This is a genomic window from Thalassobaculum sp. OXR-137, from assembly GCF_034377285.1.
In the GTDB taxonomy this organism is placed as follows: Bacteria; Pseudomonadota; Alphaproteobacteria; order Thalassobaculales; family Thalassobaculaceae; genus Thalassobaculum.
The window spans coordinates 503,535-560,779 of the sequence record NZ_CP139715.1 but is presented as its reverse complement, the minus strand read 5'-3'; the positions used below and the strand labels follow the sequence as shown (position 1 = coordinate 560,779).

Annotated in this window: 49 protein-coding genes and 1 tRNA gene (1 of these 50 only partly in view); 20 read left to right on the top strand and 30 right to left on the bottom strand. The window is 67.2% G+C overall.

What is annotated here, in order from left to right; translation table 11 throughout:
• Positions 1-19 precede the first annotated feature (19 nt).
• The 4 genes from T8K17_RS02695 to T8K17_RS02680 form a co-directional block, all read right to left on the bottom strand.
• Positions 20-490, bottom strand: a complete 471-nt coding sequence (locus T8K17_RS02695) for a MaoC family dehydratase (RefSeq protein WP_322332964.1) — start codon at positions 488-490, stop codon at positions 20-22.
• Positions 487-1,911, bottom strand: coding sequence for an MmgE/PrpD family protein (locus T8K17_RS02690; RefSeq protein WP_322332963.1), 1,425 nt, complete (start codon positions 1,909-1,911; stop codon positions 487-489). Before T8K17_RS02690 ends, T8K17_RS02695 begins: the two co-directional genes overlap by 4 nt.
• An 80-nt stretch (positions 1,912-1,991) precedes the next feature.
• A complete protein-coding gene (locus T8K17_RS02685; protein WP_322332962.1) occupies positions 1,992-3,023 on the bottom strand; it encodes an AbrB family transcriptional regulator in 1,032 nt (343 codons plus the stop codon).
• A gap of 37 nt (positions 3,024-3,060) precedes the next feature.
• A complete protein-coding gene (locus T8K17_RS02680) occupies positions 3,061-3,837 on the bottom strand; it encodes an SDR family oxidoreductase (RefSeq protein WP_322332961.1) in 777 nt (258 codons plus the stop codon).
• Positions 3,838-3,952: 115 nt separating this feature from the next.
• Here T8K17_RS02680 and T8K17_RS02675 point away from each other — a divergent pair, with 115 nt between their 5' ends.
• From T8K17_RS02675 to T8K17_RS02630, 10 genes are all read left to right on the top strand, one after another.
• Positions 3,953-5,002 (top strand): TauD/TfdA family dioxygenase, encoded by a 1,050-nt coding sequence (locus T8K17_RS02675; RefSeq protein ID WP_322332960.1) that lies wholly within the window; start codon positions 3,953-3,955, stop codon positions 5,000-5,002.
• A gap of 8 nt (positions 5,003-5,010) precedes the next feature.
• Positions 5,011-5,565: a nucleotidyltransferase family protein gene (locus tag T8K17_RS02670; RefSeq protein WP_322332959.1), complete on the top strand. Its 555-nt coding sequence runs from the start codon at positions 5,011-5,013 to the stop codon at positions 5,563-5,565.
• Positions 5,566-5,774: 209 nt separating this feature from the next.
• Entirely contained in the window at positions 5,775-6,326 is a 552-nt protein-coding gene (locus tag T8K17_RS02665; RefSeq protein WP_322332958.1) for a F0F1 ATP synthase subunit delta, read from the top strand.
• Positions 6,326-7,861, top strand: a complete 1,536-nt coding sequence (atpA, locus tag T8K17_RS02660) for a F0F1 ATP synthase subunit alpha (RefSeq protein ID WP_322332957.1) — start codon at positions 6,326-6,328, stop codon at positions 7,859-7,861. Before T8K17_RS02665 ends, atpA begins: the two co-directional genes overlap by 1 nt.
• Before the next feature lie 47 nt (positions 7,862-7,908).
• Positions 7,909-8,790, top strand: a complete 882-nt coding sequence (locus tag T8K17_RS02655; RefSeq protein WP_322332956.1) for a F0F1 ATP synthase subunit gamma — start codon at positions 7,909-7,911, stop codon at positions 8,788-8,790.
• A gap of 45 nt (positions 8,791-8,835) precedes the next feature.
• Positions 8,836-10,260 (top strand): F0F1 ATP synthase subunit beta, encoded by a 1,425-nt coding sequence (atpD, locus tag T8K17_RS02650; protein ID WP_322332955.1) that lies wholly within the window; start codon positions 8,836-8,838, stop codon positions 10,258-10,260.
• Between the two features lie 54 nt (positions 10,261-10,314).
• Positions 10,315-10,722, top strand: coding sequence for a F0F1 ATP synthase subunit epsilon (locus T8K17_RS02645; RefSeq protein ID WP_322332954.1), 408 nt, complete (start codon positions 10,315-10,317; stop codon positions 10,720-10,722).
• Between the two features lie 164 nt (positions 10,723-10,886).
• The gene (locus T8K17_RS02640) at positions 10,887-14,045 is read left to right on the top strand and encodes an intermembrane phospholipid transport protein YdbH family protein (protein ID WP_322332953.1); all 3,159 of its coding nucleotides are present in this window, start codon (positions 10,887-10,889) and stop codon (positions 14,043-14,045) included.
• On the top strand, positions 13,936-14,241 hold the full coding sequence (locus T8K17_RS02635; protein WP_322332952.1) for a YnbE family lipoprotein: 306 nt from the start codon (positions 13,936-13,938) through the stop codon (positions 14,239-14,241). The genes T8K17_RS02640 and T8K17_RS02635 overlap by 110 nt, the downstream gene beginning before the upstream one ends.
• Positions 14,238-14,597, top strand: a complete 360-nt coding sequence (locus T8K17_RS02630; RefSeq protein WP_322332951.1) for a YdbL family protein — start codon at positions 14,238-14,240, stop codon at positions 14,595-14,597. Before T8K17_RS02635 ends, T8K17_RS02630 begins: the two co-directional genes overlap by 4 nt.
• A gap of 9 nt (positions 14,598-14,606) precedes the next feature.
• Here the strand turns inward: T8K17_RS02630 and T8K17_RS02625 are convergent, their stop codons facing one another.
• The 15 genes from T8K17_RS02625 to rplU all read right to left on the bottom strand — a co-directional run bounded on the left by T8K17_RS02625 (position 14,607) and on the right by rplU (position 28,966).
• Entirely contained in the window at positions 14,607-15,827 is a 1,221-nt protein-coding gene (locus T8K17_RS02625) for a hypothetical protein (protein WP_322332950.1), read from the bottom strand.
• Positions 15,828-15,958: 131 nt separating this feature from the next.
• Positions 15,959-16,450: an RNA pyrophosphohydrolase gene (locus T8K17_RS02620; RefSeq protein ID WP_322332949.1), complete on the bottom strand. Its 492-nt coding sequence runs from the start codon at positions 16,448-16,450 to the stop codon at positions 15,959-15,961.
• A 12-nt stretch (positions 16,451-16,462) separates the two neighbouring features.
• Positions 16,463-17,581, bottom strand: a complete 1,119-nt coding sequence (locus T8K17_RS02615; RefSeq protein ID WP_322332948.1) for a divergent polysaccharide deacetylase family protein — start codon at positions 17,579-17,581, stop codon at positions 16,463-16,465.
• A 218-nt stretch (positions 17,582-17,799) separates the two neighbouring features.
• A complete protein-coding gene (locus tag T8K17_RS02610; protein ID WP_322332947.1) occupies positions 17,800-19,197 on the bottom strand; it encodes a S41 family peptidase in 1,398 nt (465 codons plus the stop codon).
• Positions 19,198-19,202: 5 nt separating this feature from the next.
• A complete protein-coding gene (locus T8K17_RS02605) occupies positions 19,203-20,540 on the bottom strand; it encodes a murein hydrolase activator EnvC family protein (RefSeq protein ID WP_322332946.1) in 1,338 nt (445 codons plus the stop codon).
• Positions 20,541-20,557: 17 nt separating this feature from the next.
• Positions 20,558-22,117, bottom strand: coding sequence for a 2,3-bisphosphoglycerate-independent phosphoglycerate mutase (gene gpmI / locus T8K17_RS02600; RefSeq protein WP_322332945.1), 1,560 nt, complete (start codon positions 22,115-22,117; stop codon positions 20,558-20,560).
• A gap of 66 nt (positions 22,118-22,183) precedes the next feature.
• The gene (locus tag T8K17_RS02595; protein WP_322332944.1) at positions 22,184-22,780 is read right to left on the bottom strand and encodes a LysE family translocator; all 597 of its coding nucleotides are present in this window, start codon (positions 22,778-22,780) and stop codon (positions 22,184-22,186) included.
• Positions 22,781-22,931: 151 nt separating this feature from the next.
• Positions 22,932-23,390: a 23S rRNA (pseudouridine(1915)-N(3))-methyltransferase RlmH gene (gene rlmH, locus T8K17_RS02590; RefSeq protein ID WP_322332943.1), complete on the bottom strand. Its 459-nt coding sequence runs from the start codon at positions 23,388-23,390 to the stop codon at positions 22,932-22,934.
• A 51-nt stretch (positions 23,391-23,441) separates the two neighbouring features.
• Entirely contained in the window at positions 23,442-23,813 is a 372-nt protein-coding gene (gene rsfS / locus T8K17_RS02585) for a ribosome silencing factor (RefSeq protein WP_416153164.1), read from the bottom strand.
• Positions 23,814-23,950: 137 nt separating this feature from the next.
• Entirely contained in the window at positions 23,951-24,682 is a 732-nt protein-coding gene (locus T8K17_RS02580) for a nicotinate-nucleotide adenylyltransferase (protein WP_416153163.1), read from the bottom strand.
• A gap of 30 nt (positions 24,683-24,712) precedes the next feature.
• Positions 24,713-26,020 carry a glutamate-5-semialdehyde dehydrogenase gene (locus T8K17_RS02575; protein ID WP_322332942.1) on the bottom strand — a complete coding sequence of 436 codons (1,308 nt, stop codon included), beginning with the start codon at positions 26,018-26,020 and terminating at the stop codon, positions 24,713-24,715.
• A complete protein-coding gene (gene proB, locus T8K17_RS02570) occupies positions 26,017-27,207 on the bottom strand; it encodes a glutamate 5-kinase (protein ID WP_322332941.1) in 1,191 nt (396 codons plus the stop codon). Before proB ends, T8K17_RS02575 begins: the two co-directional genes overlap by 4 nt.
• Complete coding sequence (gene obgE, locus T8K17_RS02565) at positions 27,195-28,250, bottom strand: GTPase ObgE (RefSeq protein WP_322332940.1); 1,056 nt, start codon at positions 28,248-28,250, stop codon at positions 27,195-27,197. The genes proB and obgE overlap by 13 nt, the downstream gene beginning before the upstream one ends.
• 108 nt (positions 28,251-28,358) lie before the next feature.
• On the bottom strand, positions 28,359-28,625 hold the full coding sequence (gene rpmA / locus T8K17_RS02560; protein ID WP_322332939.1) for a 50S ribosomal protein L27: 267 nt from the start codon (positions 28,623-28,625) through the stop codon (positions 28,359-28,361).
• A 23-nt stretch (positions 28,626-28,648) separates the two neighbouring features.
• Positions 28,649-28,966, bottom strand: coding sequence for a 50S ribosomal protein L21 (gene rplU / locus T8K17_RS02555; RefSeq protein ID WP_322332938.1), 318 nt, complete (start codon positions 28,964-28,966; stop codon positions 28,649-28,651).
• A 303-nt stretch (positions 28,967-29,269) separates the two neighbouring features.
• Here rplU and T8K17_RS02550 point away from each other — a divergent pair.
• Positions 29,270-29,359, top strand: a tRNA-Ser gene (locus T8K17_RS02550).
• 215 nt (positions 29,360-29,574) lie between these two features.
• Here the strand turns inward: T8K17_RS02550 and T8K17_RS02545 are convergent.
• The 3 genes from T8K17_RS02545 to T8K17_RS02535 form a co-directional block, all read right to left on the bottom strand.
• On the bottom strand, positions 29,575-34,884 hold the full coding sequence (locus T8K17_RS02545; protein WP_322332937.1) for a DUF4347 domain-containing protein: 5,310 nt from the start codon (positions 34,882-34,884) through the stop codon (positions 29,575-29,577).
• A gap of 692 nt (positions 34,885-35,576) precedes the next feature.
• Complete coding sequence (locus T8K17_RS02540; RefSeq protein WP_322332936.1) at positions 35,577-36,743, bottom strand: MFS transporter; 1,167 nt, start codon at positions 36,741-36,743, stop codon at positions 35,577-35,579.
• Between the two features lie 69 nt (positions 36,744-36,812).
• Positions 36,813-37,850 carry an aldo/keto reductase gene (locus tag T8K17_RS02535; protein WP_322332935.1) on the bottom strand — a complete coding sequence of 346 codons (1,038 nt, stop codon included), beginning with the start codon at positions 37,848-37,850 and terminating at the stop codon, positions 36,813-36,815.
• Positions 37,851-38,009: 159 nt separating this feature from the next.
• On the opposite strand from T8K17_RS02535, the gene T8K17_RS02530 reads away from it, so the two are divergent.
• Complete coding sequence (locus T8K17_RS02530; protein ID WP_322332934.1) at positions 38,010-38,909, top strand: LysR family transcriptional regulator; 900 nt, start codon at positions 38,010-38,012, stop codon at positions 38,907-38,909.
• A gap of 137 nt (positions 38,910-39,046) precedes the next feature.
• On the opposite strand, the gene T8K17_RS02525 is transcribed toward T8K17_RS02530, so the two are convergent.
• Positions 39,047-39,991 carry a LysR family transcriptional regulator gene (locus tag T8K17_RS02525; RefSeq protein ID WP_322332933.1) on the bottom strand — a complete coding sequence of 315 codons (945 nt, stop codon included), beginning with the start codon at positions 39,989-39,991 and terminating at the stop codon, positions 39,047-39,049.
• A 74-nt stretch (positions 39,992-40,065) separates the two neighbouring features.
• Between T8K17_RS02525 and T8K17_RS02520 the strand changes: the two genes are divergently transcribed.
• Together T8K17_RS02520 and T8K17_RS02515 are read left to right on the top strand one after the other, a co-directional pair.
• Positions 40,066-40,389: a nuclear transport factor 2 family protein gene (locus T8K17_RS02520; RefSeq protein WP_322332932.1), complete on the top strand. Its 324-nt coding sequence runs from the start codon at positions 40,066-40,068 to the stop codon at positions 40,387-40,389.
• Complete coding sequence (locus T8K17_RS02515; RefSeq protein WP_322332931.1) at positions 40,386-41,165, top strand: SDR family oxidoreductase; 780 nt, start codon at positions 40,386-40,388, stop codon at positions 41,163-41,165. Before T8K17_RS02520 ends, T8K17_RS02515 begins: the two co-directional genes overlap by 4 nt.
• 102 nt (positions 41,166-41,267) lie before the next feature.
• On the opposite strand, the gene T8K17_RS02510 is transcribed toward T8K17_RS02515, so the two are convergent.
• Entirely contained in the window at positions 41,268-41,744 is a 477-nt protein-coding gene (locus T8K17_RS02510; RefSeq protein WP_322332930.1) for an Lrp/AsnC family transcriptional regulator, read from the bottom strand.
• Between the two features lie 302 nt (positions 41,745-42,046).
• Here T8K17_RS02510 and T8K17_RS02505 point away from each other — a divergent pair, with 302 nt between their 5' ends.
• The 3 genes from T8K17_RS02505 to T8K17_RS02495 all read left to right on the top strand — a co-directional run bounded on the left by T8K17_RS02505 (position 42,047) and on the right by T8K17_RS02495 (position 45,521).
• Entirely contained in the window at positions 42,047-42,844 is a 798-nt protein-coding gene (locus T8K17_RS02505; RefSeq protein ID WP_322332929.1) for an alpha/beta hydrolase, read from the top strand.
• A 56-nt stretch (positions 42,845-42,900) separates the two neighbouring features.
• Positions 42,901-44,517: a GMC family oxidoreductase gene (locus T8K17_RS02500; protein WP_322332928.1), complete on the top strand. Its 1,617-nt coding sequence runs from the start codon at positions 42,901-42,903 to the stop codon at positions 44,515-44,517.
• 167 nt (positions 44,518-44,684) lie between these two features.
• The gene (locus T8K17_RS02495; protein WP_322334916.1) at positions 44,685-45,521 is read left to right on the top strand and encodes an alpha/beta hydrolase; all 837 of its coding nucleotides are present in this window, start codon (positions 44,685-44,687) and stop codon (positions 45,519-45,521) included.
• A 200-nt stretch (positions 45,522-45,721) separates the two neighbouring features.
• Here T8K17_RS02495 and T8K17_RS02490 read toward each other — a convergent pair whose 3' ends face one another.
• From T8K17_RS02490 to T8K17_RS02475, 4 genes are all read right to left on the bottom strand, one after another.
• Positions 45,722-46,549 (bottom strand): phosphodiesterase, encoded by an 828-nt coding sequence (locus T8K17_RS02490; protein WP_322332927.1) that lies wholly within the window; start codon positions 46,547-46,549, stop codon positions 45,722-45,724.
• An 84-nt stretch (positions 46,550-46,633) separates the two neighbouring features.
• Positions 46,634-47,953: an ABC transporter substrate-binding protein gene (locus tag T8K17_RS02485; RefSeq protein WP_322332926.1), complete on the bottom strand. Its 1,320-nt coding sequence runs from the start codon at positions 47,951-47,953 to the stop codon at positions 46,634-46,636.
• An 11-nt stretch (positions 47,954-47,964) separates the two neighbouring features.
• Positions 47,965-48,810, bottom strand: a complete 846-nt coding sequence (locus tag T8K17_RS02480; protein ID WP_322332925.1) for a carbohydrate ABC transporter permease — start codon at positions 48,808-48,810, stop codon at positions 47,965-47,967.
• Between the two features lies 1 nt (position 48,811).
• Positions 48,812-49,669 (bottom strand): sugar ABC transporter permease, encoded by an 858-nt coding sequence (locus tag T8K17_RS02475; protein WP_322332924.1) that lies wholly within the window; start codon positions 49,667-49,669, stop codon positions 48,812-48,814.
• Between the two features lie 277 nt (positions 49,670-49,946).
• Here T8K17_RS02475 and T8K17_RS02470 point away from each other — a divergent pair, with 277 nt between their 5' ends.
• Positions 49,947-50,999, top strand: a complete 1,053-nt coding sequence (locus tag T8K17_RS02470) for a sn-glycerol-3-phosphate ABC transporter ATP-binding protein UgpC (RefSeq protein ID WP_322332923.1) — start codon at positions 49,947-49,949, stop codon at positions 50,997-50,999.
• Between the two features lie 171 nt (positions 51,000-51,170).
• Here the strand turns inward: T8K17_RS02470 and T8K17_RS02465 are convergent, their stop codons facing one another.
• On the bottom strand, positions 51,171-52,298 hold the full coding sequence (locus T8K17_RS02465; protein ID WP_322332922.1) for a hypothetical protein: 1,128 nt from the start codon (positions 52,296-52,298) through the stop codon (positions 51,171-51,173).
• A gap of 461 nt (positions 52,299-52,759) precedes the next feature.
• On the opposite strand from T8K17_RS02465, the gene T8K17_RS02460 reads away from it, so the two are divergent.
• Positions 52,760-55,639, top strand: coding sequence for a DUF4347 domain-containing protein (locus T8K17_RS02460; protein ID WP_322332921.1), 2,880 nt, complete (start codon positions 52,760-52,762; stop codon positions 55,637-55,639).
• Between the two features lie 111 nt (positions 55,640-55,750).
• On the opposite strand, the gene T8K17_RS02455 is transcribed toward T8K17_RS02460, so the two are convergent.
• Complete coding sequence (locus tag T8K17_RS02455) at positions 55,751-56,635, bottom strand: LysR family transcriptional regulator (RefSeq protein ID WP_322332920.1); 885 nt, start codon at positions 56,633-56,635, stop codon at positions 55,751-55,753.
• 109 nt (positions 56,636-56,744) lie between these two features.
• Here T8K17_RS02455 and T8K17_RS02450 point away from each other — a divergent pair, with 109 nt between their 5' ends.
• Positions 56,745-57,245: the beginning of an aspartate aminotransferase family protein gene (locus tag T8K17_RS02450; RefSeq protein WP_322332919.1), read on the top strand. The gene runs 813 nt beyond the window's last position; the window shows 501 of its 1,314 coding nt (coding positions 1-501); its start codon is at positions 56,745-56,747; its stop codon lies beyond the right edge, outside the window.

The window sequence follows — 57,245 nt, the reverse complement described above, 5'->3', positions numbered from 1 at the left end:
ATCCTCAATCTGAAATGGCTTAGGAGGCGGGGCGCTTCGGCACCAGGATGGTGCGCTCGTAGGTCATCACCACGGTGCCGTCCTGCTTGCGGCCGGTGGTGGCGAAGCGGACGATCCCCTGATGCGGGCGCGACTTCGACTCCCGCTTCTTCAGGATCTCCGAGCTGGCGTAGAGCGTGTCGCCGACGAAGACCGGAGCCGGCATCTTGATGTCGGTCCAGCCCAGATTGGCGATCGCCCGCTGGGAGGTGTCGCGCACCGTCATGCCGGTGACGATGGACAGGGTCAGGCAGGAATTCACCAGCAGCTTCCCGAACTCGGTGCCCGCCGCATACTCGGTATCGAAATGCGCCGGGTGGGTGTTCATGGTCAGCAGGGTGAACCAGGTGTTGTCGGTCTCGTTGATGGTCCGGCCCGGCCAGTGCTCGTAGACCTCGCCGACGGTGAAGTCGTCGTAGTACCGGCCGTCGCCGTCCTTGCTTGCGGTCATTCCTCACCCGCCGCGCGCAGGGGCTGCGGGGCCGGACGGGACAACTCCAGCACGGGGCCGATCGCCGTCTGGCGGTCCAGCGTCAGGATCGCCTCGGCCAGGGCGGCCGCCCGCTCCGCAGGCAGGCAGGGGCCGACCAGGGCGTCGAACTTGGCCCGGTGCTCCGCCTCGCTCGGCCAGTTGTCCGGCTCGCCCTTGGGCACCTCCACGAAGGTCTCGAAGGTGCCGCGGGTGGTCTCGATGGTGGCGGCCCCGGCCATATTGGCGGGGAAGGCGGCGTCGCAGCGGGCGTCGAGCTCGCAGGAGACCTTGTCGGTCAGATCCAGGGTGGTCTTGTCGGTGAGATGGGTCTTGTAGTCGTCCCAGCCGAACCCGCCGAGACGCAGGGAGGCGGCGGCGAGGAACGGCATGGAGAACTGGCCGTCGACCACGGTGACCGGCTTGCGCTTCATCTCGATCGGGCCGCCGATGATGGTCATGCCGTTGGCCGGCAGGCCGATGCGGATGGCGGTGACCTCCTCCGCCTTGATGTCGTTGGCCGCGCGCAGTTCCATCACCGCGTCCATCGGCGCGTGGCTGTAGCGGCAGGACGGGTAGGGCTTCACGGCGACGTTCAGGGTCTCCCACACGCTGCCGAGGCCGGCTGACGCCTTGGCCGGGGTGGCGTTCGGGGCGTAGAGGGCGAGGAAGCCACGCGTGCCGTCGATGCCGCGCTGCGGCGCCTTGAAGTCCTCGGCGGCGAGACGGGCGGCGACCAGGCCGCTCTGGGCCGCCCAGCCGACCTGGAACAGCTTGCTCCAGGAGCCCTCGGCGAGGAATTCGAGACTGCCGGCGGACTGGCTGAGCGCGATGCCGAAGGCGCTGGCGATCTGCGCGCCCGACAGGCCCAGGCAGCGCCCGGCCGCGGCGGCCGCGCCGAACACGCCGCAGGTTGCGGTCGGGTGGTAGCCGCGGTTGTAGTGGTCGATCGGGTTGAGGGCCAGCGACAGGCGGATCTGCACCTCGTAGCCGGCGATGATCGCGGCCAGGACCGTCGCGCCGTCGCAGCCGGACATCTCGGCCGCGGCGAAGGCGGCCGGTACGATGGGGGCCGACGGATGGATCGAGCCGCCGGCATGGGTGTCGTCGAAATCCAGACTGTGGGCGAGCGCGCCGTTCAGCCACGCGGCCCCCGGCGGGGTCCAGCCATCGGCGCTGCCGATCACCCGGGAACTGCCGTTGGCATAGCCCAGCGCGCGGGCGGCGGCGATCAGGGCGGGGGTCGACGGGGCTTCGTGCTGGGCGCGCACGGCGATGCCCATGGTGTCGAGGATCAGCGTCTTCGCCCGGTCGGCCACGTCCTGCGGAATGTCGGAAAGCGTGAGGCCGGCGGCGAAGTCGCCGAGCGTACGGGTGACGTCGAGGGTGTCCTGACCTGTCATCGTCTCCTCCCAGGAGCGGTATTTGTTTGTTGGGAGGAAAGGTAGGAGGGGGGCCGGGGCGCGTCAAACCGCTAACTTCGCTAAGCCCGCGGCAGGAAGACCCGCTTGTAGACCTGGCCGGTGAAGCCGATCACCAGGAAGATCCGCACCACGTGGAAGGCGACGACGATCGGCACGCCCAGATGCAGGATCTTGGCGGTGATGCTCATCTCGGCCATGCCGCCGGGCGAGATCGCCAGCGCCATGGTCACCGGCGGCAGGCCGACCGCCAGGCCGATGGCTACGCCGGTGGCGACGTTCAGGCCGACCAGGATCACCGTCGACAAAAAGGCCGGCGCCAGAAACCGGCGCAGGGCGATGACCCGGTCGCGCTGATACCGCAGGCCGAGGGTTGCCCCCATCACCACCTGGGCGAAGTTGATCAGTTCCGTCGGCACCCCGGACAGCACGGTGCCGGAAATGGACACCGCCAGGGCGACCAGCATCGGCCCCAGGAACCAGGCATTGGCGATCTTGCGCCGGGCGCCGAGCCAGCCGAGCGCGGCACAGCCGGCCAGCAGGACGATCAGACCCAGGGGATCGAACGGCAGCACGACCAGTTCGAACGGGTCGGAGCCGGTGAGGCCGAGGAGGGTGACGATCGGCGGGATCGTGATGACCACCAGCAGGATGCGCAGGGACTGGGCGAGCGAGACCGACGCGGTGTCGCCCTTATGCTGTTCGGCCAGCACCGACATCTCCACCACCCCGCCCGGCACGCTGGAGAAGAAGGCGGTTGCCGGGTCGGTGCCGGAGGTGCGCCGCAGGGCCAGGCCCGCCAGCACGCCGTAGCCGATGGACAGGAAGGCCGCACCGATCATCACCGGCAGGAAGCCCGCCACATAGGCCGCCACCTCCGGGGTGAAGGTCAGGCCGATGGCGCTGCCGAGCAGCACCTGGCCGACCTGTCGGCCGCCCGGCGGCATCGCCAGTCTGAAGCCGCACAGCCCGACCGCTGCCACCACCGCGAGGCTGCCGAGCAGCCAGGCCAGCGGCACGCCGAGACGCGAGAAGGCGTATCCGCCGGCCCCGCCCAGGGCCAGGGTCAGCAACCAGAGTCCAGCGTGTCTCATCCGGGAACCTTCGGGCGGCGGTCTGTTGCGGGCTTGGTCAGAGGGCGCGGGTGGCCCCGCCGTCCATGTCGATCACGCTACCTTGGAGAAGGTTGCCGGCGTCGGACACTGCGAAAACGGCGAGGTTGGCGATATCCTCCGGCTTGCCCAGACGCATGACCCGCCAGTTCGCCTCCATCTTCGCCAGGGCCGCCGCCTCGTCGATCCCCTCCTCGCGCATGATGAACTCGACGCGCTGGCGGATCCGCGGGGTCAGCACCGGGCCCGGATGGATCGCGTTCACCCGCACGCCGTCCAGGACGCCGCGGTCGGCCATCGCCTTGGTGAAGTTGGTCAGCGCCGAGTTGACCGACCCGCCGATGGCGAAGTTCCGCTCCGACACCCGGGCACCGACGCCGATGACGTTGAGGATGCTGCCCCTGGTCTTCATCAGGTGCGGCCAGGCGACCCGGGTCATGCGGACCGCGCCGTAATATTTGAGCGCGAAGCCGTCCTCGAAATCGGCGTCGGTCAGGTCGAAGAAGTCGCCGTATTTCGTCGCACCGGCGCTGTGGGCGAGGATGTCGAGCTTGCCGAAGGCCTTGATCGCCGCCTCCACCGCCTCGGCCGCCGTGCCCGGCTGCTTCAGGTCGCCGGCGAAGGTCTCGGCCCGGCCGCCGGCGGCGCGGATCGTGGACGCGACCGCGTCCAGTTTCTCCTGGCTGCGGGCGGTGATCAGAACCTCCGCGCCGGCTTTCGCATAGGCCTCGGCGATGGCGGCACCGATGCCCTGGCTGGCGCCGGTGACGATGGCGGACTTTCCATCCAGCCTCATGACATTCCTCCCCTGTGATGATTTAATCGCAACAATAAGCGCCGTTAGAGCCGCATTGCTACCCGTCATGGGTGGCCCGCTCCCGCGAAGGGGCGTGCTGTAAGGAGAGGAAACTATGGCTACCAATGCGTCCGCCATCGCCATGCCCAACGGTCCTGTCGACGACCCCTCGGTCTGGCTTGCCGCGGATCTGGAGCGCGACGACCGCTGGATCCATCACCTGACCGACGGCGAACTGGCCGAGCTGGACCGGGCGGTGGAGGCCGTACTCGCTAAGGGGCTGAGCGCCCAGCAGTTCCAGCGCGACGATTTTCCGCTGACCAGCCTCGCCGATATGATCGCCGGCTGGGCCCACGATCTCGATAACGGCCGCGGCTTCGTGCTGGTGCGCGGGGTGGATGCCAAGCGCTATGACGAGGACGCGCTGCTGGCGCTCTACTGGGGCATCGGCGTGCATCTTGGCCTGCCGGTGGCGCAGAACGCCGACGGCCACCTGCTCGGCCATGTGCGCGACCAGGGCCGGGACTATCAGGCGAAGAACGTGCGCGGCTACACCACCAGCGCCCAGCTCAAGGCCCATTGCGACGCCGCCGATGTGGTCGGCCTGCTGTGCCGCCACCCGGCCAAGTCCGGCGGCGAGAGCCTGATCGCCTCGTCGCTGGCCGTGTACAACCACATCGCCAAGGAGCGTCCGGACTACCTGCCCTACCTGATGGAGGGCTTCCATTTCGACCTGCGCGGCGAAGGGGCGACCGACAATCCGGACGAGACCACCTTCCACAAGGTGCCGGTCTTTTCCTGGTACGAGGGCCGGATGTCCTGCCGCTACAACGAGAAGACCATCATCGACGGCATGCGCAAGGCCGGCCAGCCGCTGGAAGGCAAGGCGCTCGAGGCGGTAAAGGCGGTGGGCGAACTCGCGATGAGCAAGCCGTTCCGCTACGACATGGTGTTCCAGCAGGGCGACATTCAACTCCTGTCGAACCACACGGTCCTGCACGCCCGCAACGCCTTCGAGGACTGGCCGGAGGAGGAGCGGCGGCGCGACCTGTGGCGCCTGTGGCTGAACCTGCGCGACGGCCGCCCGCTCGACCGCAACTTCGCCGACCGCATGAACACCGGCCCGCGCGGCGGCGTGCGGGTCCGCGCTCAGGCAGCGGAGTAAGCCTGCAGGTGATCTCGCCGGACCGGTTCGTTGCCGACGCGCTGACCAATCCGGTCAACGGCGCGATCCTCGACCGCCTTCCCGCGCTGGGATTGGGCCAGCCCTGGCTGGTCGCCGGATGTCTGTACCAGGCGGTGTGGAACCGCCTGGCCGGGCGCCCGCCGGCGGAGAACGTCAAGGATTACGACGTCTTCTACTGGGACGAGGATACGAGCTGGGAGGCCGAGGACGCGGTGATCCGGCGCGGCACTTCCCTGCTGGCCGATCTCGGCGTCGAGGTGGAGTTCAAGAACCAGTTGCGGGTCCCCTTGTGGTACCGGCAGCGCTTCGGCGCCGACTATCCGCCGGTGACCCGGGCGCGGGACGGCATCGACCGGTTCCAGGTCGAATGCACGTGTGTCGGGTTGACGCCCGGGCGCGAGCTGTACGCGCCTTTCGGGCTGGACGATCTGTATGCCGGCCGGTTGACGGTCAATCGGACGACCCCAACTCCGGGTCTGGCGCGGGAGAAGATGGAAAGCTACCGTGACCGCTGGCCATGGCTGACGATTGTGGCGGGGTGAGCTGACGCAGTGCAGCGACGCGGTGCAGCATTGAGGCGAAAACCGGTGCCTCACCGTCTTGCACCCCCCATACCCGTGTGCTAGAGAGCCTTCGCGCTGGCGAGGGTCTTCTACGCCGGCCAACTATTGTGTTCGATCGGCGCGTCGAGAACTCAGAAATTTGAACGAGTTCACGCGGGTCGTCAAACGGGACGAAGGGGCGCTTCCAGGTGGCTTCGCAATCAAAAGGCCTCGCCGCTCGCTACGCTTTGGCGTTGTACGAGTTGGCTGACGACCAGAAGGCGTTGGACGACGTCGCGGGGGATCTGACCTCCCTGCGTCAGCTGCTCGCCGAGAGCGAGGAATTCGTTCGGCTGATCCGCTCGCCGGTTCTGTCGCGCGCCGACCAGACCAAGGGTGTGGCGGCATTGTGCGACAAGTTCGGCGCCAACCCGCTGACCGCCAAGTTCCTGGGTGTGCTGGCGTCCAACCGCCGGTTGTTCGCGCTCCCGGGGATCATCACCGCCTATCTCGAGGAGCTGGCCCGCCGCCGTGGCGAGGTCGCTGCCGAAGTTTCTTCCGCCGTTGCCCTGTCCGAGGACGAGGTTCAGGCGGTTACCGACGCCCTGCGCAAGGTCGTCGGCCAGAAGGTCTCCGTTAATCTGACCGTCGATCCTTCGCTGATCGGTGGTCTGATCGTGCGCGTGGGCTCGCGCATGATCGATAGTTCGCTTCGCACCAAGCTGCAGCGCCTGCAGTTCGCCATGAAAGGGGTTGGCTGATGGAAATCCGCGCCGCCGAGATCTCCTCTATCCTGAAAGATCAGATCGCAAACTTCGGTGCTGAGGCCGAGGTCGCGGAAGTCGGTCAGGTCCTGTCCGTCGGTGACGGTATCGCCCGCGTCTACGGCCTCGATCAGGTCCAGGCCGGTGAGATGGTCGAATTCCCGAACGGCATTCGGGGCATGGCGCTGAACCTCGAGTCCGACAACGTCGGTATCGTGATTTTCGGCGACGACCGCGACATCAAGGAAGGCGACACGGTCAAGCGGACCGGCGCCATCGTGGACGTGCCGGTCGGCAAGGGCCTGCTCGGCCGCGTGGTCGACGGTCTCGGCAACCCGATCGACGGCAAGGGCCCGCTGGTCGACGTCGAGCGCAAGCGCGTCGAGGTGAAGGCGCCGGGCATCATGCCGCGTAAGTCGGTGCACGAGCCGATGCAGACCGGCCTGAAGGCGATCGACAGCCTGATCCCGGTCGGCCGCGGCCAGCGCGAGCTGATCATTGGCGACCGCCAGACCGGCAAGACCGCCATCGCCATCGACACCTTCATCAACCAGAAGACCGTCAACGACGCCGCCGGCGACGACGAGAGCAAGAAGCTCTTCTGCGTCTACGTCGCCGTCGGTCAGAAGCGCTCCACGGTCGCCCAGATCGTGAAGACGCTCGAGGATTACGGCGCGATGGAATACTCCATCGTCGTCGCCGCGACCGCCTCCGAGCCGGCCCCACTACAGTTCCTGGCTCCGTATGCCGGCTGCGCCATGGGCGAGTTCTTCCGCGACAACGGCATGCACGCCGTGATCGTGTATGACGATCTGTCCAAGCAGGCCGTCGCCTACCGCCAGATGTCGCTGCTGCTGCGCCGCCCGCCGGGCCGCGAAGCCTATCCGGGCGACGTGTTCTACCTGCACTCGCGCCTGCTGGAGCGTGCGGCGAAGCTGAACGACGCCAACGGCGCCGGCTCCCTGACCGCCCTGCCGGTCATCGAGACCCAGGCCGGTGACGTGTCGGCCTACATTCCGACCAACGTGATCTCGATCACCGACGGTCAGATCTTCCTGGAGACCGAGCTCTTCTATAAGGGCATCCGTCCGGCCGTGAACGTCGGTCTGTCGGTGTCCCGCGTCGGCTCCGCCGCCCAGATCAAGGCGATGAAGCAGGTCGCCGGCTCGATCAAGCTGGAGCTGGCCCAGTATCGCGAGATGGCTGCCTTCGCGCAGTTCGCCTCCGACCTGGACGCCTCGACCCAGCGCCTTCTGGCCCGCGGTTCGCGCCTGACCGAGCTGCTGAAGCAGGCTCAGTTCAGCCCGATGCCGGTGGAAGAGCAGGTCGTGTCGATCTTCGCCGGTGTGAAGGGCTTCCTGGACAAGATCCAGATCTCCGAGATCGGCCGCTTCGAGCAGTCGCTCCTGTCGGAGATCAAGAGCAAGGAGCCGGGGATCCTGGAGACGATCCGCACCGAGAAGGCCCTGTCCGACGATACTTCGGCCAAGCTCTCCTCGTTCATGGAGAACTTCGCCAAGACCTTCGCGTAAGCGAGGGATCGATCGGCCACGCGACCCAACGATAAGCGGACGGGACGATGCCCAATCTCAAGGACCTGAAAGTCCGGATCAATAGCGTCAAGTCGACGCAAAAGATCACCTCGGCGATGAAGATGGTCGCGGCGGCGAAGCTGAAGCGTGCCCAGGAGGCTGCCGAGGCCGCCCGTCCCTATGCCGTGCGGATGGACCGGATGATCGCCGCGCTGGGGGCCAATATCTCCGGCAGCGACGGCCCGAAGCTGCTGACCGGCACCGGGCGCGACGACGTTCACCTGATCGTCGTCGCCACCGCGGACCGCGGTCTGTGCGGCGGTTTCAACTCGTCGATCGTGCGCGCCGCGCGCCGCAAGATCGACCAGCTCGTCGCCCAGGGCAAGACGGTCAAGGTCATGACCGTCGGCCGCAAGGGCCGCGATCAGCTGCGCCGTGTTCACGGTGACAAGATCATCTCCTCCAAGGAGAACCTTGCCCGCACCGTGGTCGGCTTCAACGTGGCCGACGAGATCGGTCGCGAACTGATCCGGCGCTACGAGGATGGCGAGTTCGACGTCGCGACGATGTTCTTCAACCGCTTCCAGTCGGCGATGACGCAGATCGTCACCGAGCAGCAGCTCATCCCGGCCAGTCTGCCGGAGAGCAAGGAAGAGAACACCGGCGAGCTGAAGGCGCTGTACGAGTTCGAGCCGGACGAGGAGTCGATCCTGGCTGCTCTCCTGCCGCGCAACGTGGCGACCCAGATCTTCACCGGTCTGCTGGAGAATGCCGCCAGCGAGCACGGCGCGCGGATGACGGCGATGGACAACGCCACCCGCAACGCCGGCGACATGATCAACAAGCTGACGCTGACCTACAACCGGACGCGTCAGGCCTACATCACTAAAGAACTGATCGAGATCATTTCGGGCGCCGAGGCGCTCTAAGGGCCCTAGAGCCCGCGCCCGCCGCCCAACCGAGGAGCTGAGAGCATGGCGAACAACGCAACCGGCAAAATTCAGCAGGTCATCGGCGCCGTCGTCGACGTGCAGTTCGAAGGCGACCTGCCCGCGATTCTGAACGCCCTGCACACCAAGAACGGCGGTAACACGCTGGTTCTGGAGGTGGCGCAGCACCTGGGCGAGAACACCGTCCGCACGATCGCCATGGACGCGACCGAAGGTCTGGTCCGCGGCGCCCCGGTGGAAGACACCGGCGCCCCGATCACCGTGCCGGTCGGCCCGGAGACCCTGGGTCGCATCCTGAACGTCATCGGCGACCCGGTGGACGAGCGTCCGGCGGTCGAGTCGAAGATGCGCTACCCGATCCACCGTCCGGCCCCGGAATACATCGACCAGTCGACGGAAGCCGAGATCCTGGTCACGGGCATCAAGGTCATCGACCTGCTCGCCCCGTATGCCAAGGGCGGTAAGATCGGCCTGTTCGGCGGCGCCGGCGTGGGCAAGACCGTGCTCATCATGGAGCTGATCAACAACGTCGCGAAGGCGCACGGCGGTTACTCCGTGTTCGCCGGCGTGGGCGAGCGTACCCGCGAGGGCAACGACCTCTATCACGAGATGGTCGAGTCCGGCGTTATCGTCGAGGACGGCCCGGGCTCCAAGGCCGCGCTGGTCTACGGCCAGATGAACGAGCCGCCGGGCGCCCGCGCCCGCGTCGGCCTGACCGGTCTGACCCTGGCCGAGTACTTCCGCGACGAGGAAGGCCAGGACGTGCTGTTCTTCGTGGACAACATCTTCCGCTTCACCCAGGCGGGTTCCGAGGTGTCGGCCCTGCTCGGTCGTATCCCGTCCGCGGTGGGTTATCAGCCGACCCTGTCCACCGACATGGGCCAGCTGCAGGAACGCATCACGACCACCAAGAAGGGCTCGATCACCTCGGTGCAGGCCATTTACGTGCCGGCCGACGACCTGACCGACCCGGCGCCGGCCACGTCCTTCTCGCACCTCGACGCCACGACCGTGTTGAACCGCTCGATCGCCGAGCTGGGCATCTACCCGGCCGTCGACCCGCTCGACTCCACCTCGCGCATGCTCGATGCCCGCATCATCGGCGACGAGCACTACAACGTCGCCCGCCAGGTGCAGGAAGTGCTGCAGCAGTACAAGTCGCTGCAGGACATCATCGCCATTCTGGGCATGGACGAGCTGTCGGAAGAGGACAAGCTCGTCGTGTCCCGGGCCCGCAAGATCCAGCGTTTCCTCAGCCAGCCGTTCCACGTGGCCGAGGTCTTCACCGGTTCGCCGGGCAAGCTGGTCAGCCTCGAAGACACCATCAAGGGCTTCAAGGCCATCGTCGACGGCGAGCATGACGATCTGCCGGAAGCGGCGTTCTACATGGTCGGCGGCATGGACGAGGCCATCGCGAAGGCCAAGAAGATGGCGGCCGAGGCGGCCTGATCGCCGGCTGAGTTGGTTAGGGCGGCCTGACGGCCGGCAACAAAGAGGGATCCCATGGCGGAGACCACGCAGTTCGAACTCGTCTCTCCGGAGCGGCTGGTTCTCAGCCGCGCCGTCGAGATGGTCGTCGTGCCGGGCACCGAGGGTTATTTCGGTGTCCTGCCGCGCCACGCGCCGATGATCTCGACCCTGGATGCGGGCGTGATCGACATCTACGAAGGCGGCTCGATCGTCGAGCGGATCTTCGTCGCCGGCGGCTTTGCCGAGGTGACGGAGGAGCGCTGCACCGTGCTGGCGGAGAACGCCGTGCGGTTCGACGAGATCGATCCGGCCAAGGTCGACAAGGAAATCGCCGATACCCGCGATGTCCTGAAGGACGTCTCGGACACCGGCGAGCGCGAGCGGCTGTTGGCTCGGGTCGAGACCCTCGAGGCGATGGCGCGGGCGAAACGCGCGGCCTGACAGGTACTTACAGCTACGTTTTTCGATGAAGGGTCGTCCGTTGGACGGCCCTTTGTCGTATTGTCATACTTAACGCGTGATTCGCGGGGTCGAGCGAACCACGGCCGGCTCGAAACAGCCGGATCCGTGACTGCGCTCGAACTCCAGGCCCGGGAGGTGTGACGGTGCGGTGGCTCGCCAGGATTCTGCTGGTCGTGCTCCTGATCCTTGCGATCGGGCTGCCGGTGGCGTGGCTGACCCGCGATGCCTGGGCCCCGTCCGTGGCCAAGTGGGGCGTCAACACCTGGGCCTCGGGGCGCGGCAGCGACGGACCGGTCGTCACCGACCTGGGCTTCAGGATCGACTCCGTCTCTCCCGATCGGCTCAGCCTTTCCGCCGTCGCGGTCAACGGCCCTGGCGGCCTGTCGGCCGAGCAGGTGGAGCTCGGCTACGACTGGCGCGACCTGATCAAGGGGGAGGTGCGTTCCGTCACCCTGGACGGCCTCCATCTCACCCTCACCATCGACGAGGACGGGAGCGTCACCCTTGGCCCGCTGGAACCGATCCGGGCGCTCGCGTCCGGTGGCGACGGTGAGGGCGGCACCCCCGCCCCCGTCGTGCGCTTCTCCGACGCAGTGATCGACGTGGAGGGCGTGGCCCGGGGCAGCCTCACGGCGAGCGGCACGCTGGGGGAAAGCGACGGGACGCTCGGCCTCGCCGCCGACGGCTCCGGCGCGGTTGAAGGCGCGGATTGGCGCGCCGAGGGGAGCGGACGGTTCCAGGTCTCCCTGGGCGACGGGGCGACCCGCCTGAACGCGACGCTCACCGAAGCCCGCGTCCGGCGCGGGGACCTGTCCGCCTCCGGCCTGCGCGGCACCGCCTCGGTCAATCTCTCGCCGAGCGGCGACATCGAAGCGATCGCCGACCTGCGGGCCGACAGCGCCGAGGCCGACGGTGTCGCCGTCGCCGTGCCCTCCGCCCATCTCCGCATGGACCCGCTCGGGCTCTCCGCCGTCTTCCGGCTCGGCGACCGCGATGACCCGGACCTCCGTCTCGCGGTTTCGGCCGAGGCGCTGGACGGCCAGCGCCGGCCGGTCACGATCGACCTGAACGCCGAACTGACGACCATCGACCAACTCGTCGCCGCGGCACTGCGTCAGCCGGCGCGGGGCGCGGAAGGCCATATCGAGGGAACCCTGCGCGGCTCCGTTCCCGAGGATCTGAGCGACATCCACAGCGTGTGGGACGGCACGGTCGCCGCCGGCGGCCTCACCGTCGACGCCGTCGCTCCGGATGGCGACGTCCAGGCCCGGATCGGCATCGCCATGGCCGCGGGCACCCTGGCGCTCGAGACCCTGGAGCCGGCGCAGCTCGCCGTCGCCGGCGAGCTGATCCCTGAAGCGCTTGCCGCGCTGATCGGCGAGGGGGTGGTGACCGCCACCCTGGGCGGCGAGGAGAGGGCGTTCCGGCTGACCCTGCGCGACCCCTTCGCCGCACCGACTCTGAGCCTCGGCGGCCCGCTGGGGGCGGCGGTCGACGGCGGGGCGTCGCTCGGGTTCGACGGCGATGCCGGGCTGCAGTTCGCCGAGGACGGCGTGCGCCTCACGGCGGCCACGGGCACGGCGAAGCTGGCGGACATCGTCAGCGGCGACCTGCGGCTGCGCTCGGCCAGCCTGGTGCTCGACAGCCTGAGCGGGGGGGCGGAGGAGATCGCCGGCGAGGGGCTGCTGATCGCCCATCTGGACGCCGGCGACGCGCGGGGCCTTCGGGTCTCCCTGCCGCTGCGCGTCGTCCATGACGGTAACGGGACGGCGGCGTTCCTGGAACGCCAGGGTTCCATCACCGTGCCGCAGCTTCCCAAGTCGACCGGTGTCGCCCTGGCCGAGCCACTGACCCTGCGGCTGCGCGAGTCCGAGCGGCCGGTCCTGCGCAAGGGTTTCGACGATCCGGAGGCCATCCGCCTGGAGCTGCCCCTGGTGATGCCCGCCACCACGGCGACCGTCGACGGCGGCGCTCCCGTCCGGGTGGATCTCGGCGCCGCCACGGGCATGGTGCGGGCCCGGATGGAAGGAAGCCGGGCGGGCGCGGTGCTGCGGGTGACCACACCGAAGGTGGACGTCGCCCCGGCGGACGAGGCGCCGGACGCGCCGGACGGGATCGCGCTTGCCGGCGTGGCGCTGGAGATGCGGGCCTCCACCCTGGGCGACGGACTGACCCTGGACGGTCTCGTGGTGTCCGCCGACCGGATGAGCGATCGGGCCAGGAGTGTGCGCTTCTCGCCCCTGCGGGTGTCGGGAGAGGCAACCCGGACCGCGAACGGCGCGCTGGCCTTCAGCGCCAGTTTCGGCGGGGCGGACGGTGCCTTCGTGCTGGACGCGACGGGCGTGCACAACCTCGCCAAGGGGACCGGCAGAGCCGATATCACCCTGTATCCCCTGGTCTTCGTGCCCGGCGGGCTGCAGCCGGTGGACCTGTCGCCGGCGGCGGCGGCGATCCTGCGCAACGCGTCGGGCAAGGTCTCCCTGGAGGGGACTATCGAATGGCCGGGCCGCGACGTGCCGCCGGACGATCCGCTGACGCTGACCGTGGAGGATCTGTCCTTCACCGGCTCGCTCGGCACGGTCAGCGGCCTGACGGGGGCGGTCGGCCTGTCCTCGATCGATCCGCTGACCACCCTGGACGGCCAGGTGCTCAAAGCCACCGGCATCGACGTCGGCGTGCCCATCGGCGAGCCGAGCGTGACCTTCCATGTCGACCCGGACCTGAACCTGGTGCTGGAACAGGTCACGGCCACTTTCGCCGACGGCCGGGTGCATACCAGCGATGTGACCATCCCCCTGACCTCCGATCAGCCGGTGTCGATGGTGCTGGACGTCGACGGAGTGGATGCAGCCCGACTGGCCGAAGTGACCGAGCTGGACGGGCTGACGGCCTCCGGCTCCCTGACCGGCCGACTGCCCCTGGTCTGGGATTTCGACGAGGGTCTGTCGGTCCGCAATGCCCAATTGTCGGCGACCAATCCCGGCGGGACCGTAAAGTACCGACCGGAATCGCCGCCAGCCGCGTTGCAGGATGCAGGAGAGGAGGTTAGCCTCCTGATGCAGGCCGTGCGGAACCTCGTCTACGAAAAGTTCGATCTCGAGGTGAACGGACGGCCCGGCGAGCCGTTTGACATCAAACTGAGGGTACGCGGTGCCAATCCGGATCTGTTCGACGGGTACCCCGTCGCCCTCAATGTCACTCTTACGGGTCGCCTGGATGAGATGTTCCTCAATGCAAGACGTACACTCGGCCTTTCGGACGTTCTTCGCCGCAAACTCGAAGCCCGCAATGCGGGGGGCTAGGGCTCTTCTGGCCGCCGTGCTCTTCGGAGCGATGGCGGGAGCGTGCACCCCTACGGTTCGGGTGGAGCCGCCGACGGAGCCCATCACAATCAATCTGAACATCAAGATCGAGCAGGAAGTCCGGATCCGGGTCGAGAAGGATCTGGAAGACCTGTTCTCAACGGAAAGCGACCTGTTCGGGGGAAAGAAGCAATGACCGGTCTGAAGCGCGTGATGAGCCGGCGCCTGGTGCTGGGCGCGCTCGTCGGAGCCTTCGTCACCGTCGCCCTGCCGCGCATGAGCTTTGCCCTGGACCTGGCGACGGCCAAGGCCAACGGCTGGGTCGGCGAGCGGCGGGACGGCTATCTCGGGCTGATCGACGGCGCTCCGGCGGAGGCCCGCGCTCTGGTCGACACCATCAATGACGAGCGGCGGCAGGCCTATGCCGGCGTAGCGTCGTCCAACAATGTCCCGGTGAATCAGGTGGAGGCCCTGGCCGGTCAGAAGCTGATCGACCGCGCGGCACCCGGAACCTTCATCATGGACGCCGCGGGACGCTGGATCCGCAAGTAGGGGGCGCGGCTACGCCTCCTCTTCCGGCTCCCCGGCCAGGCGGCGGTTGGCCCGTTCCACCCGAGCCTTGAGCTCGTAGTCGGGGCGGTCGTTTTCCCAGTTGTGCATCTGCTGCACCATCTTCAGACCCGCCGTCTCGAACTTGGTGCTCTTGGTCAGGATGCTGTGCTCCGGATCGAGCTCGCGGATCGGAATGCGCGGCGCATAGCCGGCGATGCGTGTGATCGCCCGCTCCATCGCCCGGTCGCCGCCGATCGCCTCGCGCCCGCGATAGGACTCGCGCCAGAGCTGGATCATGTCGGCCCAGCCGTCCAGCCCGTAGCCCACGTCCCGGCGCAACGCCTCCAGCTGATCGATGGCGCCCTTGTTCTTGTCGAACATGTCGGCGAGCGAGCCGAGCATCCCGTTCAGGATGCCGATGCGTTCGTTGACATAGCCGATGCACTCGTCCGCCGCGGTGATGATCATGCCGACCTGGGGCAGCAGTTCCTCGCGCACCTTGGGCTGGTAGTCGTCGACCTCCTGGCGGAACTGGATGAGATCGGTGTGCTGCAGGTACAGGAAGCCGTTCTGCTTGGGCTCCCCCGGCGCGGTCACGTTGCCGAAGGGGGTGAGCATGCCGACCAGCGGGTCGAGATAGCCTTTAACTTCCTCGACGGTGGATTTGGTGCGCTCGGCGGCGAAGATCATCACCCGCTCGATCAGCAGGTCGAGATCGATCCTGGAGCGGCCCGACTGGCCGCCCATGAGCTCCATGAGGGTCTTGGTATTGGCCCGCATCATCAGCGGGTCGCCCCGCTCGATGCCGCATTCGCGGGTCAGTTCGGCGATGAAGGACAGGCGCACCATGGCCTTGTCCTCGTCGTCCTTGGCCACCAGCCGGCGTGCTTCGGCGACGGTATCGGCGTCCATGCCGTGCTCGGCGTCGCAGCGCAGGCAGGCCTCGCGCATCTTGATCGGGTCCAGGTCGCGGATGGTCTTCGTATGCGCCACCGCCTCGATCATCGCTTCGTCGCGCGGGGTCAGCGGACCGAGCGTGCCGATCTGGTCCCACGGCAGCACGAGAAGCTCGCCGCGGCGCGTGCCCGAGTAGTTCGGGATCACCGCTTCCAGCTGGCGCACGGGGCCGTGGAAATACTCCCGAACGCGGGTATGGGCGAGATCACGGTTATGAAACGTGACCGTCGTCCCCCGACGCTCGAAAGTCTGAGGTTTGTTCTCCGCGCGCATCCCCTCTCCTCCGGCGCTGTCGCGCCGGGACCCTCAAGCCAGTGTCGAAGTCACATGAGCATGAGGACCTTAAGGAAGATTTTACGCGCTGGCGAAAAATTCACAAACAATGCGTGCGAGGCGAAAGGAATTCACGGCAATCGTCGGGCGGTTGCGTCCTCGATCACCGGCCCCAGCTCGGCCATCACCGCTTCGTAGGTGGCGCGTTTGAACGGCACGATCAGCTCGACGACGGTCGCTGCATCGACCCATTTCCAGGCATCGAATTCCGGATGCTCGGTCTGCAGGTCGATATCCTGCGCGATGCCGGTAAACCGGCAGGCGAGCCATTTCTGGGTCTGGCCGCGCCAGTTCTCGCGGATCTTGCCGGGCAGATCGGCGGGAAACTCGTAGTCGATCCAATCCGCCGTCTCGGCGATCAACTCCACCGCCCGGGTGCCGATCTCCTCCTCCAGCTCGCGCAGACCGGCCTCCCGGGGCGTCTCGCCCGGATCGATCCCGCCCTGGGGCATCTGCCAGGCATTCTCCATCCCGATACGCTTGCCGACGAAGACCTTGCCGTCTTCGTTGAACATCACGATCCCCACACAGGGGCGCAGGGGCAGGTCGCTTCGGTCGGTCATGGGGATATCCGGTCAGCGTAAACGTTGGCGGTCGGCGAGGGCGGAGACCGGGGCCAGAACCACGCCCTTGCGCTCCAGCGTCCCGGTCCAGCGCTGGATCCGGTCGATCGACACCGGCAGGGAGCGGGCGATCCCGAGGGCGACCCGCTGTTCCTGGGCGACGGTCTCCAGATCGGCCAGCGCCCGGTCGACCGAGGAGATCGACGGGGTGGCGTCGAGGAACCGGTTGCTGAAGGCGCGCGGGAGCTGGATCGAGGAGGCGAGTTCGGTGGCGATGCTGCGCGACGAGCCGCGGCTGTCCACGAGCATCACCCCGCGCTCCTTCAACCCCTCCAGCACCGGCATCATCGCATCTTCCACCGTGGTGAACTGGGAGCCCATCCAGGTCGACACGCCGACGAAGCCCGGGGATTGTCCCAGCACCCATTCCAGGCGGTTCAGGTTGTCCGCCGTGGACAGGGTGGTCAGCAGGGTCGAGGGGCCGGGATCGTCGCGCGGAAAGTCCAGCGGCTCCAGCGGCAGGTCCATGAAGACCTCGTGCCCGGCGGCCCGCGCCGCCTCCAGCCAGGTATCCAGATCCTCGGCATAGGGCGAGAAGCTCAGGCTGACCGCGCCGGGCAGAAGCTGGATCGCCGCATCGGTCTCGCGCTGGTTGAGCCCGAGATTGGTGACCATGACCGCGACCCAGGGGCGCGTGTCGTCGACATTGAACGGCCGGGCGTAGGTCGACCAGGGCTGCCGGCCGTCCACCGCGACGATCGGCAGGCGCAGGTCGTCGCGCACCTCCATGAGGGCGGGATCGATCGGGGTCAGGGTGACGCCGTCGGCCGGCGCCGCGGGCCGGGCCGGGCCGTCGCCCTGACCCTCCTTGGCCGGCGTGCCGTCTGCGGCCTCGGCCGTGGCCCCATGGCCCTCGGCGGGCTGACCGTGGCCGTCGGTCCCGTCCGCCGGTGCCGCGCCGTGGTCGGCCGTCTCGGCCTTCTGCGGCAGCGCGGAGCTGTTGGGTTCCGGCGTCTCGCCCTCGTTGAGGATGTCCACGGTGAGCTGCGGGCGCTGGATCTCGCGCAGCGACTCGGTGTGTTCGGCATTGACCAGCAGCCAGCCGACCAAGCCGCCGGCGCCGCCGATCACTGCGATGGCGAGGAGAGTGGTCAGGATGGCGGAGGCAACACGTTTCCAACGCCCCTTCTTGCGAGGGGCGGTCTCGTCGTCCAGACCGCGGTCCAGATCGTCGGGTGGCAGCCCACCCGAGTCCGCTTCACTCAGCGGATCGTCCGGATTTCCGGCCCCCCGCCGTTTCTTGAACGGCAGGGGGAGGCGGGGCAGACGGATATTCGGCCGAGGTAGCCTCAATTCACCACGCGGTTCTGGAACAGATGGAAGCCGCGCAGCAGATCGACCGCACGGGCGAGCTGGTAATCCTCAAGCGGGTCTTCGTTCTCCGCCGATGCGGCCTCACCCGGGGTGGGCACATCCGCGGGCGGCTGGGCGGCGGGGGCGTCGCTGTCGTCCGGATTGACCAGCGCACCGCGCAGATCGGCCTCGCGCCGGCGGCGGCCCTCCTCGATCTTCTCGATTTTGGCGAGCTCGACCTTGATGTCCGGCTCGATCCCCTTGGCCTGGATCGACCGGCCCGACGGCGTGTAGTAGCGCGCCGTGGTCAGCCGCATGGCGGCGTTGCCCTGCAGCGGTAGGATGGTCTGCACCGATCCCTTGCCGAAGGACTGGGTGCCGAGAACGATCGCCCGGCGATGGTCCTGCAGCGCGCCGGCGACAATCTCGGAGGCCGAGGCGGAGCCGCCGTTGATCAGCACGACCACCGGCTTGCCGTCGGTGATGTCGCCCGGCGTGGCGTTCACCCGGCTGGCGTTGGACTCCTCGCGGCCGCGGGTCGAGACGATCTCGCCGCGCTCCAGGAAGGCGTCGGTGACGGAAATCGCCTGGTCGAGCAGGCCGCCCGGATTGTTGCGCAGGTCGATCACGAAACCATGCAGCCGGTCGCCGAGCTCTTCCTTGATCTTGGAGACCGATTCCTGAAGGCCGACGGTGGTCTGTTCGTTGAAGGTGGTGATGCGGATATAGCCGATGTCCTGGATGACCCGGCTGCGCACGGATTTGATGGTGATGATCGCCCGGGTGATCTCGACGTCGAACGGCTCTTCCTCGGCGCGGCGGATGGTCAGGGTGATCGGCGTGCCGACCTTGCCGCGCATCTTCTCCACCGCGTCGGACAGGGTCAGGCCGAGCACCGCCTCGCCGTCGAGATGGGTGATGTAGTCGCCCGGCAGCAGCCCGGCTTCCGACGCCGGCGTGTCGTCGATCGGCGACACGACCTTGACGAAGCCGTTCTCCATGGTGACCTCGATGCCGAGGCCGCCGAACTCGCCCTTGGTCTGCACCCGCATGTCCTGGAAGCTCTTGGCGCTCAGGTAGCTGGAATGCGGGTCGAGGGAGGTGAGCATCCCGTTGATCGCCGCCTCGACCAGCTCCTCGTCGCTGACCTCCTCGACGTACTGGGCCCGGACCTTCTCGAACACGTCGCCGAGCAGGCTGAGCTGGCGGTAGGTGTCGGTCGAGTTGGTCTGACTGTGGGTGCCGCCGGTCGCTCCCAGCAGCACGCCTCCGCCGACGGCAAAGGCCAGCGCGGCCGAGACCGCCACGCGACGGACCGCACGGCGGCGCGCCTTGCCGGGGCGGGTCGGGGCGCCGTGATCGGTGCCGGTGTCATCAAGACGGGGTTCGTTCATCCGACTCATCCTTTGGCCTTTTCGGTAAGTCCCGCAAACCACGGTAACGGGTCGATCGGGTCACCATTATGGCGAAGTTCCAGGTATATCTCCGGCGCTGCGTTTCCGGACGCGGCCATCGCGCCCACCGGTTCGCCGGCAAGCACACGGGTTCCGACGCTCAGGTCCACCCGCGCGAGTCCTGCAAGAAGGGTATGATATCCGTCGCCGTGTTCAATGATCAAAATCCGACCAAATCCCTCGAACGGTCCAGCATACAACACGATTCCGTCATGGGGGGCGATAACAAGCGAGCCCGGACGGGTGCGCAGCAGGATGCCCTCCTTGGTCAGTTCCCCGGGCCGTGATTTGCCGTAGCGCTGGACCACGGTTCCCGTGACCGGGGCGAACAGGTGACCGCGGGCGCTCTTCAGGGAAGGGCCGGGGGGCAGGGCAGGAGGCAGGGCGGCGGCCTGGACCGGCGGCTCGACCGGCGCACCGTCGTCGGCGACCGGGGCGGGCGGCGGCTCGCCGCCGTCCTGGGCCGGGGAGGCGGGCCGTTGCGGGCGCAGCTTGGGGGTGACCAGGGCGGCCAGCTTGCGCTGCTCCTCGGCTTCCGCAGCCTCCCGTTTCTCGAGGCTGTCGATCAGTTCGCGCAGGGACCGAGCCGACTCGCTGAGGGCGCGGATCTCCGCGGCGGCGCCGCTGGCGCGGTTGCGCGTTCCCGCCAGCAGCTCACCCTTCTCCGCCGCCAGGGCGGCGAGCTGGGCGCGTTCCGCGTCGAGGTCCTGGGCCGCCAGGGCCAGCCGGTCGCGCTGGGCGCGGATATCGGCTTCCAGGGTCGCCAGGGTATCGAGGTCGCGCCGCAGCTCCGTGGCATCCCCGTTGAGCCGCGGAATGGCGGATTCCAGGAGAATGCCGGTATGGACGGTGTCGAGCGGGGCGCGGCCCACCAGCAGCAGGGTCTCCGGCGGGTGGCGGGCCAGCCGCTGCAGGGCGCCGGTGAGCTGCGACAGTTCCTGGTGCCGCTCCAGCAGACGGCCGCGCTTTTCCTTCACTTCCTGGCGCAGGGTGTCCAGCGTCTGCTCGGCGTCCATCATGTCGCGTTCGGTGCGCTGGGCCCGGGTCGCCGCCGCCGCCATGCCGGCGCGCAGGCGCTCGATCTCCCCGGCCAGGGCGGAGGCCAGCCGGTCGAGCTTGGATCCGGCCTTGCGCTCGCCCTCCAGCGCCTTCTCGATGCGGCGCAGCTCGGCGGTCGGGTCCTCCGCCGTCGCCGTCGTGGCGGTCTGTGCCCTCGCGGCCGGCACCCACGCGCCCAGTCCGGCGGCGAGGCAGGCCGCCGCCAGGATCAGGACGGGCGCCACGGGACGCACCGCGTCGACTACTCGGCTGCCTGGCGGTCGCGCACCAGCATGCAGTCGCCGGTCATGGCGGCCGGCGGCTCTATCCCCATCAGCGACAGCAGGGTGGGGGCGACATCGGCGAGCTTGCCGGTCTTCAGCGACGTCACGTCCTCCGGCGCGCCGACCAGGGTGGTCGGGACCAGGTTGGTCGTGTGCGCGGTGTGCGGCCCGCCGGTCTGCGGGTCGACCATGACCTCGCAGTTGCCGTGGTCGGCGGTCAGGAACATCACGCCGCCTGCCTTCAGCACCGCCTCGGCTACCCGGCCGACGCAGGTGTCCACCGTCTCCACCGCCTTGATCGCCGCCTCCAGGCTGCCGGTATGGCCGACCATGTCCGGGTTGGCGAAGTTGGCGACGATCAGGTCGTAGGTGCCGCCGTCGATGGCCGCGACCAGCTTGTCGCAGAGCTCCGGCGCTGACATTTCCGGCTGCAGGTCGTAGGTCTTCACCTTGGGCGAGGGAACCATGATCCGGTCCTCGCCGTCGAACACCTCCTCGCGCCCGCCGTTCAGGAAGAAGGTGACGTGCGGGTACTTCTCGGTCTCGGCGATGCGGAGCTGGGTCTTGCCCGCCTTGGCGACGACCTCGCCGATCGGGTCGGTCAGGTCCTCCGGCGGGAAGATGGTGACCATCTTCGGGGCCAGGGCGGAGGAGTACTCGACCATGCCGGCGACGATGCAGAGCTTGGGCGTGCGCGGCCGGGCGAAGCCGTCGAAATCCGCATCCACGAACGGGGCCAGGATCTCGCGCGCCCGGTCGGCCCGGAAATTCGCCATGACCAGGGCATCCCCGTCCTGCACCGGCACGCCGCCGGCGATCACGGTGGGGGTGACGAACTCGTCGGTTTCGCCGCGGGCATAGGCGGCGTCCACGGCGGCGACGGCATCGTCGGCGCCGTGCTCGGCTTCGGCGAGGCAGACGGCCTTCCAGGCCTGCTCCACCCGCTCCCAGCGTTTGTCCCGGTCCATGGCGAAGAACCGGCCGCTGACCGAGGCGATGGTCGCCGCCCCGTCGAGATCCTCGATGAAGGCGCGGAGCTGGTCGGCCGCACTCTTCGGCGCGCAGTCGCGCCCGTCTGTGAACACGTGGACCACGACCTTGGCCCCGCCGGCGGCCAGCGCCTTGGCCAGGGCCGCCACGTGGCGCTGGTGGCTGTGCACCCCGCCGGTGGAGACCAGTCCCATCAGGTGGCAGGTGCCGCCCGATTTTTTCAGGGCGTCGATCACCTGGGCGACGGCCGGCTGCTTGGCCAGGCTGCCGTCGGCGATGGCGGCGTTGATCCGCGGCAGGTCCTGCATGACCACCCGGCCGGCGCCGAGATTCATGTGCCCGACCTCTGAATTGCCCATCTGCCCGTCCGGCAGGCCGACGAATTCGCCGGACGCGTTCATCAGCCCGCCCGGCCAGCGGGCGGCGAGCGCGTCCACGTTCGGCGTGTTCGCCAGGGCGACGGCGTTGTCGTTGCGGTCGGTGCGGTGGCCCCAGCCGTCCATGATGCACAGGACGACCGGGCGGGGGGGATGGGATGTCTTGCTCATGGGACGGTTATATAACCTTCCCGGGGGCAAGGTCACGGGCCGCGCGCGTCCTCTTCGCGGCGAATTTCAGATGAAGGCCGCCGCCACCGAGGCCACCAGCAGCACCGCGAAGACGATGTTCACCGCCCGGCCGAGCACCGGATGGCTGAGCCAGCGGGCGAACAGCGAGCCGAAGGCCAGCCAGGTCACGTTCACCAGCACGATCACCGGCGCGAGCGCGGCGATCTTGGCGGCGGCATCGAGCACCGGATCGGCCGGGACCAGGGCATGGGTGGAGTAGACTGCGCCGATGGCGGCGAAGGCCTTGGGATTGGCGATGGCGAGCAGATAGCCGCCGACGAAGCCGGCCGGCCTGGCGCCGGGGTCCCGGTTCAGCCCGCCCACCGGGGCGGTGGCGATCTTCCAGGCGAGATAGAGAATGTAGGCGGCGGCCAGGGCGGTGACGACGGGGACGGCGCCCGGCACCACGAAGATCAGGCCTGAGATGCCGGTGGCGATCAGCAGCAGGACGGTGGCCGTGCCGAGGCAGATCCCGGCGACATAGGGCAGGCTCGCCCGCATGCCGAAGGCGGTGCCCATGGCGGCGGAGCTGAGGGTGGCGGGGCCGGGGCTGCCCATCAGCGGCAGGGCGGCAAGCCAGAGAAGGATCAGGGCGTCGATCATGGCGCCAGTTGAGCGCGGGACGGGGAGGGAGGTCTTGGACGTTTGTGCGCGCTCAGCCGCTGACCTCGCCCTGAGCAGGAGCGCAGCGACGTGTCGAAGGGCCCTTCGACACGCTCCCTGTGGTCGCTGCTCAGGGCGAGGTCCTGGAGGATTAACCCCGATGATACGGGTGCCCCGCCAGGATCCGTTCCGCCCGATAGATCTGCTCGATCAGCATCACCCGGGCCAGCATGTGGGGCCAGGTCTGAGGGCCGAAGGCGAGGGTGAGGTCGGCGCGGTCGCGGATGCTCTGCTCGAGCCCGTCGGCGCCGCCGATCACGAAGCAGATCTCGCCACGCCCCTGGTCGCGCCAGTCGCCGATCCGTCCCGCCAGGGCTTCGCTGGACAATCCCCTGCCACGTTCGTCCATCGCGACCAGCACCGCGCCGTCGGGGATCCGGGCGGCGATCAGGCCGGCTTCCTCGGCCTTGAGGGCATCCCCCTCAAGGCGCTTCTTGGCCTCGACCTCGTGGATCGCCAGCGACCAGGGGAGCCGGTCCGCGTACTCGCGGCACAACGCCTCCATCGGGCCGCGTTTCATGCGGCCCACCGCCACGATCGTGATCTTCACGCTGCCTCCTGTCCGGGTCCGATCCTGGCCGTGCCAGGACCCGGCGGTTGATCAGGCCTGCGCGAAGGTCGGTTCGGCGCCCATATCGGCTCCGCCCTCACCGCCGATGCGGACGGTGCGGCTCGGCGGCGGGGTGGCGCCCCACATCTTCTCCAGCCCGTAGAATTCCCGGACTTCCGGACGGAACAGATGGACGATGATGTCGCCCCCGTCGATCAGCACCCAGTCGCCGCGGGATTGCCCTTCCACGGTGACGCCGTCGACGCCCTGATCCTTCAGTTTTCTGCAGAGGTGGTCGGCCATGGCCGAAACCTGCCGCGATGAGCGGCCCGTGGCGATGATCATGTAATCGCCAATGGCAGACTTTCCGGCCAGATCAATGGCCACAATGTCCTCGGCCTTGTCGTCGTCCAGTGAGGTCATCACCAGCTTCTTCAGGCCGTCTCCCGCTTTGGGAGCGAGTGTGTCGAGTATGGTCGAACTCCTTTTGTCGTCGATCGCGGTCCCGGACCGATCCGGAACCTAGTGTTGCCGTGGGTATGCCGATGGACTGGATGGTTCTAGACGGACCCTCCACCCTTACGCTCGGCCCGGATGCGGGTGGCCGACGCGGCGTGGTGGCGGGTGTGCAGAAACACCCAGGCCGGAGGCCGCCGGTCCGCCAGTCCCCAGGAGTGCCTTTCGGGCACCCGGGCCCTCGCGAAACGTTTGGCGGCTCGGCTCGCCAAAGCCCTTAAAGAATAGGTAGGCCGGTCGAAAACCGCAATGACGGCCGTGTGACAGATCAGCAGCCACCTTTCCCAGCGGTGGAAGCTCGCCAGATTGTCCGCCCCCATAATCCAGACGAACGACATGTAGGGGCAGCGCCGGCGCAGGGCGACCAGCGTGTCGGCGGTGTAATGGGTGCCGAGATACAGCTCGATGTCCTTTACCTTGATCCGCGGGTGCCGGGCGACCGCCTCGGCGGAGGCCAGACGCTCGGCGAAGGGTGCCATGCCGTCGCGCGGCTTCAGCGGATTCTGCGGGCTGACCAGCCACCAGACCTCGTCCAGACTGAGCCGCTTGATCGCCGTCTCGGCCACGTGGCGGTGACCGTCATGGGCCGGGTTGAAGGAGCCGCCCATGAGCCCGACCTTGAGCCGCCGCCGGTCCGCACCGGCCCGGGGCAGCGCCGCCGCCTCGCTCGCCGGCATGCGCAGGGCATGGGGGCGCACCCGGGCGAACAGGGCGGAGCGCGAGGCGCTGGGCAGCCGATCCTTATGCGGGCCGCGAATCGGGGTGAAGAGGGTCATGGGCTGGATCGGATCAGGGCCGGGCCGGTGTCATGGCCGGGTCTGGCCGGTCCCGCGCACCAGATACTTGAAGCTGGTGAGCTGCTCCGCCCCGACCGGGCCGCGCGCGTGCATCCGGCCGGTGGAGATGCCGATCTCGGCGCCGAAGCCGAACTCGCCGCCATCGGCGAACTGGGTGGAGGCGTTGTGCAGCACGATGGCGCTGTCGACCTCGGCCAGGAATTTTTCCGCCGCCGCGTCGTCCTCGGTGACGATGCTGTCGGTGTGGTGCGAGCCGTGCCTGTTGATATGGGCGATGGCGCCGGCCACGCCCTCGACCACGGCGACTGACAGGATGGCATCGAGATATTCGGTGTCCCAGTCGGCATCGCCGGCCGGCTCCATGGCCGGAACGATCGCCCGGGCCGCCGCATCGCCGCGCAGGGCGCAGCCGGCCTCCCGCAGCGCGTCCGCCACCGGCGGCAGAAGCTCGGCGGCAACCTTCCGGTCGACCAGCAGGGTCTCCGCCGCGCCGCAGACCGAGGTCCGGCGCATCTTGGCGTTCACCGCGATGGCCACCGCCTTGTCCTTGTCGGCGCCTGCGTCGAGATAGACATGGCACAGCCCGTCCAGATGGGCGAAGACCGGCACCCGGCTCTCGTTCTGCACCCGCTCGATCAGCGAGCGGCCGCCGCGCGGCACGATCACGTCCACGTATTGCGGCATGGTCAGCAGCTTGCCGACGGCGGCCCGGTCGGTGGTCGGCACCGACTGGATCGCATCCTCGGGCAGGCCGGCCTCGCGCAGCCCCTTGTGCAGGGTGGCGACGATGGCGTTGGAGGAGTGATAGCTCTCCGAGCCGCCGCGCAGGATCGCCGCGTTGCCCGCCTTCAGGCACAGGCTGCCGGCATCGGCGGTCACGTTCGGGCGGCTTTCGTAGATGATGCCGATCACGCCGAGCGGCACCCGGCGGCGCTCGAAGCGAAGCCCGTTGGGACGCTCCCACTCGGCCATGGTAGCACCCACGGGGTCGGGCAGCCCGGCCACGACCTCGAGCCCGGCGGCGATGCCCTCCACCCGGCCGGCGTCCAGCAGCAGCCGGTCGACCATGCTGTCGCGCAACCCCTTCTCGCGGGCGGCGGCGATGTCCCTGGCATTGGCGGCGAGGATGGCCGGCGTGTCGGCGCGCAGGGCGGCAGCGGCGGCGCGCAGGGCCCGTTCCTTCTGCTCGGCCGGGGCCTGGGCCAGGATCGCCGCGGCGGCACGGGCGCGCTTGCCGATATCCAGCATGATCGCGTCGATATCGCCGCCGGCGGTCTGTGCCGTCGCGGCGACGGGCGTGTCTTCCACCAGGCTCATCGCGCCTCTTCCTCCTCGACGGCGCGGCCGTCGGCCAGCACCAGATCGTCTCTGTGGACGATTTCGTCGCGGCCACGGTAGCCGAGGGCGGCCTCGATTTCACGGGATTTGAGCCCGGCGATCTGCCGCGCGTCGTCGGAGGCATAGGCCACCAGCCCGCGCCCGCGGATCACCCGGTCGGGCCCGTGCAGGGTCACCAGGTCGCCGCGCTCGAAGGTGCCGATCACCTCGGTCACCCCGGCGGGCAGCAGGCTCTTGCCGGCGTTCAGCGCCCGGATGGCCCCGCCATCGACGATGAGCTGGCCGCGCGGTGCCAGCGAACTGGCGATCCAGCGCTTGCGGGCGGTCAGCGGCGAGGCGCCGGCATGGAACCAGGTGCAGCGGCCGCCGTCGATGATGCGGCGGATCGGGTGGGTGTCGCGGCCGTTGGCGATCACCATCCGGCAACCGGCGGCGCCGGCGATCTTGGCCGCGGCGAGCTTGGTCACCATGCCGCCCGACGCGTAGCCGCTGCCGGCGGCCCCGGCCATCGCCTCGATCTCCGAGGTCACCCCCTCCACGTCGGAGATGTGGCGGGCCTCCGGATCGCGGCGCGGGTCGGCGGTGTACAGCCCGTCGATGTCAGAGAGCAGGATCAGCGTATCGGCGCTGGCCATCTGGGCGACGCGGGCGCCGAGCCGGTCGTTGTCGCCGAAGCGGATTTCCGCCGTCGCGACCGTGTCGTTCTCGTTGATCACCGGCACGGCGCCGAGGGCGAGCAGGGTGTTGATGGTGGCCCGCGCGTTCAGGTGGCGGCGGCGCTGCTCGGTGTCGTCGGGCGAGAGCAGGATCTGCGCCACGGTCAGGTGGTGGCGGGCCAGCGCCTCCTGATAGGCATGGGCCAGCAGGATCTGGCCGGTGGCGGCGGCGGCCTGCTTCTCTTCCAGCTTCGGGCGGACCTGGTCGATGCCCAGGTGCCGGCGCCCCAGGGCGATGGCGCCGGAGGAGACCACCAGCACCTCGACCCCGGCCCGGCGCAGCTCGGCCACATCGTCGGCCAGGGCGTCGAGCCAGGCGCGGCGCAGGGCGCCGGTCTCCTCGTCCACCAGCAGGGCCGAGCCGATCTTGATCACCAGCCGGCGGGAGTCGTCGATGCGGTGGGCCGCGCCGGCGGGCGCGGTGTCGCTCCTGGCGGTCAGGGTGTCCATACGGGCTCCCCTTCCTCCCGCTCGGCGTTCTCCTCTTCGGCCTGACGCGCGTCGGCGGCGGCATGGATGTAATCGTTCAGACGGCCAAGCGCCTGGCGCACGTTCAGGCCGGAGGCGGCCGACAGCGCCATGGGTCGCTGTCCGGTCTCTTCCTCGAACAGGTCCTGCAGCGCCTCGATGTCCTCGTCGGTCATCGCATCGGCCTTGCTCAAGGCCAGCACCTCCGGCTTGGTCTCCAGCTCGCCGCCATAGGCTGCCAGCTCCTCGCGCACGGTCTCCCAGGCCGCCATCGGATCCTCGCCGGTGGCGTCGACCAGGTGGAGCAGGGCGCCGCAGCGCTCGATATGACCCAGGAACCGGTCGCCGAGGCCGGCCCCTTCATGGGCGCCCTCGATCAGGCCTGGGATGTCGGCCAGCACGAATTCCTCGTCGCCGATGCTGACCACGCCCAGGCCGGGATGCAGGGTGGTGAACGGATAGTCGGCGACCTTCGGCCGGGCGGCGGTCACGGCGGACAGGAAGGTGGACTTGCCGGCATTGGGCAGGCCGACCAGTCCGGCATCGGCGATCAGCTTCAGCCGCAGCCAGATCCACATCTCCTGACCGGGCCAGCCCGGCGTGGTCTTGCGCGGCGCCCGGTTGGTCGAGGATTTGAAGCGGGCGTTGCCGAAGCCGCCGTCGCCGCCATTGGCGAGGGTCACCCGCTGGCCGATCTCGGTCATGTCGGCGAGCAGGGTCTCGTAGTCCTCGTCCCAGACCTGGGTGCCCAGGGGAACGCGCAGCACGATGTCCTTGCCGCCGGCGCCGCTCATGTCGCGGCCCATGCCGGGGCGGCCGTTCTCGGCCTTGAAATGCTGCTGGTAGCGGAAATCGATCAGGGTGTTGAGGGCGGCCACGCATTCGACGATCACGTCGCCGCCGCGCCCGCCGTCGCCGCCGTTCGGCCCGCCGAACTCGATGAAGGCCTCGCGGCGGAAGCTCAGGCAGCCGTTGCCGCCGCTGCCGCTGCGCACAAAGACCTTGGCTTGGTCGAGGAACTTCACGTCACGTCCTCCGCGATCCCCCGCAGAGCAGCTATCCTGCGCGCGGGTACGAAAAAAGGGAACGGCGAACCGTTCCCTTCGATGCCGCTCCCGGTTGTCGGGGCGGCTTTACTCGGCCGGCGCCTCGGCGGCAGCGACACCGATATAGGTGCGGCCGCGCGTGTGGCGGAACTCCACCGTGCCTTCGACCTTGGCGAAGATCGTGTGATCCTTGCCCATGCCGACATTCACGCCCGGATGGAACTTGGTGCCGCGCTGGCGGACCAGGATGTTCCCCGGAATGACGGACTCGCCGCCGAACTTCTTCACGCCCAGGCGGCGACCCTCGGAGTCGCGGCCGTTACGGGAGCTACCACCTGCCTTTTTATGGGCCATGGATCTACTCTCCTCTAGCTCGGTTAGGCGCCGGCACTGATGCCGGTCACGCGCAGAACGGTGATGTTCTGACGATGACCGCGGGTGCGGCGATGATTCTTGCGACGCTTCTTCTTGAAGATCATGACCTTGGGACCCTTACGCTGGTCCAAGACCTCGAAGGCAACGGAAGCACCGGCCACCAGGGGGGCGCCGACGGTCAGATTGGCGTCGTCGCCGACCATCAGAACCTGGTCGATCTCGACCGTGGCACCCGCCTCGGCGTCGAGCTTTTCGACCTTGATCACGTCCCCGGAGGCGACCTTGTACTGCTTGCCGCCGGTTTTAACGACTGCGAACATCGGCTCGATCCTGGCAAAACTAGTGGGCGCGCCGCCTGTCGGCACGCAACGGAGCGCGCACTATACGTATGGCGCTTTGCATGTCAACACGAAGTCGGCACGGGGACTCGGAATGGGAGAGTCCGGCGCCCTCCACGCCGCCCCGGCCCGGTATCGGCAGGTGCCGTACTCCTGTCCGCCGGCCAAGGCATCGGCGGTGCGCGAGATTAGTCCGGACGGTTTCGGCAAGAAAGCCCGCATCGCGTGCTTGCATCGGGCGGCGGCTTTGACTAGGTTCCCGGCCTGCTCCTGAACGAGCCTTATGGAGAGGTGCCGGAGTGGTTGAACGGGACGGTCTCGAAAACCGTTGTGGGTGTAAGCTCACCGAGGGTTCGAATCCCTCTCTCTCCGCCAATTCCCTTTGAAATATCGAAATATATTTTCTGGTTGGGCGTCCATTCCCATTATGGCTCCCCGATGCGATAAGCGCTCGGAGCTTGAGCGCCCCAAATACCTACGACGCCTCCTGACCCAAAGCCGTCATTGAGCCTCACTGGACCATCCGACCCAGAGCGGTCGTTCCGAAGCACTGTTACTCACACCTCAAAGTGGACGTTCGGGTCGATCAATCAGGAGAAGCCGAAATACGCTTCTGTCAGGTCGGAGGCGTGGACGCCGATCAGGCGGACGTATTGGCCGCCCAGGTCGATCTCGACGTCGCCATCGGCATTGTCGCTGGCCCGGGCGATGACGTCGGCAGCACTGGTGATGGCCTGGCCGTTGACATTGAGCGCGATCATCAGCCGGTCGCCCTCGGCCAGGTTGAAGTCGGCGACCACGTCGAAGCCGTTGAGGTCCTCGATATAGATCAGGTCGGCCCCGGTACCGGTATAGATCCAGTCGATGCCCTCACCGCCGTAGAACGCGTCGTCCCCGGCGCCGCCGTCCAGCACATCGAATGACCCGTCGTTGGTCCCGTCCTCGCTGGAGCGGCCGCCAGACAGGGTGTCGTCCCCCGCACCGCCGACCAGCGTGTCGGCGCCGTCGCCGCCCGACAGTCTGTCCGCGCCCGCGCCGCCATACAGGGTGTCCTGGCCCTTGTTGCCGTTGAGCACGTCGTCGCCGAGATTGCCGTACAGCAGGTCCAGATGCTGACCGCCATACAGGGTGTCGGCATCCTGACCGCCATAGAGCGTGTCGTAGCCCGCGTTGCCGTAGACCACGTCGGCCGCCTGGTTGCCGTAGACCACGTCCTGGTCCTGCCCGCCGTAGACCGTGTCTTCCTCGGTGCCGCCGAACACCCGGTCGTTGCTCTGGTTCCCGTAGAGGATGTCCTTGCCGCTGCCCGAGCCGATCGTGTCGGCCCCTGCCCCGCCATACAAAGTGTCGTCGCCGACGCCCAGCGAGATGAACTGGCTGCTGTCGTCGCCGGTGACGAAGTTGTTGCCGGCGCCGCCGGTGATCGTCGTTGAGCCCATGACCGAGGCGAACTCGATGTTGTCGAGCTGCAGGGTGGAGCCCGACGGCAGCGAGCGCATGTCGATGACGAAGGCCTCCGATTGATCGCCACCGCCGGTGCCGGTGATCACGATCGGATCGTTCAGGGTGCCCGAGGTCGTGGTCGGCACAATGGTCCGCACGTCCAGGGTGGTCGTCGTGCCCAGCTTGGTCAGGAAGGTCCGCGCCTCGGAGACCAGCGGGGTCTCGGCCGACGACCCGCGCGCCTGGATCGAGGTGATCAGGGTGGTCTGGGCGTCGGTCGGGCTCTGCGCCGTACTTGGGCCCTCTGAGGTGATCGTCGTGCCCGGCGGCAGGGTCGCGGTGACCAGGTTGCCGTTGTTGTTGGTGTCCTGCACGATCGCGGCCGAGCCCGACGTGGTGCCGGTATTGGTGATCGTCTGCGCCGTGGTCGGGGCGCCGCTGGGGACCGGCGTGGTTGGCGTGGTCGGCGTGACGACGATCGTCCCGCCGCCCGACGAGCCGCCGCCCGACGAGCCGCTGTCACCGCCGCCACTTGCCGGCGCCACAAGCGTGATCGTTGTGGTGTGGGCTGTGTCGTCGTAGACCGCCTTCCAGGTGCCGCTGGCGCTGGCGATGCCCGTGAATGTGGTGTCCTCGTTCCCACTGATGCTGACGGATTGGCCTGCCGTCTTGCCGTCTATCGACTGGGCGAGCGTGTTGTCGTTCGTGCCGGTCACGACGATGCTGTCCCCGACGGCGAAATCGGAGATCGTGTCGCCGTTGAAATTCCCGGCGGTATCGGTGAACACATCGTTGCCGCCGCCACCCGCCAGAACATCGTTACCGTCGCCGCCGGCCAGGGTATCGGCGCCGACGCTGCCGGTGAGGCTCTGCTCGCCGCCCGCTCCGGTAACGACGAACCCGTCCTCGGCGGCATCGCCGGCCATCAGCGTTCGGCCGTTCGCCAGGGCGGCCGACAGGGTAACTTTCTGAGCCGTCCCGTCGGCGGCGGTGGCAAGCTTCTCGATATTGGTCAGGGTCACGCCGGTGACCGTGCCGGTATCGGTGAGCGTGATCGTCTCCGTACCGTCGCCGGTGATGGTACCGGTGAAGCCGTTGAGCTGGGCGTTGGTCATGGTGACCGTCCCGCCCGACGCAATCGTCAGGTTCTCGAAACCGGTCAGGCTTGCCAGCTTGGTCAGGTCGCTGCCGGTGACCACAGACAGCGTATCGGTCCCCGCGCCACCATCCGCGGTCGAGCCGACGAGATGGCCGGCGTCCGTGATGGTCAGCGTCTCGGAGGCGCTGTCGAAGACGACCTTCGGGCTGAGATTGACGCCGGTCGTGGTATTGAAACCGGCCGCCGTGCTGCTTGCCGCCGTCGCGTTCGTCAGGGTGACCTGACTGGTGCCCGTTGCGTCCGCGCTCCCGTCGTTGAACGTCCAATTCAGCGTCGCGGAACCGGTCGGCGTTGCCGCGGTATTCGAATAGGTGATCCCCTGCAGGACGGTGTCGACCAGAGCGGATGTCGCCGTGCTGGTCGTGAAGCTGACGGTCAGCGTCCCGCCGGTCTGCGTGAACGTGCCGAATGTCTGGTCGGAGGATTTCAGGTCAGTCCCGTCAAGGGTGACCCCGGATGCCGAGATCCCGAAGATATCGCTGGTATTCGCTCCGCCGTTACGGGCGATCGTCAAAGAGGTGCCGGTGTAGTTTCCAGCGCCCGCGTTCAGCGCGTCCAGATCCGTCTGCGCGACGGTCACGTTGCCGTCGAGGACCACGGCCGTATCGCCTTCCGTGAAGGCGGCCGTACCGTCCAGACCCGTGAACAGGGGAACGACAGGACTGATCGTGAGCGTCTGCGACGCCGGCGTCGCGGACTGGTTCCCGGCGGCATCCTCGGCACTGACGGAGACGCTGTTGGTCCCGTTGGTATTGAGGCTGAGCGTGCCCGAAGCCGGGGTTGCGCTGCCCAGGTCGACACTCCAGTTGCCGCCCGTCGCCGTGGTCGTATAGGTGGCACCGGCCACGGTGACGGTCACCGTGCTGCCGGCCTCCGCCGTGCCGGTCAGTGTCGGCGTCGTATTGCTGGTCTGGGCGGCGGAGCTGATGGCGGGCGTGGCGGGCGCGGTGGTGTCCAGCACATAGGCCTGGCTGTAGGGGGAGCCGTCGTTGCCGGCGGCATCCGTCACCTTCACCCTCAGCGTGCTGCTGCCGGTCAGCGTCTGGCCGGCGAGCGACCAGGTGCTCTGGCCGACCGTCGCCGTTGCCGCGCTCCAGCTGGAACCGTTATCCAGCGACACGTATACGGTCTCGCCCGAAGCCAGATTACCGGACAGGGTGCCGCTGACGGTCTGGCTCGCGGTCTTGGTGATGAAGTCCGAGGTGGTGCCGCTCGCACCGGCGGTATCCGCGGAAAACGCCGCCGAGGCCACCGTGGTCGTGGGCGCGGTGGTGTCCAGCACATAGGCCTGGCTGTAGGGGGTACCGTCGTTGCCGGCGGTATCCGTCACCTTCACCCTCAGCGTGCTGCTGCCGGTCAGCGTCTGGCCGGCGAGCGACCAGGTGCTCTGGCCGACCGTCGCCGTCGCCGCGCTCCAGTTGGAGCCGTTATCCAGCGACACGTACACCGTCTCGCCGGAAGCCAAATTACCGGACAAGGTGCCGCTGACGGTCTGGCTCGCGGTCTTGGTGACAAAATCGCTGTTCGTGCCGCCATTCGCAGCGGTATCCGCGGAGAACGCCACCGAGGCCACCGTGGTCGTCGGCGCGGTGGTGTCCAGCACATAGGCCTGGCTGTAGGGGGAACCGTCGTTGCCGGCGGTATCCGTCACCTTCACCCTCAGCGTGCCGCTGCCGGTCAGCGTCTGGCCGGCGAGCGACCACGTGTTCTGGCCCACGCTCGCCGTTGCAGCACTCCAGTTGGAACCGTTATCCAGCGACACGAGCACGCTCTCGCCGGAGACCAGATTGCCGGACAGGGTGCCGCTGATGGTCTGGCTCGCGGTCTTGGTGACGAAATCGCTGTTCGTGCCGCCATTGGCCGCGGTATCCGCGGAGAACGCCACCGTTGCGATGGTTGTCGTCGGGCCGGTCTTGTCGATGGTGTAGACCTCTCCCGTGGAGAAGTCGCCGTTGCTGGCACCCGCCCCCCCGAGCGCCGTCGCGCCCCCATTGACGATGGTGTCGTCGTCGACCAGATCCAGGCGGATCGTCCCGTCGCCCGTGCCGGTCCCTACCGTCACGGTCCAGGTGGTTCCGCTTCCACTCACATTGGTGACGAGGGCCCCCGTCGTCCCGCCTGTCGTCGTCACCGAGAAGTCGTTGGAATCGACGCCCGTAACACTCTCGCTGAAGGTAACCGTGTAGGTGACGCTGCTGGCGTTCGTCGTCTCTGTCGCCGGAGTCGCGCGGACGATCGATGAAACCGTCGGTGGGGCGGCCGTAATGTTGTCGACGATCAGGTTTTGCAGGCTAAACCACGGGGCAGAATCAGCGCCGGTAAAGTCTTCGGAAAAGACGATAGAGAAACTTTTGATCTGTAAGAATTCGTTATCACTTCCGAAGCTGTTTTCCGTGGTGGACCAGATACCGCTGGACAACGTATCTATGGAGCCGGTCTTGGTGCCGCTATTATTTGTCGTCAGCGTATAACTCGCCTTATTCGTCTGCCCGGTTGTGCTGTCGAACAAGGTGATGGACTGCAGGTCGAAGGAGTATCCTGGAATAGAAACGGTAATTTTGAGGGTATCTGCGCCGCCTTGCGACGTGCCATCAAGAATTGTGTATCCCGGGGCCAGGCCATAATAGTAGCCGAGGATAACGCCGCTTACGTCCGTATACTGTTCCAATCCAAAGGTAAGGCCGTATCCGTTCTCAGTAAAATTTTCGGAGGCCGCCCCGGTAACTGTATCGGTACCCGACGTGGTCAGCGTAAATGTCGTGGGGGCAAGCACGGCTGCGAACCGATCTTGCGCCGCTGCCGTGAGGGCCACGGGCGTGTTCACGTCGCCAATGGTCGCCTCAAGCAGCCAAGTGCCCCCCAACGCGCTGGCGCCGGTCAGGTCCATCGATGCCGCGACATTGGCACCGACGAGGTCCGCCAACGCCGACACGAACCGCGCGCCGCCCCCGGCCGCCACTTCGCAGCCATACAGCAACAGATCACCGTGGTCGGTCAGGGCGTTGCCGAGGGTTGCGAGGTCCGCCCGGCGACCGGCGAGGGTCGCTTCGGCGAGCGTTAGGCTGCCGAGCTGGAGCGCGCCTTCGCTGCCATGGGTGAGGATATGGATAGCGTCGTAGCCGGAATGGGCCTCGCCCCATGCCGCCATCTGGCTCAGCCCGTCACGGGCGCCGTCGATCAGCACCACCGCCAGGCCGGGCTTCACGCCCGCCACGAGCGTCTGGCAGTCCGGCAGCGAACTGTCGACGAAGGCGACCTCCAGCCGACCGTCATTGAGCGCGGGGTCAGCCTCACGCAAAACCCGATAACCTGAAGGGTTAGGGCTGGACACGCCAGGACCCATACCGACAATGTCCACCAAACCAGCACACTGACTTGCGCTCGCCATCACACCCTGCTCCGTCCTCCATCACGCCCTGCTGCGTCTTACCTAATCGCGGACGAGACCATCAAGAGCTATAAAAAGACTCTAAGCGCATATTTGATACAGATTTTGATAAATCGTAATGAAAACCAAATAGAATGAATATAAAACAAAGCAAACAAACATCACAGATGTCGGTTTCATAGTCTGGGCCTGTGCGCCCATGGAAAATGGCCGTCGAGAAAAGGCTCTGCCGTATTGAGGGAAGGCCGGGTTCGGTACACGCCCTTGACGGCGACGCCGCCGGTGAGACCGACAGCGGGATCACGCACGGGAACGGCAACTTGCTGCGGCGTTACACTATTCGTCCCGTCGGTAACGGTTGCCTGCGTGATGCCGGTATCTGTCGAGGCGTCAAAGGAGAACTCCGAGTATCGCGTCATCGCCAGGAACCCCGTTCGGGCTTCGTGCAACGAACTTCAGCTTCCCACCCTGCAGAGCCAATATCCCACTCGGCCTTCAGCGACCCGTAGCGGCAGCCGGAGGACTTAGCCACGACGACACAAAGCGGTCTTGAGAACCAGGCGAGCCGGACACGTGCAATTGGTGCGGCAGAAGCGGCCTCCCTACGCTGGCACCGAACTGGACCGCTTTCGACCCCGCCTGAGCGTTAGGGCGAGTGCTAATCCGGCAGCCGCCGTTCCGGCCCCCGCGAGCGACACGGCCGGATACCCAAGCCCGGCATCGATCACCGCCCCTCCAAGTGCGGCACCGATCGCATTGCCGAGATTGAAGGCCCCGATGTTCATCGCCGAGGCGAGATTTGGCGCATCGGCGGCCACCATCACCACCCGGGTCTGGAGTGGGGGCACCAAGGCGAAGCTGGCGATGCCCCACAGGAAAATCAGAGGGGCAGCGGCCAAAGAAGCGTTCATGCCCGTGGCAAAGAGAACGAGCAGAATCATCACCGCGATGAGCGAGCCGATCACCGTGCCGTCGAGGGACCGGTCCGCGAAGTACCCGCCCACCCAGTTCCCGACCGCCAGTCCGACGCCATAGAGCACCAGCATCGCCATGACGAAACCGGCATCGGCCTGTGTCTCGACCTGCAGGATCGGGACGATATAGGTGAAGACGGTGAACATGGCGCTCGCGCTCACGACAGTGAGAAGAAGCGCCGCGACGACCGGCCGGCCGAACAGGACCTTAAGTTCAGCCCGCATATTCACCCTGCGCTCGACCTTCATCGGCGGCAGTGACCCGATCAACGCGAGCACGGTGACGACGCCGACCGCCGAGATTCCGAAGAACACGTTACGCCAACCCACGACCTCCGCCGTCCAGGCGGCGAGCGGCACGCCCCCAATCGTGGCCAGGGTGAGGCCCGAGAACATCGCTGCGACGGCCCCCGCCCGCTTGTGCGGCGGCACCACATTGGCGGCGACCACCGCCCCGACACCGAAAAAGGCGCCGTGATTGAAGGAGGTTATGACCCGACCGATCAGAAGTGTCGCGTAGCTGTCGGCAAGCGCGGAAATCAGGTTGCCTGCGATGAAGATGGCCATCGCGAGAAGCAGGAGGTTACGTCGGGCCATTCCGGCAAAGGCAAGAGTCATGACGGGGGCGCCGACGAGCACCCCGAAGGCATAGGCGCTTACCAGGAGGCCCGCCATCGGGATCGACACCCCAAGATCCGACGCGATCAGCGGCAGCATGCCCATGGGGGAAAACTCGGTGACGCCGATGCCGAAGGCACCCAGGGAGAGCGCCAGTAGCGGAGGATTGAGTTTCATGGAAGAGCACTTTGAAAAGGAGATCAGGCTGGCCCCAGAGAGGCCGCCGGCGATGCGGAAAGACCGGTGTCAGCCGGCGAGAGGCGGGTTAAGTCGCGCGAAGGCCTCCTGTCGGCGGTAAGGAAAATGGGGATAGGGCGCGGCGACAGCACTCGCCGCGTCAAGCCGGCCGACCTGGTCCGGCGTCAGACTCCAGCCGACGGCGCCGAGATTGTCGCGCAGCTGCGCTTCATTGCGTGCCCCGATGATGACCGAGGACACGGTAGGCCGCTGCAGGAGCCAATTCAGCGCGACCTGCGGCACAGACCGACCGGTTTCTTCAGCCACGACATCGAGCATGTCGACAACCGAATAGAGGTGGGCGTCGTCTACAGGCGGACCGAAAGCGGCCGTCTCGTGCAGCCTGCTCGCTTCCGGGATCGGTTTGCCCCGCCGGATCTTGCCGGTCAGACGCCCCCACCCCAGCGGGCTCCAGACCATGGCGCCAACCCCCTGATCGGCAGCGAGGGGCATGAGATCCCATTCGTAGTCGCGCCCGACCAGGGAATAATAGACCTGATGGGCAACGTAGCGCGGCCAGCCATGCCTGTCGGCCGCAGCCAGCGACTTCATCACCTGCCAACCGGAAAAGTTCGACACGCCGACATAGCGCACCTTGCCGCTGCGCACGAACTGGTCGAGGGTGGCGAGCACCTCCTCGATCGGGGTGAAGGCGTCGAAGGCGTGGAGCTGGAGCAGGTCGATATGATCTGTTCCGAGACGCCGGAGGGCGGCGTCGACCCCAGCGATCAGACGAGACCGCGACGACCCGGCATCGGTGGGGCCGTCTCCCATCGGCAACCCCATCTTGGTCGATAGAAGCACCGCATCGCGCCGTCCGGCGACGGCCTGTCCGAGCACCTCCTCGGATGCTCCGTCGGAATACACATCCGCAGTATCGAAGAGCGTGACGCCGGCCTCCAGGCAGATGTCGACAAGCCGGCGCGCGTCATCGACATCGGAGGTGCCCCAATGGCTAAAAAGCGGGCCGGATCCGCCGAACGTGCCGGCACCGAAGCTCAGGGCGGGGACCTTGAGGCCGGAGCGGCCCAGGGTTCTGTATTCCATCGACGAGTCCTTTTCGGAGCAGGTGGCTTCGGCGCCGAGCAATGGCCATCGAGCGGGCCACTGCCGCACCACGAGATCTGTTCTCCGCCCTATATGATTGACCTCGAAATCCGCCGGTAGTTGTATCCGGCGTCACTCTCCTTTGCATAGGATTCACAAATGGAGCGATACAAGGCCGACCGGGCGGGTGAGATGGCGACCTTCATGGCGGTCGCCCATGCGGGCAGTCTGTCGGCTACGGCACGCGACCTCGGTCTCACACCCTCAGCGGTCAGCCGCAGTGTTACCCGGATCGAGGAGCGCCTAGGGGTCCGGCTTGTGGTGCGCACGACGCGCAGTCTGCGGCTCACGCCCGAAGGAGAGGCGTATCTCCGTTCGGCCTGCCGTATTCTGGCTGATCTGGACGAGGCCGAAGAAGCGATCGCCGACAGGGGGCGGCCGCGCGGCCATGTCCGCGTCAGTGTCGCCAGCGCGCACGGCAGGCTCACGGTGGTTCCCGCCCTTGCTGAGTTCCTCGAACGTTATCCAGAGATTATTGTGGAGGTGGATGCCAGCGACGAGATCGCCGACATTCTCGGCGGCAGAGCCGATGTGGCTGTCCGTTTCGGCCCGCTGATTGACAGCCCGCTGACCGCACGGCGCCTCGGGGAGACCGGTCGCACGGTCGTGGCGTCACCGGCATATCTTGCGCGTGCCGGGGTACCGCAGACACCGGCGGACCTTGCCCATCACAACTGCCTTGATTTCAGCTTCCGACGCATCGAGCCCGGCTGGCCATTCCTCGAAAACGGCCGCAGCTACATTCTGCCCGTCAGCGGGAGCATCACAGCCAACAACGGCGAAACCCTGGTGCAGCTCGCCACCCAAGGCGTCGGCATCACCCGCGTCGGCAATTTTCATATCGGCGATGCTCTGGCCAGCGGCGAACTCGTCCCCCTGCTGGAGGATTTCAATCCGCAGGACCGCGAAGCCATTCACGCAATCTTCATTGGCGGGCCATCGATGCCGACGCGCGTGCGCGTGTTCGTCGACTTCCTAGTGGAAAAGCTCAAGTCTTAGCAGCCTATATGCACTGTCGAGGGCGCAACATTATCGACCCATACCGAACGCTCGAGGGCTATGAGTTCTTCGCCGCAGAGCAGAACGTTGGTTGGTCAGCTGAAACTGTCCCTCCGTAGGCCGATAATTTTCTCGCATCATGGACGGCCCGCCTTCTTATTCAGGCTGCGAGCAAGGCCGATGAACGCCTTCAATGCCGCCGACGGATTCCGTCGGCCCGGATAGTAGAGGCAGAGGTCGCCCAGCGGAGGCGTCCAGTCCTCCAGCACGCGTATCAGCGTACCCGCTGCGATGTCCTCGCGGACGTTCTGCTCCAGGAACAGGCCGATCCCCACACCTTCGCGGGCCGCCGCCAGTGCGAGACTGGCTTCGTCCAGCGTCACCGGGCCGTCCACATCGACCTGAACGGTCTCGCCGCGCCGCTCGAAATGCCAGCGCAGCAGGGCACCGTTCGGCAGGCGCGCCCGGATGCATCGATGTTTTTCCAAGTCCGCCGGGGTGCTCGGTACGCCGTGCCGGTCGGCATAACCGGGGGAGGCGACAACCGCATAGCGCTGCAGGCGACCGAGCGGGACCGCAATCATATCGGCGGGCACCAGATCCGCCCGGCGCAGGCCGAGATCGAAACCCCCGGCAACGATATCGCTCAGCCTCTCCTCGGTGACGAGATCGATGTGAACCTCGGGATACCGACGCAGAAACTCCAGGATCAGATCCGCCATGATCTCCCTAGCGCCGGCCGCGAAGGCGTTGATCCGCAGCGTGCCGGACGGCGTGACTTGCTGCGAACGGGCGGTATCGAGAGCGTCGTGAATGTCGCGCAGTGCCGGTCCCATCTGTGCGATGAAGGTCCGGCCGGCATCGGTCAGGGAGACGCTTCGCGTCGTGCGGTTGAACAGACGCACGCCGAGACCTGCCTCCAACTTCGCCACCGCGTTGCTCAAAGCGGTCGTGGACAGGCCCAGCGCCCGCGCAGCACCGCGAAACGACCCCTCACGCACGATCGCGACGACCGCATCCAGTTCGATGAGGCCAGGACGGTAACTCATCGTTAGTCCCGAATATCGTGATTTATCATCCAACTTTGTCCCTCTATTCAGGATGAATGTCCACGCCTAGATCATGACCGACAGACACAGTCGACAGGGACACGGTCATGAAACCAGCTGCACCGATCGCACTCTACTTCGACGCCGCAAAGGAAACGGGCGGAGACGCTCCGCTGGATGCCTTCTCTCCCGACGCGACCGTCCGGGACGAAGGCAAGACCCATGTGGGCCACGCGGCCATCGAGGCCTGGTGGCGCGCCGCGCACGAGGCGTACGGGCATACGGCGGAACCATGCGAGATCCGAGACGAGGATGGTCGCACCGTCGTTCGTGCCCGGGTGGAGGGACAGTTCCCCGGAAGCCCCGCCCTGCTTACCTTCACCTTCGGACTCCGTGACGCCCGGATTTCGACGCTGGAGATCGGCGCATGAGCGACTTTCTTCAGCTCCAGGGCAAGCGTGTCCTGGTCACGTCTGGGACGCGGGGCGCCGGGGCAGCGACCGTGGCGCTCTTCCGGGAGCTTGGCGCGACTGTCCTGACAGTTGCGCGGTCCCGGCCGGCGGAGATGCCGGAAGCGTCATTCGTGGCCGCCGATCTGACCACCGCGCAGGGCTGCGCCGCGCTTGCCGCGGCGGCCCTTGAGCGTCTGGGGGAGGTCGATGTTCTGGTCCATATGCTCGGCGGGTCATCGGCACCGGCGGGCGGCTTCGGCGCGCTCGGCGACGCCGACTGGTCTCGGGAGATCGACCTCAATCTGATGCCGGCGGTGCGGCTGGACCGCGCGCTGGTGCCAGCCATGGTCCAGCGGCGGCGGGGCGTGGTCATTCACGTCACCTCGATCCAGAGCACCCTGCCCTTGCCGGAATCGACGACCGCCTATGCCGCCGCCAAGGCGGCCTTGTCCACCTACAGCAAGGCTCTGTCCAAGGAGGTATCGCCGAAGGGCGTGCGGGTCCTGAGGGTATCGCCGGGCTGGATCGAGACCGAGGCATCCGTCCGCCTGACGGAGCGGATCGGCCGGGACGCCGGCACCGACAGCGCCGGCGGACGGGAACTCGTCATGAAGTCGCTCGGCGGCATCCCCATCGGCCGACCGTCGGCGCCGGAAGAGGTCGCCAATTTCGTCGCGTTCCTGGCGTCCGATCGGGCCGCGACCCTCACCGGCGCCGAATATGTCATCGACGGCGGGACCATTCCGACCGTGTAGGGCCACCGACAGCCTTCCAACTGGAGAAAACCCATGCGCTCTGCGATCCATAACAGGTTCCTGGCGATGGCCGTCACAGGCCATGCGCGGCCGATCGACCCGTCAGAACGGCAAGTGGGCGTTCTCCTTCACCGTCTTCATGACGAAGAAGGTTCGCGTCTGTCGCACGCCCGGCAGGGCGATCAGTTTCTCCCCCTGCAGCTTGTTGAAATCGTCCATGTCGCGGCAGCGGATCTTCAACAAGAAATCGAAATCCCCCGCCACCAGGAGGCAGTCGAGAATCTCCTTCATCGTCCCGACGGCCTCTTCGAAGGCCGCGCGGTGCTCTGGGGACGATCTCTCGAGCATGACGCCGACCATGACCAGGGTACCGAGCCCGACCCGCGCCGGCGCCAGGTCAGCCCTGACCCCGGTGATGAATCCTTCGTCGAAGAGACGTTGCGTCCGTCTGTGGCAGGTCGCGGGGCTGACGTTCACTCGCGCGGCAAGCTCGGCGTTGGTCAGCCGACCCTGGACGTGAAGGGCCCGCAGGATCTTGATGTCGATCCGATCGAGCACTGCTGCGGAAGACTCTTTCATAATATCGACCCAAACTGGAAGTTATAGATGCCATTCGGTCGAAATACTCAGGGATTTCGAAGAAAATAGCCCACCTTCGAGAGCACATTCCACAAGAAACGCGCTATCTCTGAAGACGTCAAGAACGACGCAATACTCTGGTGAAATAACTCCAGACAAAAGACCACGACCACACCACATCCAACAATAAACCTTCGACCTCCAAGAGATCTCGTCAATCGATCTCTGGTAACGGCTCCGTGCGTCCATTGCATAGAGCAACCCCGACGCGACACCCAACCGTGTACCAACAGGAGTTCATCGTGACCTCACCTCTCCGCAACACGATCATTGCTGTAGCAGCCGCCGCAGCCGTCGCCGGCTCCTCGCCGGCCGATGCCGCCTCCCGTATCGCAGACGACCAGGCGGTGCGAACCGTGGTCCTTGTCCACGGGGCCTTCGCTGACGGCTCCGGCTGGCGCGGCGTCTATGACGAACTGACCGCGCGCGGCTATCGCGTCGCCATCGTGCAGAACCCGCTGACCTCGTTCGAGGACGACGTGAACGCCACCCGTCGGATCCTCGCGCGTCAGGAGGGCCCCAGCATCCTCGTCGGTCATTCCTACGGCGGCTCGGTCATCACCGAGGCCGGTACCGACCCGAACGTGGCCGGACTGGTCTATGTCTCCGCCCTCGCCCCGGATGTCGGTGAGAGCACGGGCGACCAGTTCGCCGAGATTCCCGCGCCGAAGGAGTTCGTCATCGAGACCGGCGCCGACGGGTTCGGCTTCGTGAACCGGGAGCTCTTCCAGGCGGGCTTCGCCGGGGATACGAGCGACCCCGACGCCGCCTTCCTGCGCGACTCCCAGGTGCCGATCAACATGGCGATCTTCGGTACCCGCCTGACCCAGGCAGCCTGGCGCAGCAAGCCGAGCTGGGCGGTCGTGGCGACCCAGGACCATGCGATCGACCCGCGTCTGCTGCGCCAACAGGCAGACCGCATCGGGGCCGAGGTCGTCGAGGTCGAAGCCAGCCACGTGCCGTTCCTCACGCAGCCGCTTGCGGTGGCGGACGTGATCGACCGGGCGGCCCGCACGGTGTCGCAGGCAGCCACCCGCTGACGCCCCGTCGCGCAGCTCCGGCCTAACCCCCGTCCAACGGAAGAGGACGCCGATCCATGAGCGATACCGCATCGTGGGAAGACCCGGAATTCGCCCACCGCGCGCAGGAGAACCAGGCGCGGCTGACCGCCGGATTGCGGTCCAGCTACGACTTCATCGTCTGCGGCGCCGGCGCGTCCGGCTCCGTGACCGCCCGCCGGCTGGCGGAGAACGGCCAGGCCCAGGTTCTGCTGCTGGAGGCTGGGGGCAGTGACGAGGCTGAAAGCGTGCTGAACCCCGCGCTCTGGCCGACCAATCTCGGCAGCGCCCGCGACTGGGGGTTCCGGGCGGAGCCGAACCCGCACCTGAACGGCCGAGAGATCCCGATGTCCATGGGCAAGGGTCTTGGCGGCGGGTCCAGCATCAATGTCATGGTCTGGGCCCGCGGTCATCGGAACGACTGGGACTACGTCGCCGCACAGGCCGACGATCCGCGCTGGGGCTACGAGAACGTGCTCGATATCTACCGCCGGATCGAGAACTGGCAGGGTGCGCCGGATCCGGCGTACCGGGGATCGGGCGGGCCGGTCTGGGTGCAGCCGGCCGCCGCGCCGAGTCCGGTCGCCCTGGCCCTGCTGGACGCGGCGGGCGAGATCGGCATTCCGGTCTTCGATCACCCGAACGGCGCCATGATGGAGCAGGCGGGCGGTGCGGCGATCACCGACATGCTGGTCCGCGAGGGACGGCGGCACTCGCTGTACAGGGCCTATGTCCGGCCCTGGCTCGATCGCCCGAACCTGACCGTCCTCACCGGCGCGACCGTGCTTCGGGTGCTGTTCGAGGGCCGTAGGGCAGTCGGCCTCGCGATCGAGCATGGCGGCCGGCAGATCGCGATCGGCGCCGGGTGCGAAGTGGTGCTGTCGCTCGGGGCGATCCAGACGCCCAAGGTGCTGATGCATTCCGGGATCGGTGACCGGGCGGAGCTGGAGCGTTTCGGGATCCCGGTCGTCCAGCACCTCCCGGGTGTCGGTCGCAACCTGCAGGACCACGTTTCCTTCGGCTGCACCTGGGAATACGCGGAGCCGCTGGCGCCGCGCAACAGCGGGAGCGAGGCGACGCTGTACTGGAAGAGCCGGCCCGAACTGGAGGCCCCCGACCTGCTGTTCTGCCAGGTCGAGTTCCCGGTGCCGAGCGAGCGGACGGCGCAGCGCGGCGTTCCGGCCCATGGCTGGACCATGTTCGCCGGCCTCGCTCAGCCGCACAGCCGCGGACGTCTGCGCCTGCGCAGCGCCGACGCTTCCCGGCCGCTGGCGATCGAAGCGGACTTCCTGTCCGACCCCAGGGACCTCACCACGGCCCGCCGCTGTCTGGAACTGTGCCGAGCGCTCGGAAACGCCCGGGCCTTCCACCCCTTCATCCGCGGGGAGGTGATGCCCGGCAACCTCAAGGGCGAGGACCGCGACCGCTACATCCGCGATGCCGCCGTCACCTACTGGCACCAGTGCGGCACGGCACGGATGGGCCGCGACGAGACGGCCGTGGTGGATGGCGCGCTCCGTGTCCACGGCCTGGACGGACTGCGCATCGCCGACGCGTCCGTCATGCCGCGGGTGGCCACCGGCAACACCCAGGCGCCCTGCGCCGTGATCGGCGAGCGTGCCGCCGAACTGATCCGCGAAGAGCATGGCGTTTAACCAGGAGACCGACGATGACACCGCCCCCTCGAGTGCCCACCTCACAGACCACCCGCCGAGACGTTCTGCTTACCGGTACAGCCCTGGCGGGCGCCGTGTCGCTGCCGGGTTTCGGCGTCGCCGCGGCGACCGCCGCCAACGCATCCCCCCAACAGGAAGGCCAGACCATGAGCACCATCACCACCAAGGACGGCGTCGAGATCTTCTTCAAGGATTGGGGCCCGAAGGACGCCCAGCCGCTGGTGTTCCACCACGGCTGGCCGCTCAGCGCCGACGACTGGGACGCCCAGATGCTCTATTTCCTCGCCCAGGGCTACCGGGTCATCGCCCATGACCGCCGCGGCCACGGCCGCTCGGCCCAGGTCGCCGACGGCCACGACATGGACCACTACGCCGCCGATGTCGCCGCCGTGGTCGAGCACCTCGACCTGCGCGACGCGATCCATATCGGCCATTCCACGGGCGGCGGCGAGGCGCTGCACTACGTCGCCCGGCATGGCCAGAAGAACGGCCGGGTGGCCAAGCTGGTGATGATCGGGGCGGTGCCGCCGATCATGGTCAAGACCGCCGACAATCCGGGCGGCCTGTCGATCGAGGTGTTCGACGGTTTCCGCGCCGCCCTGGCCGCCAACCGGGCGCAGTTCTACCTCGACGTCCCGTCGGGCCCGTTCTACGGCTACAACCGCCCGGGAGCGGAGCTGTCCCAGGGCGTGATCCAGAACTGGTGGCGCCAGGGCATGATGGGCGGGGCGAAGGCCCATTACGACGGCATCAAGGCGTTCTCGGAGACCGACTTCAACGACGACCTGAAGGCGGTGAGCGTGCCGACCCTGGTGATGCACGGCGACGACGACCAGATCGTGCCGATCGCCGACAGCGCCATCCTGTCGGCCGAGCGCATCCGCACCAGCACCCTGAAGGTCTATCCGGGCCTGTCGCACGGCCTGTGCACGGTCAATCCCGATATCGTCAATCCGGACTTGCTCGCCTTCTTCAAGGCCTGAGCCCAGGGGGTGGCGGCGCTCTTCGCGGACGCCGCCCCGTCTTCCACGGATTGAGGATGGGAGACGGGCAATTGTGAGGCCGAGGGAAGAGGCAGACGGCTTCCGCCCCCAAGGGCGGGTCGGCGCAAAGGATCTCGCGGATCGGGTGACTTTGACGACTAGCGAGAACCCGTGACCGCGCCGACTTACACGCCTTGCCGTCAGCTCGCGCCAGGATAATCGGCGTCGAGCACGAACGGGTGCGGGCCCGGATAGCGCTCCACATAGACCTGATGGGACACAAGGCCGGTGCCCTCGATCCAGGCATGGATCAGGAAGGCCGGCGGCTCCAGCACCAGCGCGCCCTCCGCCCCCGGATCCAGGCGGAACTCCACCTGATGGGCGACCGAGGGCGCGATCTGAGCGATGGTGCCGGCCCAGCGGGTCTGGATGGGTCGGTGATGGTGACCGGTCAGCACCCGCTCGACCTGGGGATTGGCAGCGATGATGCGCTGCAGCTCCTCGGCGCCGTCGAGCAGTCGGATCCGGTCCATGTGCTCGATCCCGCAGATGAAGGGCGGGTGGTGCAGGAAGACGAGCGTCGGCTTGTCGGGCGCCTGCGCCAGCGTCGTCTCCAGGCGCTGCAGGCGGTGGGCGCACAGCGCGCCGTGGCCGTGACCCGGCACCACGGTGTCCACGCCGACGACTCGCACCGGGCCGAGATCGGCGGCGAAATCGATGAACTGGGGGTCGTCGCCGAAGGTCGGCCAGTCGCCGAAGACCTCGCGCAGCGCCTCGCGCCGGTCGTGGTTGCCCGGGATCAGGTAGACCGGCATGCCGAGGCTTTCCAGCAGACCACGCAGCAGGGCGTACTCCTCCGCCAGACCGCAATCGGTCAGGTCGCCGGACAGCACCAGCGCGTCGGGCAGCGGGTCCAATGCCTTCAGGGTCGCCAGCGCGCGGGCGAGCATCATGTTGACTTCGACGACCCGGTAGGCGGGTTTGCCGCGCGGCCGGATATGCAGGTCGGTGAGGTGAGCGATTTGCATGGCGGTGTCCGAAAGGAGGGGTAGCGGGAACGGACCGGCCCGGAGAAAGCCCCGGGCCGGTCGCTTGGTATGTCGCGGTGCCGGTCAGTGCATCAGGCGCAGGGCCGTCTGCTCCACATAGGGCCGCATGATCTCGTCTGCGTTCTTCTGCGCCTCCTTCAGCGCCTCGGCGGGCGCCTTCTTGCCGGAGAGAACCGCCTGGACCTCGTCCTCCAGCGCCTTGCGCACGGCGACCGTGTTGTAGGTCGCGAACCAGGACTTGGCGTACTGGAGCTGGTCCAGGGCCACCTTGGCGTCCGGATTCTGGGCGATGAACTGCTTCATCTCCGGCAGCTCGTAGGCACCCTTGTTCGGCGCGAAATAGCCGGTGAAACGGCTCCAGTGGCCGGCGATCTCCGGGCTGGTCAGCCAGTTGATCAGGGTCCAGGAAGCCTGCTTCTGTTCGTCCGACAGGCCCTTCGGCATGATCAAGGACGCACCGCCGATGGCCACCGCGTTGCGCATGTTCCGCGGCACGAAGGCGACGCCGTAGTCGGACTTCATGTTCTCGCGGATGAAGGAGAGCGAGCCGGTGGACAGCACCACCATCGAGGTCTGGCCGGCGAAGAACGCGGTCGACACCGCCTTGCCGTCGGTCACGCCCTCGGGCATCACCTTGTACTTGTGGACCATGTCGTCGACGAGGGTCAGCGCGCCCAGCATGCTCGGGCTGTCGTAGTAGACCTCGCCGCCGAAGGCCGGGTTGTAGTACTGGCCGCCGTTGGACATGGTCAGCGCCGTCATGATCCAGCCGAGATAGTCGTAGTTGCCCGGCAGCATCAGGCCGTAGCGCTTGATGGTGTCGCCGTCGCGCACCGTCAGCTTCTCGGCCGCCTCAACCCATTCGGCCCAGGTGGCCGGCGGGTTGCTCGGGTCGAGGCCGACCTCCTTGAAATGGTCCGCGTTGAAGTACAGCAGTGGCGTGGAGTTGTGGAACGGCACCGCCCAGATCTTGTCGGCGAAGCGGGCGTTGCCGTGCAGCGCGGTCCAGTACTGATCCATGAAGGCGTCCGGCGTCTTCCCGTCGGCCTCGACCAGCGGGTCGAGCGGCTCGATCTCGCCGTTGATCTGGTACTCGAGCACGAAGTTCGCGCTCATGATCACCGCCGCCGGCGGCCGGCCGGCCTTGATCGCCGCACGGGTCTTAATATTCGTCTCGTCGTAGGAGCCGGTATAGACGGCGGTCGCCTGGATGTCGGGGTGCTCGCCGTTGAACCGGTCGATCAGGTTCTTCATTTCCTTGGCGAGCTTGCCCTCCACCGGAACCGGGAAGAACATCTCGATCTCGGTGGCGGCGGACGCCGCGGTGGATCCCAGGCCCAGGGTCAGGGCCGCCGCCAGGGCGACGGATGCGAAACGGGACATTGCCTTACCTCCTACTTCACGCCAGAGAACAGGAACGAATTCACGAATTGCCGCTGGAACAAGGCGAATGCCGCCAGCAGCGGGGCCACCACCAGGAAGGTGCCGGCCGCCATTACGCCCCATTGCGAGGCGCTCTCCGCCCCCATGGTGAACGAGGCGAGTCCGATGGTGAGGGTGTGGTTGTCGGGCGAGGAGATCACCATCAGCGGCCACAGGAACTCGTTCCAATGGCTGACAACCGAGACGATGGCGAAGGCGATCATGCCCGGTCGCGCCAGCGGGACGAGGACCCGCCAGACGAGCTGCCACCAGGTGGCGCCGTCGACGATCGCGGCCTCCTCGAAATCGCGCGGGATCGTCTTGAAGGTCTGGCGCATCAGGAAGACGCCGAAGGCCGAGGCGAAATACGGCACCATCGCGCCGAGCAGACTGTCGTAGAGCCCGAGCCGGGTGATGGTCACCAGGTTCGGCACGATCAGGATCGGCGGCACCAGCATGAGCTGGAGCAGGAAGGCGTAGAACATCAGGTCCTTGCCCGGAAACCGCAGGCGGGCGAAGGCGTAGCCGGCCAGGGTGACGGTCACCAACTGGACGCCGAGCGTGCCGGCGCAGACGATCACGGTGTTGAGGTAGAGCAGCGGGAATTCCGCTGAATCCAGCGCCTCGGCGAAATTCGCCCAGGTCGGCGAGAAGTCCGGCCACAGCGACGCCATGTCGAGCCCGCCGAAATTCTGCGGCCGGAACGAGGCGATCGCCATCCAGATCAGCGGGGTCAACCAGATCAGCACCACCGCCGACAGGGTGGCGATGACGAGCATGGCCGCCGGGTTGGCACCCTTGGTTCCAGCACCCGCCATGTCAGGCCTCGTAATGGGTGCCGCGCTCGAGCGTGCGCAGCGACAGGAAGGACAGCGCCAGCAGCCCGGCGACCGACAGCACGGTGGCGGCCGCCGCCTTGCCGTAGTCGTAGTTCTCGTGGGCCTGCTGGTAGATGTAGAACAGCAGCAGGTTGGTCGAGTCCGACGGCCCGCCCTTGGTCAGCACCATGACGTGGTCGACCTGGGTGATGACGTTCACCAAGGCAATGATCAGCACGAAGGCCAGAGTCGGCCCGAGCAGCGGGAAGGTGATGCGCCGGAACCGCTGCCAGGGGGTCGCCCCTTCGATCCTTGCCGCCTCGTACAGGTCCAGCGGGATCGACTGCAGCCCGGCAAGGAAGAAGAGCATGTAGTAGCCGGCGTTCTTCCAAACGGTGAGACCGATCAGCGAGAACAGCGCGATGTCGGGATCGCCCAGCCAGTTGGTCGTCCCCCCGCCGAGCCTGGCGAGGTAGTAGTCGAGCAGACCGATACCCGGCAGGAAGACGAAGAGGAACAGCGCCGCGGCGGCCACCAGCGGCAGCAGCACGGGAAAGAAGACCACCGTGCGCAGCAGGGCGTTGAACCGGGTGGCCTCCTGCAGCCCGACCGCCAGCGCCAGGGCGATGGCGATCGACGGGACGATCGTGCCCAGGGCATAGATCAGGTTGTTCACCACCGCACGCCCGAAGCTCGCGTCATTGAGCAGGCGCTCGAAATTGCCGAGCCCGTAGCTGACGGCGCTCGTCCCGAAGGTGTCGATCGTCAGCGCCTGGACCAGGGCCTGGCCGATCGGCCAGTAGGTGAACGCGGCGAGGAAGATAAGCGACGGCAGCAGCAGAAAACCTGCGCGTCGCATCTCCGATCGCCGTCGGACATCTGCCCTGGCCGTCGGGCGGATGTGCAGAGCCGCGTCGGTCTCTGCCGCTAGTCCAGCCACCACAGCCACATGCTCCAAGAATTCGGAAGTCTTGGCGGTGACGCTATCGGCGCTTCATGACAGTTGAGGGGTGCCGACGTGACCGCGGCGTGAATGTTCGGCGACAGAACCGCACGGGGCCGATCGGAGGTCGCTCTAACATCATAGTGTCACGCAATCGGTCTAATCAGGTCGCAGACCGTATGGCGGGGAAGATATGGCGCAGATCGAACTTACCGACGTCCGCAAATCCTTCGACAGCCTGGAGGTGATCCACGGCGTCAACCTCTCGGTGCCGGACGGCTGCTTCGTGGTGGTGGTCGGCCCGTCCGGCTGCGGGAAGTCGACCCTGCTGCGCATGGTCGCCGGCCTGGAGGATGTCAGCGCCGGCGCCATCGCCATCGGCGGCCGCGACGTCACCGCCCTGGAGCCGAAAGACCGGAACGTCGCCATGGTGTTTCAGAACTACGCGCTCTATCCCCACCTGACCGTGGCGCGGAACATCGCCTTCGGCCTGGAACTGCGGGGCACCCCGAAGGCCGAGATCAAGCAGCGGGTGGAGCGCGCGGCGAGCATTCTGCATCTGGACGGGCTACTGGAGCGCAAGCCGCGGCAGCTATCCGGCGGCCAGCGTCAGCGCGTCGCCATGGGCCGCGCCATCGTGCGCGAGCCGGACGTGTTCCTGTTCGACGAGCCGCTCTCCAATCTGGACGCCAAGCTTCGCGTCACCATGCGGCTGGAGATCCGACGCATTCACGAGAGCCTGGGCGCGACCTCGCTCTACGTCACCCACGACCAGGTCGAAGCGATGACCATGGGCGATGTCCTGGTGGTGATGAACGACGGCCATGTGGAGCAGATCGGCGCCCCGCTCGACGTCTACGAGCGGCCGGCCTCGACCTTCGTAGCGTCCTTTATCGGCTCGCCGCCTATGAATTTCCTGACCGCCGATATCGAGGATCGCGAGGTGCGCTTCGATGCCGGTCGTATGACGATGCATCACGCCGAGCTTCCGAGGGGCTCCGCCATTCTAGGCGTTCGTCCGGAACACCTTAGGATCGACCCGGAGGCGACGGATTTCGAGATGTCCGTGCGCATGGTCGAGGCCCACGGCGCAGAGACCATCGTGCACGGGATCTCCGGGCGCCATGACGTCACCGTGCGGCTGGCGGGGAGTCACCGCATTCGTCCGCAGGATATCCTGCCCTTGGCCGCAGAGCGCGGGCATCTGCACCTGTTCGACATCGAGCGCGGCCGTCGGATCGCGTGAAATCGCGCGAGGTACGGATGGGCAGGTCGCCTCTGACCTGCAATGTCGACGAGCAGAACCGAGTTAAACGTGGGCCTCAGTGACCGGTACCGGAGGCCGACGATCCATGGAAAAATCGACCCGAAGCGGCCGTTGCGGGGCACAACTGGTGTCCGGGCCATCACGGTGGTCCTACCGGGTCTTCTTCGGATAGATCTTGGTGACGTTTTCGTCGTCGGTGGGGCCGCTTTCGTGTAGGAGCGCCCGGATGATCGCGTCCGTCCGATAGGTGCCCGCCTGGATGACGCCGGCCTCGCCGTCTTCGGTGAGGAGCGGCAGTATCTCCGACGTTGCCAGCACCGCCCGCCCCCGATCGAGACCCATGATCTCAAGCCGGTTTGCGATCGCCGTTGCCGTGCTTTCCAGATAGGCCGGACCGGGCGTGAACCCGAAGCCGATCCCATCGTTCGGTGTGGCTGTGTCCGCCACCGAAGCGCTAGTGAGATAGGGCATCCCGATACAGACAACCCGTCCCGCCGAGGGTCGCATGTCCGTGTCGTGCAGCGCGGTCCCGCTCATGATGCCGCTCAAGACCGCCCCGGGCGCATGCGGCAGCAAGAACGTCATTGCAAGGACGTTCTCAAACGCGGTGTTGACCAGCGTGACCTGCAGACTCCGCCCGATGCGGAAGATCTGCCCGGTCATGACCAGATCGCCGCCCGGAAGACGTTCCAGATAGGAGGCCATCCAGGTTCCGTCGGCCCGCGCGCGAATGATCAACTCGCCACACAACACATAGCGCCGCTGAAGCGTCGACCAGGCGCCGCTCAAAACGAAATACGCTCCCGCCATGTAGCCCGGCAGGGCATTCGCCGAGGCAATATCGCTGGGGGTTTCAATCCGCTCTTCGGGGCCCGGCTGCTCTTCAGGGCCGGACGGGTCGTCAGAGCCGGCGCGTTCCGGGTCACGGCGGTGAGCCTTCGGTCGGGCCGCGCCCGCGATGCGCGACGGTTCAATCTCGTCGGTCGGAACCTTCGTGCTGTAGCGGGCCACCATAAGCCCGCGAAAGGCCTCATACGTGCACGCCCGCAGAACCGAGCCGCTGACCGGGTGGCCGCCGTCATTGAGATCGAGCAGCGTGGCCAGATCGTCGTAGACGGAGGGATCGCGTGGCGACGCCACCCCATTTGTCCACTTGTAGGCAAGCTCCGGACGATAGCCCGTCTTCGGATTGATCTCCTTCAGACGGCCGTAAAGCTGCTTATGGGTGACGGTGCCGAGCACCCGCATGAGCAGCGCCAGTTTCTGGTCGAACGCCACCGGATTAACTCTACTCAACAAAAATAAAATCCCATATTTCGGAAAAACCGGAAATTAACGTCATTCGCCAAGTTGCCTGTCGAATTCAATGCGGTTTCGAAATTTCAGAGAAAACCACACGTCGCCGCGAAATATTTGGATTTATTCCTTCCCATTGCAACAGCGCGTCGCTGAAACTTTAGGATTACCAAAATTCCCGACCCCCTGACGCCGGCGCAGGCGCCACCATGCGCTGTGACCGACGCCGAGCACGAACTGCCGTCGGGAGCAGGGCGGGCATTTGGATTGTCGGGAGGCGCAACGACTGGAGCATGGGGCGCGGGACCTTTTGTGGCGATCGGCCGCGACGTCCCGCCTGCCTGACCTCCGCAATCCAGGGCCGGGTCCAGCCGACCCGCCTCCCGCTTCCCACCCGTCTTTCCTCTTCTTTTGGCGCAGGACCCTTCGTCGATGATCCGATCATGATACGCGACCGCCCGGATACCGACGCGGTTGCGGCACCGGACCTTGTCCTGATCGACGCCCGGGTTCCGGAGCCTGAGATCTTGCTGGCTGCCCTGGCGCGCCCGTGCCGGGTGGTACGGGTTCCGCAGGGTGCCGACGGGTTGGCCGTGCTGCGCCGCGCACTGAGCGAGAACGGAACGCCGCCACCGTCGGTTCATCTGTTCAGCCACGGCGCGCCGGGACATTTGCTGCTTGGGCGGGAGCGGATCGATACGGCGGCCCTGCGGCAGCGGGTGGTGGAGCTTGACGCGATCCGGCGGGCGCTCGCCGGCGCGCCGGTCACGCTGTACGGCTGTTCGGTCGGCGCGGGTGAGAGCGGCTGGGCGTTCGTCGCAACCCTGGCGGCGGCACTCGGCAGCGGGGTCCGTGCGTCCTCTACCCCGACGGGCGCGGCGTCGCGTGGCGGCGACTGGGCCTTCGACGTGGCGGTCGGCGCCTCCCCGACGGGGTTTTCCGATCTGATCGAGCGGGACCGCGCCGCCTTGTGGCCCGGCCTGCTGGCCACCTACACGGTGACCAACACGAACGTCACCGGCGCCGGATCGTTGCGCCAGGCGATCGCCGATGCCAATGCCAATGCCGGCGCCGACATCATCGAATTCGCCGGCGGCGTCACCGGAACCATCCATGTCGCCGACATGGGGTCCGGCATCACCACGCCGGTGACAATTTCCGAGGCGCTGACCATCACCGGGCCCGGCAGTGCCAACCTCACGATCGCCACCGATCCGACGATCACCGAACTCTTCAAGATCGACGATGGCGACTCAGGCGTTCTGCAGGACGTCTCGATATCCGGGCTCACCTTCCTGGCCGGCGACAGTGCTGCCGGGATCACCAGCAACGAGAACCTGGCTCTCACCAACGTCGCCGTCACCGCCGAAGCGGTTGGCAGTAGTAACGCGGGGGTAAATCAGACCGGCGGGACCCTGACCCTCTCCGGGACGACGTTCAGTGGTGGCTGGCAGCGCCCCATCGAAGCCGGTTCAGATGTCACAGTGTCCACCGGTACCCTCACATTGGAAGACTACCTGAGCGTCAGTTTGGGCCGCTTGACGGTGTTGACCGGCAGCACTTTTGAGGTGGATTCGGGCGTATCAATCGAAGCCCTTTTCGGCGCCGGCACCATCGTTCTCAACGCCGGCCGGGAATTGGTTGTCGAGGGCACAAACCCCTCGACCTTCTCCGGCGTGATCTCCGGGGGTGGCGGCGTGCGTGTCCAGGCCGACGCCTCGCTGACCCTCACCGGTGCCAATACCTACACCGGCACGACGACAATGAGTTCGGGCGGAACCGTGTCGATCGCCGGCGACGACAATCTTGGAACCGGCGCCCTCTACTTTGGCTCGACTGGCGGTACCCTCCTCGTGACCGGCACCACCACCATCGACAACGCCCTCGTTCTGGGCAACGGCACTGTGTCGGCCGGCGCCGGCGCCGATGTCACCCTGTCCGGTGTGATCAGCGACAACGCCGGTTCACGGGCCTTCACCAAGACCGGCACCGGCACGGTCACGCTCTCCGGCGCGAACACCTACAGGGGCGGCACCACGGTCAGCGAAGGAACCCTGACACTGTCCGGCGGCAACGCCCTACCCGATACCGGGACGGTGAACGTCGCGGCCGGGGCCACGCTGGATCTCAACGGCACGACGGAGACCATCGGCTCACTCACCGGCTCCGGGACCGTGACGGTCGGCGCCGGCAGCATCAGCTTCTCCAACCCCGCGGCAAACAGCTTCAACGGCACGCTGTCCGGCACCGGGACCTTCAGCGTGGCCTCCGGCGTCACCCTCAAGGGCACCGGCACCTACGACATGCCGGTGACCGTACTGTCGGGCGGCACGATCGCCCCCGGCAACAGTCCCGGCACGATCTCCACCGGCAACCTGACCCTGGCCAGCGGCTCGACCGCCAGCATCGAGATCGACGGTACCACGGCCGGCACCGGGTACGACCAGATTGCCGTCACCGGAACGGTGACGATCAACGGCGCCACGCTGAGCACCGTGTTCGGCTTTACCTCGGCGAGCGGCACTGTCTTCACCCTGATCGCCAACGACTGCGTCGATGCCGTCACCGGAACCTTCAGCGGTCTGGCCGAAGGCGCCAGCGTCACCTCGGGCGGGCGCAGCTTCCGGATCAGCTACACGGCCGGAGACGGCAACGACGTCACCCTGACGGACATCACCCCCGCCCCCGAAAGCTCCGGAAGCGGTGGCAGCGGCGGCGAGAGCGATAGCGTCGGCGGAACGGCGGGCGACGACACGCTCTACGGCAATGGCGGCAACGACACGGTGCGGGGATATGGCGGGCTCGATATCCTGTACGGCAATACCGACAACGACCTGATCTATGGCAACCAGAGTACCGACACGCTCTATGGCGGACAGGGGGCCGACACCCTTTATGGCGGACAGGACGCGGATTGGATCTGCGGCAACCTGGGCGGCGACGTGATCTACGGCAACAAGGGGGACGACCGGGTCTGGGGCGACACCGGTGCCGACACGCTTTTTGGCGGACAGGACGCCGACACCCTGTCCGGCGGTGCCGGCGATGATCGGCTCTTCGGCAATCTCGGCGCCGACGTCTTCCGCTTCGACGGTGCCGACGGGGCGGACGTGATCCACGACTTTTCCAGTGCCGAGGGCGACATGATCGCCATCGCGGCCCATGTGAACGGCAGCGGGGTGGCGCGTGCGGCCGACCTGCTCAACGGTGTCACCACCGATGCGTCGGGCAATGCCGTGCTCGACCTCGGCTCCGGCAACACCGTCACCCTGATCGGCGTGGGCCCAACCGGCCTCAGCGCGAGCGATTTCCTGCTGATCTAGCGGGGGAGGTCGTTCTCGACCTTCCCGACGCCGAAGGTGTTCCGCATCGCCAGCGCAATCTGATCCGAATGAGGGACATCCGGAGGGTTGGGGGTTTCGCAGCCATGATTTTCATAATGACGTTGTTTTTTCTGGTAGTTCTCCTGATGGCTCCCCCAAACTCCCCGCGATGAACTCCCCGAACGCTCGCACCACCGGCGCAGGGCGGCTCGACGCATAGGCGATCGACAGGCCGATCTGCGGCAGCGCCGGCAATCCCTGTTCCACCACATGGAGGTCCGGCGGCACCGCCGAGCGGGTCGCCACGCTGATCGCCAGACCCGAGCGGGCGATCGCGAGCAGACCGGCCAGGCCGTCGCTGGCATGGGTGATGCGGTAGGGCAGGCCGGCCGCCTCCATCGCGCCCTTCGCCATGCGGTGGTCGAGCGTGTCTGGACCCGACAGGGCCAGCGGCACGACCGGGCCGGCGAGCAGATCCGGGCTCGGGCTGTTGGCGATCCACACGAAGGATTCCCGGCGGAACACTTCGTCCGCGGGCACTTCGCCTGCCACGGACACCAGGGCCAGGTCGATGTGGCGGCGCTGCAGCATTGGCCGCAGCGCCACCGTCGGGGCGCAGACGATCTCGATCTCCACCTCCGGATTGTCCCGGCCGTAGCGCCGCAGCAGGTCCGGGAAGAAGGCGGTCAGGTAATCCTCCGGACAGCCGAAGGCGATGGCCCCCTGGAGCCCCGTCGCGCGGATGGAGGCCAGGGTTTCGTCATGGGCCGACAGGATGCGCTCGGCCCCGACCATCAGCCGCTCGCCCGAGATCGTCAGGGTTACACCGGAGCCGGTGCGGTGGAACAGCCGCTCGCCGGCGATCTCCTCCAGCCGCTTCATCTGCAGGCTGACCGCCGACTGGGTGCGGCCCACGCGTTCGGCCGCCGCCCGGATCGAGCCGGCCCGGGCGACCGCGACGAAGCTGCGCAGCAGAAGGATGTCGAGCGTGGCCATGGCTATAAGGAGAACTCAATTCCGGGATTTATACTATGAAAGTTTCTCAGATTCGCGGTGCCGGTATCCTGCCGACATCCGACCCACCCCGACCCCATGGAGCGTGCGCATGACGCGGCAGGACAGCATGACCAGCGACGACGGTTTCTGGGCGGATGTGGACGCGCATGTCATGCGCTACGGACCCGCCTTCGAGCGCCGGGTGATCGACCGGGCGGAGGGCAGCTTCGTGTTCGACGAGGAGGGCCGGCGGATCCTCGACTTCACCTCGGGCCAGATGAGCGCGGTGCTCGGCCATTCCCATCCGGAGATCGTGCGGACGGTGCGCGAGCAGGCGGGGCGGCTGGATCACCTGTTCAGCGGCATGCTGTCCCGCCCGGTGGTCGATCTCTGCGCCCGCCTGGGCGGGCTGGTGCCGGGGCTCGAGAAGGTCCTGCTGTTGTCCACCGGCGGCGAGTCCAACGAGGCGGCGATCCGGCTGGCGAAATGCGTGACGGGCCGGCATGAGATCGTCGCCTTCACCAAGAGCTGGCACGGCATGACCGGGGCGGCGGCGGGGGCCACCTACAGCTCGGCCCGCAAGGGCTACGGCCCGGCCGCGGTCGGCAAT

What these genes read in the sequence shown, in the direction of transcription:
- rplU (WP_322332938.1), bottom strand. Translation starts at nt 28,966, where the DNA reads ATGTTCGCAGTCGTTAAAACCGGCGGCAAGCAGTACAAGGTCGCCTCC.
- atpD (WP_322332955.1), top strand. Translation starts at nt 8,836, where the DNA reads ATGGCGAACAACGCAACCGGCAAAATTCAGCAGGTCATCGGCGCCGTC.
- T8K17_RS02625 (WP_322332950.1), bottom strand. Translation starts at nt 15,827, where the DNA reads ATGCGCGCGGAGAACAAACCTCAGACTTTCGAGCGTCGGGGGACGACG.
- proB (WP_322332941.1), bottom strand. Translation starts at nt 27,207, where the DNA reads ATGGACACCCTGACCGCCAGGAGCGACACCGCGCCCGCCGGCGCGGCC.
- gpmI (WP_322332945.1), bottom strand. Translation starts at nt 22,117, where the DNA reads ATGAGCAAGACATCCCATCCCCCCCGCCCGGTCGTCCTGTGCATCATG.
- T8K17_RS02475 (WP_322332924.1), bottom strand. Translation starts at nt 49,669, where the DNA reads ATGCGACGCGCAGGTTTTCTGCTGCTGCCGTCGCTTATCTTCCTCGCC.
- T8K17_RS02675 (WP_322332960.1), top strand. Translation starts at nt 3,953, where the DNA reads ATGGCTACCAATGCGTCCGCCATCGCCATGCCCAACGGTCCTGTCGAC.
- T8K17_RS02680 (WP_322332961.1), bottom strand. Translation starts at nt 3,837, where the DNA reads ATGAGGCTGGATGGAAAGTCCGCCATCGTCACCGGCGCCAGCCAGGGC.
- T8K17_RS02575 (WP_322332942.1), bottom strand. Translation starts at nt 26,020, where the DNA reads ATGAGCCTGGTGGAAGACACGCCCGTCGCCGCGACGGCACAGACCGCC.
- T8K17_RS02540 (WP_322332936.1), bottom strand. Translation starts at nt 36,743, where the DNA reads ATGAAACTCAATCCTCCGCTACTGGCGCTCTCCCTGGGTGCCTTCGGC.
- T8K17_RS02485 (WP_322332926.1), bottom strand. Translation starts at nt 47,953, where the DNA reads ATGTCCCGTTTCGCATCCGTCGCCCTGGCGGCGGCCCTGACCCTGGGC.
- T8K17_RS02610 (WP_322332947.1), bottom strand. Translation starts at nt 19,197, where the DNA reads ATGAACGAACCCCGTCTTGATGACACCGGCACCGATCACGGCGCCCCG.
- rsfS (WP_416153164.1), bottom strand. Translation starts at nt 23,813, where the DNA reads ATGACCTCACTGGACGACGACAAGGCCGAGGACATTGTGGCCATTGAT.
- T8K17_RS02630 (WP_322332951.1), top strand. Translation starts at nt 14,238, where the DNA reads ATGACCGGTCTGAAGCGCGTGATGAGCCGGCGCCTGGTGCTGGGCGCG.
- T8K17_RS02620 (WP_322332949.1), bottom strand. Translation starts at nt 16,450, where the DNA reads ATGACCGACCGAAGCGACCTGCCCCTGCGCCCCTGTGTGGGGATCGTG.
- T8K17_RS02510 (WP_322332930.1), bottom strand. Translation starts at nt 41,744, where the DNA reads ATGAAAGAGTCTTCCGCAGCAGTGCTCGATCGGATCGACATCAAGATC.
- rpmA (WP_322332939.1), bottom strand. Translation starts at nt 28,625, where the DNA reads ATGGCCCATAAAAAGGCAGGTGGTAGCTCCCGTAACGGCCGCGACTCC.
- T8K17_RS02635 (WP_322332952.1), top strand. Translation starts at nt 13,936, where the DNA reads ATGTCACTCTTACGGGTCGCCTGGATGAGATGTTCCTCAATGCAAGAC.
- T8K17_RS02480 (WP_322332925.1), bottom strand. Translation starts at nt 48,810, where the DNA reads ATGGCGGGTGCTGGAACCAAGGGTGCCAACCCGGCGGCCATGCTCGTC.
- T8K17_RS02515 (WP_322332931.1), top strand. Translation starts at nt 40,386, where the DNA reads ATGAGCGACTTTCTTCAGCTCCAGGGCAAGCGTGTCCTGGTCACGTCT.
- T8K17_RS02645 (WP_322332954.1), top strand. Translation starts at nt 10,315, where the DNA reads ATGGCGGAGACCACGCAGTTCGAACTCGTCTCTCCGGAGCGGCTGGTT.
- T8K17_RS02655 (WP_322332956.1), top strand. Translation starts at nt 7,909, where the DNA reads ATGCCCAATCTCAAGGACCTGAAAGTCCGGATCAATAGCGTCAAGTCG.
- T8K17_RS02455 (WP_322332920.1), bottom strand. Translation starts at nt 56,635, where the DNA reads ATGGCCACGCTCGACATCCTTCTGCTGCGCAGCTTCGTCGCGGTCGCC.
- T8K17_RS02490 (WP_322332927.1), bottom strand. Translation starts at nt 46,549, where the DNA reads ATGCAAATCGCTCACCTCACCGACCTGCATATCCGGCCGCGCGGCAAA.
- T8K17_RS02535 (WP_322332935.1), bottom strand. Translation starts at nt 37,850, where the DNA reads ATGGAATACAGAACCCTGGGCCGCTCCGGCCTCAAGGTCCCCGCCCTG.
- T8K17_RS02460 (WP_322332921.1), top strand. Translation starts at nt 52,760, where the DNA reads ATGATACGCGACCGCCCGGATACCGACGCGGTTGCGGCACCGGACCTT.
- T8K17_RS02580 (WP_416153163.1), bottom strand. Translation starts at nt 24,682, where the DNA reads ATGACCCTCTTCACCCCGATTCGCGGCCCGCATAAGGATCGGCTGCCC.
- T8K17_RS02495 (WP_322334916.1), top strand. Translation starts at nt 44,685, where the DNA reads ATGAGCACCATCACCACCAAGGACGGCGTCGAGATCTTCTTCAAGGAT.
- T8K17_RS02520 (WP_322332932.1), top strand. Translation starts at nt 40,066, where the DNA reads ATGAAACCAGCTGCACCGATCGCACTCTACTTCGACGCCGCAAAGGAA.
- T8K17_RS02595 (WP_322332944.1), bottom strand. Translation starts at nt 22,780, where the DNA reads ATGATCGACGCCCTGATCCTTCTCTGGCTTGCCGCCCTGCCGCTGATG.
- T8K17_RS02500 (WP_322332928.1), top strand. Translation starts at nt 42,901, where the DNA reads ATGAGCGATACCGCATCGTGGGAAGACCCGGAATTCGCCCACCGCGCG.
- atpA (WP_322332957.1), top strand. Translation starts at nt 6,326, where the DNA reads ATGGAAATCCGCGCCGCCGAGATCTCCTCTATCCTGAAAGATCAGATC.
- T8K17_RS02690 (WP_322332963.1), bottom strand. Translation starts at nt 1,911, where the DNA reads ATGACAGGTCAGGACACCCTCGACGTCACCCGTACGCTCGGCGACTTC.
- T8K17_RS02530 (WP_322332934.1), top strand. Translation starts at nt 38,010, where the DNA reads ATGGAGCGATACAAGGCCGACCGGGCGGGTGAGATGGCGACCTTCATG.
- T8K17_RS02695 (WP_322332964.1), bottom strand. Translation starts at nt 490, where the DNA reads ATGACCGCAAGCAAGGACGGCGACGGCCGGTACTACGACGACTTCACC.
- T8K17_RS02685 (WP_322332962.1), bottom strand. Translation starts at nt 3,023, where the DNA reads ATGAGACACGCTGGACTCTGGTTGCTGACCCTGGCCCTGGGCGGGGCC.
- T8K17_RS02470 (WP_322332923.1), top strand. Translation starts at nt 49,947, where the DNA reads ATGGCGCAGATCGAACTTACCGACGTCCGCAAATCCTTCGACAGCCTG.